The organism is Parafilimonas sp. (assembly GCF_051953455.1).
In the GTDB taxonomy this organism is placed as follows: Bacteria; Bacteroidota; Bacteroidia; order Chitinophagales; family Chitinophagaceae; genus Parafilimonas.
In genome coordinates, this window is the sequence record NZ_JBQCIT010000055.1 from 1 (window position 1) to 57,671 (window position 57,671).

The window sequence follows — 57,671 nt, forward strand, 5'->3', positions numbered from 1 at the left end:
ATGTCGAGGTAACGAGACATCTCCCAAATTTCAGCCTGGTTGAAAAAATCCAGACCCGTTGAATGCTAAGAGATTTATTTTGATTAAAAAATTATTTTTCATTTGACTCAATGATTGATTTGCAGTTCTCCTGCCGTCGAAATGACGGTTGGAGAACTTGCATTTTTTCTAGCAGGCTGTTGGGCATTATAGGCAAAGGGTTGTGGTTGTTCTGAGAATTTTTAATGTAAATGCAGTTGAATAATTAAGCAAGCACTTGCATCGTCATGTTGAGGTAACGAGACATCTCCCAAATTTCAGCCTGGTTGAAAAAATCCAGACCCGTTGAATGTCGAGAGATTTATTTCGATTAAAAATTATTTTCATTTGCCTCAATGATTGCTTCGCAATTCTCCTATCGTCGAAATGACGTTCGAAAAGCTTTATATTTTGCAGTCATCTTTAATTTGATAATCCAGGTTTAAATATTTCTTATTTCTGTCATAGCAGGTTCTTCATTATAAAGCCAGATGCGCAGGGGGAGATCCTGTGTTTACTTAATGCAGCGTCTCCTGGCTTGCACTAACGAAGACCCAACGCGACATAAAGATATTGCCTGTAAACGTACATGCTCATTCAACCCTCTGCATTTCCAGGAGATTTATTTCGATTAAAAATTATTTTCATTTGCCTCAATGATTGCTTCGCAATTCTCCTATCGTCGAAATGACGTTCGAAGAGCTTTATATCTTGCAGCCATCTTTAATTTGATAATCCAGGTTTAAATATTTCTTATTTCTGCCATAGCAGGGCCTTCATTGTATAGCCCGATGTGCGGACGAGGCCCCGCAGCGACGTAAACATGGGCCGGGATAAGCTTCACCTATTCATCGCTGGCAATAGGATGGGAGCGGTTTTATGGGAAGTAAAATTCCGGTTGGTGGGGACACCAACCGGTAAAGAGAATGCCGTTTAAGACTGCAAACCCGTAAACACGCATTAAACAGTATGTTTAAATCTTATATGTTTGGCGGGGTGTTATGGGCAGCGCGGGCAGTATCTTCTATATACCCGCTATATACCTTGCATATGTTTGAAGTTGATTCCACCAAACCATGCACTTTCATGCACCAACCATGAAGGAAGTATGGAGGAGGGTACAAGGAGATACGGCGGAAGTACCCTACATTTGGACTGTCAGAAGTACATACATGAAGAAAACCGCTTTTGCATTTATCGCTATCCTGCTTTTTAGTTTTAACCTGCATGCACAGCAGCCTGATAAAATTTATATGTCCAATATTCATGGCATAAAACTCTTTCTTACCGGCAACCAGGATGCTTACCCAATTATCAAGGTCAATTCAATCAGTGGCCTTGAACTGCATTTTGATGACCTGGGCGGCGGTATAAAAAACTATAATTATACCTATGTTTTATGCGACGCCAACTGGCAGCCGGCCAATCTCAGCCCGTTTGATTACCTGCAGGGTTTTACACAGGGCAAGCTCATGCAATACCGTAATTCATCTGTTGCCAAAACGAAATATGTGCACTACCAGGCTTTATTGCCTGAGAAAAACTGTGTGCCTAAATTAAGCGGTAATTACCTGCTGAAAGTTTACCTGAACGGCGATACCTCGAAGCTGGCATTTACAAGGCGTATTTTGGTGCTGAATGATATGATTGCGGTAGGGGCGAAGATCACGCAGCCTTTCAATACACAGCGATTCCGCACCCACCAGAAGCTGCAGTTTACCGTAGATAAAACAAAGCTCAATATCAGTAACCCGCAGCAGCAATTAAAAGTGGTGGTACTGCAAAATTTCCGGTGGGATAATGCGGTAATGAATATTCAGCCCACTTTTATGCGTGGCAATTCGTACGAGTACAATAACGAAACCACGCTGGTTTTTCCCGGTGGCAGGCCATACCGCTGGGTTGATTTAAGAAGCTTCCGGTTTCAAAGCGAACGGGTGGACAGTGTTGATCAAAACACCGTTCCTTTTTCTGTGTGGCTGCGGCCCGATATGCAGCGCACCGGCCTCCGTTATGTAAGTTATGTTGACCGGAACGGCTTTTTCCAGGTAAGCACCACCGATGTGAATAATCCCTGGACACAGGGCGACTATGCCAATGTGCATTTCACCTTTGTGCCAAAAAGTATTGCTGCATTAGGAGGACAGAAAGTGTATTTAACAGGCGAACTGGCCACCGGCGTTTGCGATGATAATAGCTGTGAACTGGATTTTAATGCAGATAAAGGCGTATTTGAAAAAACGCTGCTGCTGAAGAATGGTTATTATTACTATACCTATGTAACCAAAGCCTCCGGCAGTAAAAATAATGCTACCGGAACTGCAGATACGGAAGGCGATTTTTCCGAAACGGAAAACACCTATACCATACTTGTATATTACCGTTCCCTCAGCGACCGTGCCGACCATTTAGTGAGCGCTGTTACGGTAGACAGCCGTAACTTAACGCAACAATAAATGTTTTTTTGACGATTATCATTTACATTTGCGGCCGGCAGGTCTTACACGACCAGCTCCTGCTGAACCCTCCCAGGGCAGGAATGCAGCAAGAGTAGGCGGTTGTAGCGGTGCGATGTAATAAGCCTGCCTTTTTATTTTACCCCCTAATCCCCTGAAGGGGGGATATAAATAATCAGGATTTTTTCTTCATCTTAAATACTACCGGAAAACGGCATTGCGCTATGAAATTTTTTATTGATACAGCTAATCTCGCACAAATTAAAGAAGCCCACGATCTTGGCATTTTAGACGGTGTAACCACCAATCCTTCCTTAATGGCAAAAGAAGGCATTAAAGGTAATGAAGCGGTTATGAACCATTACAAAACCATTTGCGAAATGGTTGATGGTGATATAAGCGCCGAAGTTATCTCTACCAAATTTGAAGATATTATTGAAGAAGGTAAAAAGCTGGCGGCCATTCACAAGAATATTGTGGTTAAAGTACCCATGATCAAGGATGGCGTGAAAGCTATTAAATGGTTTACCGATAACGGCATTGCCACCAATTGCACTTTATGTTTTTCTGCCGGGCAGGCTATTTTGGCGGCAAAGGCAGGCGCAAGATATATTTCTCCCTTTATCGGCCGCGTTGACGACAGTGGCTGGGATGGTATGCAACTGATTGCCCAAATAGTTCAGATTTACGACATACAGGGTTATGAAACCCAGGTGCTGGCAGCCTCTATCCGTAGCCCCAACCATATTATACAGGCAGCGGAATTAGGTGCACACGTAATTACTTCTCCGCTGGAATCTATCCTGGGTTTACTAAAGCACCCGCTTACCGATATTGGCCTGGCTAAATTTCTGGAAGACGCAAAAAAATCCCAATAATTGTTTTAAAAACGAATAATAAAAAGAGGCCGTCTCATAACCCATGAGGCGGTTTTTTTATTTTGAGGATTATGTATGCAGTTTTTTGCAGATTGATTTTATGTTTTGAAGTAAGTATAAATTTAATAACCCAGAAAGAGGTTTTTTCAAGCCGCTTTCTTTCTTAAATTATGAGCAAGTGCAAGCAATCCGGCTTCTACTTCTGTTTTAGATTTGGTACGCAGCATAAAGCGCTTAAAGTGATGATTGTTTTTGATGTTGGCAAAGACAGGCTCTACGTCGCAGGGGCGTTTTTTGCGGTGATAAATACCTTGCTCGCTGTTTAAGTTTTCTTTTACCTGTTCTTTGTATTTATTAAGAGTATGATTTACTTCTATTATGCGGTTGCCTTTTGATTTATGACAAATACCTCTTAGCGGGCAACCATTGCAACTGGCAGCCTGGTAACGGCTGATGGTTTGTATAAAACCTGTTTTTGTTTTTGTTTGATGGGTGCCTATACATTGCATGCGCTGACCCATCGGGCAAACGTAATAATCTCCTTTGCTGTTGTAATAAAGTGCATCTGGTTTAAAGAGATGCTTTTTACCGGTTTTACTGCGCTGGTCTTTATCAAAATAATTATACTTTACATAGTTTTCAATGTGGTTCTCATTTAAGTACTGATAGTTTTGTTCAGAGCCATATCCTGCATCAGCAGTAATTGCTTTGGGTGTTTGTTTATATTGTTGTTTATAAATTTCTGTATGTTCTTCAAGTGTAGTGGTATCGGCAGTGGTCTGGTGCAGTGAGTAGTTTACGATGTATTGATTGTTAGTGGAGATTTGAAAATTATAAGCAGGCTTTAATTGTCCGTTCAGCATATGGTCTTCCTTCATGCGCATGAAGGTGGCATCCGTATCTGTTTTGGAGTAACTGTTTCTTTCACCCAGTATCTTTTCCTGCTCTTCATACTTTTTTAAATTGGATGACCAGTTCTTTTTTGCATAGTTCAGCTTTTGGTTTACCTGTTTGCTTACAGGCTTATCTTTTAAAGCTTCATTAATTTGTTCGATGGTTTTTTCTACTTTATCCGCATCAATTTTATCAAAGCCTGATGGGTCTGTATCAGGCAGTTCGGCTGCTGCAATATTTTGTGCATATTGCCAGAGTTCATCCAACTGTTTTTTTATTCTTTCCTTACTTGTTTTATAGCTTTATCCCATACAAACGTATACCGGTTGGCATTGGCTTCTATCTTCGTTCCATCTGTATATAATTCTTTTATGTTTAGCAATCCTTCTTCTGCAAGCAACAATACAACTTGTGTAAACACCTGTCGTAATACTTCTTTCAAACGCTCACTTCTAAAACGGTTAATGGTATTATGATCGGGTGTGCTCATACCGCTGAGCCACATATAGTGAATATTTTCTTTTAACGCTGCTTCTATTTTGCGGCTGCTGTAGTTGTTGTTGATATAGGCAAATACCAACACCTTTAATAACATGCGGGGATGAAAGCTGCTTGAACCGCCGCCTGAATATGTTTTGAGCAATGGCTCTATATCTATTTTTTCCAGCACCTGGTTTACGATGCGTACCGGGTGGTCTGCTGTAATAAGCTCATCCAGTGATGGCGGAAGCAGCATTGCTTGTGCCTGCGTATATGCTTTAAAAACTACACTGCGCTTAGGTTTACTCATACTGCTTAAGACAAAACAATGCACTGCTGCATTGCTTGTTGCTTACCTTAAATTTATCTACATCATTTGTGCATAAACTGCATCTGAAACTGAAAATTAAAAAGAGGCTGTGCTCAACTTTTGAGACAGCCTCTTTTTTATTTTCTGAATTATTGACGTCGAAGTATTACACAATTTTCACCTTTTCCATTTTAGGCACCAGGCCAATGAACATGATGAGCCATGCAATTAAATATCCAAACCCGCAAAACAGGAACATGATAAAATAGCCGGTTTCGATATGCCCGAGGTTTTTATAGTGATCGAATAACAAACCCGCCAATTTTGATACCAGCATACCACCAATGCCACCCGCCATGCCGCCAATACCAATTACAGAAGCTACTGAGTTCTTTGGAAACATATCGCTCACGGTTGTAAACAAATTGGCACTCCATGCCTGGTGGGCAGAAGCGGCAATGCCAATAATAATAATAGCATACCACATATGGTAACCGCCTGCATATTGCGCTGCTATTATCAGCAAAGGACAAAAGGCATAAATAAGCATGGAAGTTTTGCGGGCCTTTATAACTGTAAACCCTTTCTTTACAAGATACATGGGCAGCCACCCGCCAATAACGCTTGCAACACCCGCTAATGTGTAAACAAATGCAATGGGCAAACTTACCTGCATGCCGGTGAGATTATATTGCGCATCTAAAAATGCAGGCAGCCAGAATAATAAAAACCACCAGATGCCGTCGGTTAAAAACTTGCCTGCGATAAAGGCCCAGGTTTGCCTGAAAACCAATAACCTTCCCCAGGAAATTTTAGGCTGCTCCTCCACCGCATCATCCCCGTCTCTATCACTGTGTATATAATCAAACTCCGCTTTGGACAGGCGTTTTTGCTTTTCGGGCACTTCATAAAAAATAAACCAGAATATCAGCCATAAAAAACCAAAGGCGCCGATGGCGATAAAGGCTATGCGCCAGCTATAGTTGATGGCCAGCCAGGGCACTACTATCGGCGCCAGTATGGCACCCACATTGGTGCCTGAGTTAAAAATGCCGGCAGCATAGGCCCGTTCCCTGCGTGGAAACCATTCTGCCACGGCCTTAAATGCTGCGGGAAAGTTACCGGCCTCAGTTACACCCAAAAAAGCGCGGTAGCCTGCAAAGCTCCACACACCTGCTGCAAAGGCATGCAGTATGGAGGCAATGCTCCACAGCGTTAAAGTGATGGCATATCCCAGTTTACTACCTATTTTGTCAATCAATCTCCCGGCGCCAATCATGCCCAGGGCATAAGCAAACTGGAAGGCGATAACAATATTGGAATAGTCTGATTCACTCCAGTTAAATTCTTTTTCCAGTGTGGGTTTCAACAGGCTGATCACCTGCCTGTCAAGATAATTAATAGTGGTGGCAAAGAATATAAGCGAGCAAATTGTCCAGCGATATTTACCAATTTTGTTATTAATGTTGCCTGAAGTTGTTTGGTTTAATGGCATGCCTGTGAGTGTGTTTTAATGATGATATAAATGCAGGTTTAATTTTTAAAATTTACAATAATCCCAGCCGATGTTTACGATAACACTAGCGGTATAACGGTTTCGGCCCCTTTGTTTTCGGCAGATACATAGCCTGCATAAATAGTGGCAATAACATCTGCGGCCAGGCTGCTGTTGCTTTCAATGGCATCGCCGTAAGCCGCCGACCGGTAAAAGGCATCCATTTCATGCTGGTAGCCGGCAAACCATCCTTCGTCCGGTGATATGCACGACCATCCCTGTTTTGTTTCTATCTTTTCCAGCACATATACATCTTCAAAATATTTTTTATCCGGTGTGTAGGATTGCATGGCATCATTCGGATTAATATTGCATACCGTTCTGTGATTGGTAGTGTTTACCTCAATTATATTATGTACGCCGCCCAGCACCAGTTCACTGGCCACCAGGTTAGCAAAAGTGCCATCTTCAAACACCACATGCAGCATGGCAAAATCTTCCACATCCGTATAGGATGTTCTTAAATAACCTTCATTATTAAAACCGGGCATACGTGTTACAGCATGCGTGCGTGCCGTTATGGTTTTTGGATGAATGGGTTTGCCATTACGCGCCCTGCCTTCCACATGTTTAAAATAAATGGCTGCGCTTAAAGGATGACAGCCTTTGCCCATCATAGAACCGCCGCCTGAAAATTTCCATATCCCATACGTTAATGAATGCGAACCGGAGTGCGATTGCTCGCCGCGCATGTATAAAATTTGTGCGCCGGTTTTTTGTATCAGTTCCCTTTCTTTTTGAACAGCCGGTGCATACACCCAGTTCTCAGCGTACATTATTTTACCCGTACTTTTCTTTTCTGCATCCAGCATGTTTTGCAGGCTTTGCAAAGCATGGTCAAGGCCCTGCTGTTTTGGAAAAGTATCGCCGTTAAAGTTATCGGTGCCATCGCCAAAATATCCTGTAAGCGGTTTCTCAACAATAACATGTTTGTTTTGCTGTAAGGCTGCAACAACAATGGGCTCATGCGTTACTGGCGGTGTGCAAATGTGCAATACGTCGCTTGCTGCAATGAGTTCATCCAGGCTGTTGAATGCCGGTATTTTTCTTGGCCAGGTAAAAGTCTTTAACCGTTCGGCATTGGGTGAGTAAGCGCCTGTTATTTCTATACCTGTGCTGAATACCCTTTGCAATGCATCGCAATGAAATTTGGCTGCAAAACCGGAGCCGATGATACCTGCTTTTATTGTTGTTTTATCCATAATTTTAAGCTGTGAGCTGTAAGCTGCAAGCCTCAAGCTGCTAGCTGCTAGCTGCAAGCTGCAAGCATTTCTATCCGTTTAAAAGTTCATGTGTTCACTTGTTCACAAGGTTCTTCCCATTCAACACTTTCCTGCTTCCCAATTCCTTATTCCAAATTCCCAATCCCTCACCAATCAACCTATCAACCCGCTCAACTTATCAAACACTCAACCTCTACTTAATACCATCCAGCTCTTCCATGGTAAACGTTTTTTCCCTTCCGGCATATTTCTTTCTTGTGTCCGAAATATCCTTTGCCGTTATTGCACCGCCCTTATTGTTCCATGAGTTACGAATGTAGTTTAATACCTGCGCAATATCTTCATCATTATATTCATCATTCGATCCAATGCCCGGCATATCACCGTTTATTTCCGGTGATTTATATAAATGATCCGCCACTTTCACAGGCCCTGTTAATCCATATAACACAATTGGTATTAATTGATTTTTATTGCCTTGTACCCAGTTTGATTTATTCAGCGGCGGTGCCAGTGCTGTAACGCCGTTGCCATCGGGGCCATGACAGGTTTGGCAAAGCGTTGTAAATATATGCGCCCCCCGCGGATATAACATTGCCAGCTTTTTCTGGTTGCTCTGGTTCCTGGCTTTTGCGATGTCATCAATCACTTTTCTTAGTCTTCTTGCAAACACCGTTGTTGTATCAGGATTTGTTTTTACTACTTCTTTCAAAAAGCTTTCTTCCTTATGCTCCAAGTTGCTGATCACGGCATCAGCCACATATTTATTTGCTGCATACTTTGCTGCCAACTGCACCAGTATTTGTTTGGCAGTGGCAGCATTATATTGTTGCACATCATGCATAATATAACCAATATAAGGCGCGGCCAGTGTATCGCTCACCATCTGCTGCAGCAGCGGCAAGAACTGGTTGTAATTATTTTTATTCATTATGGAATGAAGCACGGCCAATGCCTGCATTCTTATGGGCCAGTTATTGCTTTGCAGCAAAGGCAATACGTCCGCTGCCTGCAATACATGCAAGCCTTCCAGCGTCCACAATGCATGTGCAACCGGGATAAAATTATCTGTTGACTTCAGTAATTCATGCAGTGCAGGCGATGCAGCCGTATAATTGCTGTCGATAATCATTTGCTGCGCTTCATTACGCACCCAGCCGTTTTTATTTTTCAGTAATTCAACAAGCTGCTGCGGATCATTGTTAAACACGATATTTTTTGCATCACTGCCTTTCGGAATTATTTTGTAGATGCGCCCACAGTTTAAAGGATTGGTGAGTTTTCTTTCTTTTATTTCATTTTTAAGATAAGGCGTGAGATAGGTTTTATGCTGAATGATGCCGCGGTACATATCAATAATATACAGGGCGCCATCAGGGCCCACATATAAATTCACCGGCCTGAAGCGTTCATCTTCACTCGCTAAAAATTCTTTGTTTTGATAGGCCTGTTTTCCGTCAATGATGTAGCCTTTATCTGTTAAGATATTTCTTTTGATAAGATTGGCAGAAGGCTCTGCTACAAACGCATTATTATGATAGGCTTCACTGAATAAACCGCCGTTATAAATTACGGGGCCGCAGGCGGCTGTAAAATTGGTGAGGCGCAAACTATCATCCAGAACACCTTCCATATAACCGCGGTTTACACCGGGTGTTGGGCGCACGGGATATGTTCTGTTATCTTTAATAATTGGTTCAACATAACCCGCTACCTTTCTTTGGTTGGTATTGCCGGAGCCAAGGCCGGGCATAAAATAATCGCCCAATAAATTTTCTGAGTTGGTGTTATAAAACAACCTTCCTTCATCATCCTGTGCAATGCCCCACTGGCCGCGGAAATGTGTTTTTTCTTTCAGCCATTTATTGCCCTGTTTCCGGTAGCGCACATCGCTTTTTGCGTTGTATATCCAGTTGTCCATGGCCCGCAGTAAACCATTCGGCTGGTGCTCTACGTTGCCGCCGTCAGCATAGTTGCTGTCGACCAATGTTTTGTTTACGGGCTTATCATCTTTAATATCATAATACCAAAGCTTTGGCGGTTCGGCTACGAGAATGCCGCCGTCGATCAAACATAAGGCACGCGGCAATACCAGCGAGTCTAAAAACACTTTACTGCTATCCATAACACCATCGCCGTTTATATCACTTAATATCATCACCTTGCCTGTTGGCATATCTTCACCCGTGCCCGATGTATCCGGCATATAATCCATCATGGTTACAACCCATAAACGGCCTTTGTTATCAAAATTCATGGCCACCGGTGCCGCAATCAGCGGTTCTGCTGCCACCAGTTTCACTTCAAAGCCACCTTCCAGGTGCATCTTTTTAATAGCTTCAGCAGGCTCCAGCACCGGCGCATCTTCTATGCTTTTGCGTATGGCCAGCGAATCAGGCCTGCCGCCATTTCCATTATGGCTGTTACAACTTAATAAACTCAAAAATGCAGTGCAGGTGATCAGGATTTTTACAGTGGTTACAAATAATTTCATGAAATGGTTATTAATAGAATTTTACCCCGCCCTCGTTCCCTCTCTACAAGTGGAGAGAGATGCCCCTTTTCAAACATCGTTATATAATATATACTTTGACAGCCTGGGTGTTTATGATGTCTGTATTCATTCAATTTCTTTGAACATCATTTCGGCAAGGAGAATTCTCCTGCAATACAGGCAGCCTGCAATTTATCAGCCTTCTTTTTACATTAAACTGGTTTGGTCTTGAAGACTGAACGCGGTCAGACGCCTCAAAGGCGTCAGACCGATAGCAACACTCCGCTTTATAACTTAAAATAATCTCTCGCATTGTTGTAGCAAATATCTTCCACCATTTTACCCAGCCATTTTATGTCAGCAGGTAATTCGCCGTTCTCCACATCGTTGCCAATCAGGTTGCAGAGAATGCGCCTGAAATACTCATGCCTTGAAAAGGAAAGGAAGCTGCGGGAATCTGTTATCATACCAATAAAGCGGCTTAGCAAACCCATATTGCTTAATGTGTTCATTTGCTTTTCCATACCGTCTTTCTGGTCTAAAAACCACCAGCCGCTGCCATATTGTATTTTGCCGGGTATGCTGCCATCCTGGAAGTTTCCAATCATGGTAGCAAACACTTCATTATACATTGGGTTATTGTTATAGATGATGGTTTTTGCAAGCTTATCATCTTTATCCAGCTTATCAAAAAATGCAGACATGCCTTCGGCCACAGGCCAGTCGCCCATTGAGTCCACGCCGACATCTGCGCCGATGCGTTTTAATAAGCGCGTATTGTTGTTACGCAATGCCCCAACATGGAATTGTTGCACCCAGCCTTTTTCATGGTTCCAGGTGCAGATGAAATACAGGGTTGCCATTTTAAAGAACATGGATTCTTCTTTCGATAGGGGCTTGCCTGCAATGGCTTTTGAAAATATATTTTCAAGCTCTTGCATGGTACCATCAACTTTTTGAAAGGTATCCAGGCCATGATCTGAAACGCGGCAACCTGCTTCATGAAAAACATCATGGCGTTTATGCAATGCTTCCAGTAAACTATCGTAGGAATTTATTTCAATACCCGATATGGCGGATAATTTTTGCAGGTAATTTTTATACGCTTCTGCATCATCAACCGCCATTGCCTTATCCGGCCTGAAGGCCGGCAATACTTTTATACCAAAAGGCGCTTCCCTTATTTTTTTATGATGAATAAGCTCGTCAGCGGGATCATCTGTTGTGCAGAGCGCTTCCACTTTAAAATATTTGAGCAACGCCTGTGTTGTGTATTTCGGTAATTGCTCATTGCAGGCTGCATAAATGGAGGCAGCGCTGTCTTCATTCAGCAATTGCGTTATACCAAAAGGTTTTTTCAATTCCAGGTGCGACCAATGATACAGCGGGTTGCGCATGGTATAAGGCGTTGTTTCCGCCCAGGCTTTGAATTTTTCAAAATCATCTGCATTGCCTGTAATGCGTTCTTCATTGATGCCATTGCTGCGCATGGCGCGCCATTTATAATGATCGCCTTTAAGCCAGAGCTCTGTAATATTGTTAAACTGTTTATTGGCGGCAATTTCATCGGGCGGCAAATGATTGTGATAATCTATGATGGGCATGTTGGCCGCATGATCAAAATATAACTGCCTGGCTGTATCTGTTTGTAATAAAAAATCTTCTGATAAAAATGGTTTCATCTTTTTAATAACTTTTCGGTCGCCATGCCGAAGTACGAGAGATCCATGAATTTAACGCAACCTGATATTCGAAAGATTTATCTCGTGCATGTATAATTTTCAATGTGTCTCAATCCCACTTTGTGGAATTCTCTTAACGTCGAAATGACGAACATTTAATAGTATAACACGATATTAAATCGTATTCATCACACCTTTAAAATAGCCCAACGATTCGGCAATGCCGGGCAGGGGATCTTTCATGTTCAGTTCATATTCAAAACTGCACATGCCCTGGTAATTTATTTTATACAAGGCCCTTTCAAATGCCGGGAAATCAATTACGCCGCGGCCTACATCAATGGCTTTGCCATCGTTTACAGCAGCTGTAACATCTTTTATATGCAGATCGAATAACCGGTCTTTAAACTGCACTACCGCATCGGCAGGGGATAAGCCGGTACGCTGCGTGTGGCCGATATCAATGCACAAGCCCATCCGCTTATCTTTTTTGCTGATGCGGTCATACGCTTCTTTGGGGCTTGGATATAATTTATCCATCGGCCCGTGATTGTGTATGGCTATTTTAATGTTATGCTCTTTTACTTTCTGTTCGGTATAATCTATCAGATCGTAATTGGGAACGCCAACGATCATATTTACACCCACGGCTTTAGCATAATTAAAAGTGCGGTCAACATCTTCTTTACTCTTCATATAAATAACACCCACTGCATACGGCGTTATGCCTGCATCGCTTAACTGTTGCAGCACTTCTTTTATTTTTTCAGGCGGGCTATCTAACGGCAAATGAAAATCTTTAATGGAAAGACTGGTAACATTTACGCGCTGCATCATTTTTATGGATGTTGCCAGGTCGAAGTTTAAAAATGTATAACCTGCCATGCCCAGTTTTAAGGGTTCATGTTTAGCTGTTTCCCCTGATGTGTTTACGGCAGCTTTTCCAAGAAAAGGCATGGCAGCCGAAGCCGCCATGCCTAATGTTCCTGCCTGTATGAATTTTCTTCTTGATTGCATTTATATTTTTTTAGCGTTTCAATTTATGTTATTACGGTATATAATCCAACGCCGGCACATTTGACTCATAACCCTGGTAACCTTTGTTCTGATTGATGCGGCCATACGTATTGGCCTGTATAGATTTGGTAGGCACCGGCCATAAAACATGGTAAGGGCTTATGGTGTATTTATCACCATGAAGTGTAACATTGCCTTCCCTGTAAAAGTTATTCCTGGCTATAATCCTGTCGTAAAAATAATTGGCATCAGAAAAATTCTCCAGCGAATACGACTTGCCATTTTCAGCAACTTTATGTGTTAAAGCGAAAATATAGGCTATACGTGTGAGCTCTGTTTTGCGTGGTTCTTCATAAAATAATTCCCTGGCGCGTTCATCTAATATGGTACCCATGTTTACTTTGTCCGGCGTTATGGGTGCACAATGGGCACGTGTTCTTACCATATTGATATCTGCAGCGGCGCTGGCAAGGTCACCTTTCCAGAAATAAGCTTCTGCGCGTAACAAATAAGTTTCTGCAAGCCGGTAAACATACCAGTCTGAATGGCCGCCAGTCATAGGTGAATGTTCATTGTCAGGAATAAATATTTTATACTGCGGCCATCCAAACCAGCTCCTGATGGTATCAACACAAAGCAAACCGCCTGAAGAGTTATATTTCTGCAGAGGTTTCATATAATAAGGATCTTCCACACCATTTACTACCAAAGCGCCATCATTGTTGTATAAGAGGTCTTCCATGTTCATCCAGTTGTCATGGGAATGACGAAGATCATTGCTGTCGGTCCATATATCATACTGGCTGTAGTTGGTGGGCCGGCAGCGGCCAATGCCTCTTCCGTATAATGCGGATTGCACAAACTTAACAGACACCCCGTCGTTAGTACCTTTTTTGCCGCTTGGTGTAGTAATATTCGTGCCCCAATATGGAACGGCCTGCCTCATGATAGATGTGCCGCCATCATAACTGCCATCGCCATAATGGTCTGTTACGAGATAGATGCCTTCTGTGTTTTCGCCTATATATTTATTTTCAGGGCGATGCAAATCCCATATCACATTCTTTTTAGTGGCGCCAAAAGGCTGCATCATTAAATGATATTTGCCACCATCAATAATGGCTGAGGCTGAAGCAATGGCGTCATCAAATTCGCCGAGTGCAAGGTTTACTTTGGTGAGTAACTGCAATACAGCACCCTTGGTTACTTCGCCGCGGTTGACATCATCCGATACCCAGTCTTTTGCCGAATCCAGATCAACTTTCATCTTTCTCAAAATAACATCTCTCTTGGTTGAATAGAAAGGCTTAACAGCAGAATCTTTTTCGCTCACCTCATGCATAATGGCCGGCACATCGCCAAACTGGTTGGTGAGCCGATAATAACGCATGGCACGATGAAAATAAGCCTGCCCCAGGAACGAGTTGCGTTGTTCAGGTGAATCCCAGGTCACGTTGTCTATCCTTGATATAATGGTGTTGGCATATTTAATGCCTTTATATCCTTCACTCCAGTAGTAATAAATCCTTGCATGGTCAGCATCATTATAGCCTGCCAGGTCAGGTGTGATCACAAGGTTTAAATCCTGAGCCGGGCCCGATTTATCTGTTGTGCCTTCCACCGTAACTTCAGAAAAAACCATTTCGGTAAGTATGGGCGGATTATCGCCGTAATATTCGTTCCTTAAATTCCTGTTGCAGGATGTAAGCGCCGCCTTCATGGCATCAGGTGTTGTATATGTAAGATCGGGCTCGTAAAAAGACAAAGGCTCCGGTATTAAGCGGTCTTTGCTGCAGCCTGTGCCTGCTGAAATACCTGCGAAGATTATCAGCAGAAAGCCTATATATTTTGAATGGATTTTCATATAAAATTATTTTTTAAAAAACTACATTAATACCTATTGAATAAATGCGTGGCGGAATGGCAGTGGATATATTGCCGTCACTATCCCTGTTCCTGAATTCCGGATCCCAGAAATCCCAATCGGGTGCAAACACGCCCACATTTGTTACGTTGGCATACAATTTCATGCTTTCCAAACCGGCTTTGCTTACAATGGATTGCGGCAAGCTATAAGCAAGCGCAATGTTGTTCAGGCGGATGAATGATGCGGACCGGTACACATTAAAGCCGGCGCTGCCATTGCTGGAATACAACCTTGCATATTTGTTGGTTGGATTATCCGGCGTCCAGTAAGGAACGATATAAGAATTCTGGCGATCGATAAAACCTGAGTTATTCTTGGCGCTGTTATACGATAACTTCTGCCCCCAGCTTGAATAAATCATGAAAGACAAATCAAAACCTTTATAGGTAAACTGGTTTCTCAATGTCCATTGAAAACGCGGGTTACTATAACCGAGGAATTGCCTGTCGTCATCAGAATATTTACCATCGCCATTTACATCCTGCACTTTAAAATCGCCTGGTTTCACACCATATTTGGCGGCTTCATCTGCTTCATCCTGCTGCCATACGCCCAGCACTTTTAAATCCCATATTGCATCCAGCGCATGACCAATAAACCACCTGTTGGCAACATCATCTCTTTCCTCACGGCCTATTACTTTGCCGGTAGAATCAGTAACATCAACAGCGCCATACAAATGCTTTATCTCATTCCTGTTTAATGAAAAGTTTAGTGTAGTATTCCAGGCAAAATTCTTATGGGCAATATTGGCGCTGGTAATACTAATTTCAAGGCCCTTATTATTTACCTGGCCGAGATTATCCCAGACATTGGAAAAGCCTGAAATATCCGGTAATGAGCGTAGTATCAAAAGGTCTTTTGTTTGCTTTTCATATACATCAACAGAACCGTTTATCCTGTTATTGAATAAGCCGAAATCAAGACCCAGGTTATAGGAAGTCGTTTTTTCCCATTTCAGGTCGGGGTTCTGCAGCCTGTCAACATACAACTGGGATATTAATACAATTGTTCCGTCTGCTTTTATGTATTGATATTTACCGGTGTTAAGATTAGATAAGGCATTATAGCGCCCAATATCCCGGTTACCATTCTTTCCCCACGAGGCACGCAGTTTACCATAACTCAACCAGTTGGACTGCATGAATTTTTCCTGGGAGAAAACCCATCCCAATGCAACAGCGGGAAAATCTGCCCTCGGATTTTTCTGGCCAAATGCTGAATAACCATCGCGGCGGAAAGACGCTGTTAACAGGTAACGTTGTTTATAGGAATAATTTAAACGGCCCATCATGGCATCACCTGTGCTTACCTGGTCGTCGCTGCTGATAACCGGTTTAATACCGGCGCCTATATTGTGATAGCTTAAAGCATCATTGGGTGAAAAGCCTTCATTATCCATCCTGTCCCACCATGACTGGAATTTTTCAGCATTCAACAGAAATGTAAAATCGAAAGCATGATCACCATAGGTTTTGTTCCATTTAATAAGATTATCTACCTGCCAGTTAAATGTTGTTTGATCAATGCGTGTGGCTACGCCGCCTCTTGCTTTGTATTGAAAATCTTTAGCAGATATACCATTGAAATAGCGGTAAAATTCATAGTTGGGTGTAAAGTTCACCTGGTAAGAAAAGCCATAAGGCAATTCGCCCTTTACGAACATTGTTCCAAACAATGTATTTGTTTTTTGAAGGCGGTTGGTATAAGTATAATCCAGGAAAGGATTGATATTATTGCCCACATCATCATTCGGGCTATCCCTTAAATCTGTGCTGCCATCTTTATATTTTTCACCATATGGTGATGCGTTTACCATTTGCCCCCAATTCACAGGCACCTGGCTTTCATCCCTGTCGGCAAACTGGAAGTTGATACCGGCAGTTAAGAACTTTGCAATTTTGGCCTCAAGGTTTGTCCTTACCCTGAATATCTGGTAATCATCGCCCACAATTACCCCGTCATTGTCGGTATAGTTGGCAGATAAATAGTAAGATACTTCATCTTTTCTTCCGGACACACTTACCGTATGGTCCTGCCGGAAACCTTTATGAAACATCATGTTGTACCAGTCGGTTGTTTTGCCGGCTTTGTAATTGGCTATTTCAACAGGATACATTTTTAACCTATTCAGCCACACATCCACGGGGTCGCCCTGCGAGTTATCATACGCCATCCATTCTTCTACCGAAATAGAATCCGGCAGGGTGCTGGGATCATTAAACTGGTAGGGTTTATGGTTAACGTTAATGCTGTTCAATACGTCTGTTCTCCAGGCAACAAAACCGGGCCCGTCATATATCGGCTGGTTCATGGCCAGTTCGCCATACCCAAAATTTGAGTTAAGCGTTATTTGTGGTTTTCCGCGTGAACCTTTTTTTGTAGTAATGATGATAACGCCGCTGGCAGATTTTGCACCAAACACAGCAGCGGATGTGGCATCTTTTAAAACATCGATGGTATTGATGTCATTGGGATTGATATCGCTTAAAGAACCGGGATAAATAACCCCATCCACCACTATCAATGGCGTGGTGCCGGCATTGATGGAAGAACGGCCGCGTATCTGCAAATCGCCACCGCCTTTAGCCGAAGCTGAATTGGTTTGCGAGATGTTTAAGCCTGCTACATTACCGCGCAGCATATCGGTTACCTGCGTGGGATTTTCGTTTTCAAGCTGTGAGGCTTTTAACTGCGCTACGGCACCCGTTAAGTCTTTCTTCTGCTGTGTTCCATAACCGATAACCACCACCTGGTCGAGTGTGCTGCTTTCCAGTTCAAGCGCTACATTAATATTGGTTTGCCCGTTAATGGGTATTGTCTGTGATTTATAACCGACAAAAGAAAAAACAAGTTTGCCCGATGACGGAACATTTGAAAGCGTAAAACTTCCGTCAGCATTTGTTGTAACACCGTGCTTTGTGCCTTCAACCATCACGGTTACACCTTCCAGGGGCTTTGTATTTTCTTTGGCTGTTACAGTGCCTTTTACTGATACATGCGACTGCGCGTATAAACTGCCCGTCGCATAAAAGAGCAGGCATGCTGACCATAGCATGCATTTGTAAAAGATTTTTTTCATAATGCAGTATTTAGTTGTGAATAGATAAAAGAAATTGCAGTGCGATTCATACGTATAGTTTTATAGTTAGAAATTAAAAACCGATAGAATTGCCGCCATCAACGGCCAGTACAGCGCCGGTAATAAAACGGGCGCCTTCTGAAGCAAGAAATGCGGCGGCATAACCCACATCATCCGGGTGCCCCAGTTTGCGCATAGGCGTGCGGGCTATCACCCGCTGCATCCTGTCTTTATCACTGTTCAATGCTTTGGCCGACATGTCTGTTGCTATAAAACCCGGTGCAATACAATTTACCCGGATACCCTTTTCTGCCAGCTCAACAGCCAGGGCTCTTGTCATACCTTCCACCGCTGTTTTTGATGCGGTATAAGCCACCACTTTTGGCAAGCCATAGTGTGCGGCCATCGAACTGATCATAATTATATTACCCTGCTGTGTTGCAGCCATGTGCCTGGATATTTCCCGCGTGAGCGCAAACACGGCCTGCTGGTTGGTTAAGATGATGTTTTGAAACTCTTCATCCGTAACATCCAACGCATCTTTTTTCATATTGATGCCGGCATTGTTTACCAGTATATCGATAGTTTTTGCCTGTAGTATTAATTGCTCAACAAATGCTGGGATAGCTTTTAATTGAGATAAATCGGCCGGTATATAAGTGCAGGCATTGCCAATTTCTTTACAGGCATTTTGCAGCTTGTTTTCATCACGGCCGGTAATAATCACTTTGGCGCCGTTGCCGGCCAGCGCTTTGGCAATGGCCAGCCCGAGGCCGCTACCGCCGCCGGTTACTACTGCCGTTTTTCCGTTGAGTGAAAACATGGCAGGCAGGGTGTCTTTAGATGCGTGGGTAATATTTTCCTGCGGGTGCATAGTTTAGTTTTATTGATATAAAAAATTTTAAACAGTATCAAAACCGGCAATAAAGCGCATCATGCTATACTGCACAAGTGAGCGACACCTGTCCAGCAGCCTGTAGCCGGAAAATCAATTCAAACAACCTGTGTTTAAATCCTACTTCTTACCTGTTGCTATATCCAGTGCTTTTGTTGCCGTATAATATTTGGCTAACATGCCGGGTACTTCCCAGCCGGGAAGTTTTTTATCTTTTAAGTATTGCAGGTATCTTTCCATTACCTGCGCAAAATGTGCTTCGTGGCCTACATCGTATTTTTCGGGTATTACAACCTTGAAACCTTTGTTTATTTTTTCAACTGTAACGCCGGGATATTTTTCATTCAATTGCTGAATGGCTGTATTTAATGTATCAGCAAAATTTTTTGAGTTATTGTTTGGCCAGATATATAATACCGGCTTATAATTTTCTGCTGCACCCTGTTTTATTTCCAGGGAAGCTTTTGTGCCTTTTAATAAGGAATAATGCGAATCGCCGCCGGCTGCTGCTTTATATTCCCAGCGCGGTGTTACCCTTGCATGAATACCTTTAATGGTATAGTTGATTTCGCCGTTTGCATGTGATTGCAACACCGTATCATTGGTTATATATGGCTTAAGAAAACCAGGGAATGTATCTTCTTTTGTAATGGCCGAAAATTGTGATAAGGTAAGTGGCGTTGGCCAAATGCGTGCATTGGTAATATCAATATCTTTTGTGTAATCAATGATGGAGTCGGGGAAACATTCCCATTGAATCAGATCAAGCAAATGCGTGCCTACATCAGTAATGGCATCGCCCTGTTGTTGCGGATCGAAGAACCAGTCAGGCCTTGTTAATACATTGCCGGAAACATATTTATAGAAGTAGTGAATGCTTTCCATTCTTACGGCCGGATCGTTTGCCGTGCCCTGTTGCAATTCACCAAATACAGATGGTATATGCGCAAATTCTTTCTGCAATGTGTTGGTTATTTCAGAACGCTCGGTCATAATATCATACAGCAGCACATTGTTTTTTGCGGCTGTGCTGAAGGCATCCTGCAATACATTAAAATCGCCTGTGTTTATGGCCATTGGTTTATCGCCCAATACGTTCAAACCCGCTTCCACACTGCGTTTTATAAAATCTGTTTTTTGTTCGTTATTGCCTGCCAGCACCACCACGTTGCCTGCTTTTTCGCTCAGCATTTTATCAAGGTAATCGCTGCCGGTATATAATTTCTCCATCCAGTGTGTTGGGTTATCTGTGCGATGATTGTATTGATCAATGAGTTTAAGATGTGCCTGCAGTTCATTGCCTTCAGGTGCATACACGTGTACAACAGAATCTATTGCGGGATACATGTTTTTCTGTACCAACGCTGCATGAAAATGGCCGGGCGCCAGGGTTATCAAACGCACTTTGCTGCTTTCTTCAGCAGATATATTTTCAGTTGAAGAAGTGTTGCAGCCCAAGTTCATCATCAACAAAAAAATTATAATTAAGTAACTTGTTATTTTCATTCAATCATTTATTTTGAAACAAGCGTTCTTGCATCGTATTTCACTACCGGTTGGTGAAGACACTAACCGGAACATTGATAAGTTTTTTATTTTGAAACAAGCGTTCTTACATCATATTCTTTATTAATCTGGTAAGGCCAGCGCTGGCTGCGCATGAGCATGAAGTTGGCTTCATCATCATTCTTAAACATTTCTTTTTCGGCATCCCAATACAGTTTTCTCTTCAACTGGAAAACAATATCATTCAATAAACAAACAGTACATGCACGATGGCCCACCTCAATAGGTGCTATATTTATTTCCCTTGTCCTGATGCTGTTCAGCCAGTTGCCATGATGGTCGGTGCTGTTGATTAAATGAATTTCATTCGGGCCTATTTCTGAAGTAAGAATTTTTGGATCACTTGCATCGAGTGCTTTAGAGTTTTTGGCATTCGAAGCCGGATCGCTTGCCGTTACCGAATAATTGCCGCGGGTAACAAATATCCATCCCTTATCGCCCACGAATTTTACACCGTTGGGATATTCATTGCTTGCCAGCACTTTTACCGTATCGCCGTTTACATTAAAAATGGTTTCTGTTTTAAAGTTGCCATGCACATCCCACAAAGCATTGGCCGGCGGCCAGTCGGCAGTGCCTGATATTTCAACCGGGCCTGTGTGTTCTGTTCCCAATCCCCAGTTTACAATATCAAAATGATGCGCGCCCCAGCCAGTTATCATGCCCGCGCCAAACTGCCTGCAGCGCAGCCAGCCCGGCCTGGAGAAAGTGCCATCCTGCGGATGCACGAGCTTTTCGGTATATGGAACATACGGTGTAGAGCCCAGCCATTTTTCATAGTTAAGATTAGGCGGCACCGGCATTTCTTTTTCCACTGTACTTTCTTTCGGGTCATCAACCGGTAATCCCACATACACTGTATGTACTTTTCCTATGCGGCCATTGCGCACCAGCTCGCATGCTTTTTTAAACTGCGGCATGGAACGTTGCTGGCTGCCTATCTGGAATATGGCCCCGGCTTTTGTAGCGGCATCACTTAATATCCTGCCTTCTGCAATGGAAAGCGATGCCGGTTTTTCCATATACACATCCTTGCCTGCACGCACGGCTGTTATTGCAGGAATCACATGCCAGTGATCGGGTGTGCAAACAAGTACGGCATCAATATCTTTATTTGCAATTAAGTCTTCAAAATTTTCATAGCCTTTTGTACCGGTGTAAGATGAGCCGTTCTTTTTCGTATAAAAACCATCCACAAACTGCTGGGCTTTTTTCAGGCGGTTGCTGTCAAGATCGCACACCGCAATCATCTTTGCATCGTCGTGTTTCATCACGCCCGGCATATCCCATTCCCTTCCAATACGGCCGGTGCCTATAACACCAACATTAATAAGATTAGACGGCGCATTCTTACCTAAAACCCTTGCAGGAACAATGGTGGGAAAGCCGCTTAATAAAGCGGCGCCACCGGCCCCTTTTATAGTGGTTTTAATAAAACTTCTTCTGGAAGCAGATGATTGATCTTTTTGCATGATAATAATATTTATGAGTTAATATGGCAGTGGATCGTTTGGTGTTTTTGCATGTGCTTTTGAATAATCCAATGGCTGTTGTTTGCTTAAAACCCATTGCAAACCGCCCATAATGTGTTTGCGGAATTCAGGTTCTTTATACGTTGCGCTGTCGTGCCCCAAAGAGGTGTACCATTCCCTTCCGCCATCAAATTCATGGCACCATACAGAAGGAAAAGTGTTGCCGTATATTACCGGCTTGCCTTTATCATCAACTGTTGAAAGATCATGCACCATTAAAACATGTATGTCGGGGTTTATTTCTTTTGTATAATAACATTCATCATCGCGCTTCCAGGTATTTGGGAGAAATGATGTGGAAGGATTGTTATGATCGATAATAATTTCTGTAAAAGGCTGGTGTTTAGCGTGGCGCTCAAAGGTGCCACCCACAAGGCGTTTGAACCAGGGCCAGTTTCTTTCAGTGCCCGTTACGGAATGAATGCCAACAAAGCCACCGCCCGCTTGTATGTAATGCATCAGTGCCAGCTTCTGCGCATCATTATCAAATACATCATTATTGGTGCTTGTAAAAACGAGCGCATTGTATTGCTTTAAATTATCATCATTAAATTTTGCCGGATCGTCTGATACATCTACGGCAAAACCATTTTGTGCACCTAATTCCTGTATGCATCTTGCGGCAGCAGCAATATTATCGTGCACATAACCTTTGCCATTTTTTGTGTACACAAAAACTTTTGTTTTCTTCCAGCTAATATTATTTGCTGCTGTTTCTTTTTGTGTTTTGCAGGCGCATAATACCGTTATAATAAACAGGGAGCATAGTGCAATAAATTTTCTCATGTGCCAACTATTATTAAGTTAAGTGTGAGTTGTCAATAGTAAATGTTCACATTGATAGCAGCGATGCTATTAAAACAGGCTGCTGATAACTCACTTATTTTTTTGTATGCTGATGACCAGCGGTTGTGCAAAAGCCTTCCATATAGCTTCTGCTTCTTTGGCCGTTATAGTGCCATCGTACACCAGCATCCTGTATTTTAAAACATTGTTTTTACCCGGCAATAACACCCAGCTTTTATTTCTCGTGGGGCTGAAGCTGAAGAATACATCTCCCCGGCCATTCATATCTTCAGGCCATACACGCATGGGTTCCGGGAAATTGTAATTGGAAGGGTAGCTCATAAATTCAATGCCTGAATGCCCGCTTTGCATATCGCCGTCCACCGTGCACCAGCGGGCTGTGGATGCATCTGCATCTTTTCTCGTTTTACCTTCTGACGTAAGCACTTTGCTATTCTTGTTGTTCCAATCCGGCGCAGCGCGGAAACCAAAACCTCCATAGCGGTATTCTTCCAGTGTTATCGTATCACCTGCTGCATTATTCAGCGTTGAAGTAAAATCAACCAGCCAAACATGCTCGCCGGTATTATACACACGCACATCCCACACTTCATTCATAGCGATTGATTCATCGCCCTGTTGCGGAATATTAAACGCCACATGATTTTGTAAAGCTTTAAAACCTGCATACACAGCGCCTGCATCTTTATTAATAAAGCCGGCAAAACGCACCGTGCCTTTTTTATCGCCGAGGTTCCAGAAATCAACTTCTTTTCCTTTATATAAAACATGCGTCCACGGGTTCCAGATGCCTACATGATGATAATGATCTTTTGGATTGATCTGCGTAAGCACATTACCTGCGGGAGACCATAAAGGATGTATGAAGGCGCTGCGTTTGAATGCGCTATCAACACCGGCAGGCGGGTAATGTGTGCGGTAATTATATTGTAAAACGTTTTTGTTGTATGCTTTTATAACGAGTGCAGAATCGTCTTCCACCTGTAAGGGGTTTTGCTCCGGCTTCCTGTTTTTTTCAATAGATAGCGTGAATGTTCTTTTAGAAGAAACAGGCTGCGGTGTAAGCATCCACCATAAAAAGCGGTGATAATTTTGTTCCACCTGGCAGGCAACTTCGACCGCGCCGTTTTTACTTACTTCTTTTAATACAAACGCCGAATCGTTTTGCTGCGTTATATCATCAAGATCAATATACACAGGTATGGCAACAGTTGCAGCTTCTGCATTCACCGTAAATGTTGCAAGTACCTGGCAGCCTGCATTAAAGCTGCTGAATAATGTTATAATAACAAGAAATAAAGTACAGGCGGGAACCTTTTTCATTATGACTTTTAGCGAATCGTTTATAGAATGTGTTGAAACAAAAGTATAGTGTTAAGAACGTGGAAACAATAGCATGATTTTTGAAAAAATTATTGTTAATGTTGCAAACGTTTCCGGAAACGTTTGCAATAAATTTCATTCAATATTCTAATAGAAAATTTTGAAAACAATTATTGATAAATACATTTTGTTGTATATTGTTTAATATACCTGGTCATTTTATTATATGAATTTGCTTGAATTGATTGCAGGGGAAATTGAGGCTGAAATGCAGGCAGGGGATCAGTTGCAGAACATGCGCTCTCCCGGGTATAATCAAAATATGCTGCGTTATTTTTTCAGCAAACAATTTTATATGCCTTAATTAAATTTTGCAGTACAGTTATGAACCCACTTCATGATATAACTATAAAGGATATTGCACAGCGCTTAAATGTGTCGGTGTCAACCGTATCGCGGGCATTAAGGGGCAGTACCGATATAAAAAAGGAAACGCGTGAATTGATATTGCAGGTGGCAGACGAACTGAATTACAGGCCAAACCCGATTGCACTGTCATTAAAAGATAAGAAGACAAAAGTGATTGGTGTGATGGTGCAGGAGATAGCTAACAATTATTGCTCGGCTACTATTGCAGGCATTGAAGACTATGCCAACAAGATGGGTTACCAGGTGCTCATTTCCCAAAGCCATGAAAAGTATGATGTGGAAGTAACCAACCTTCACCTGCTGGCATCCAGAAGGGTTGACGGTATCATCATCACCTTATCCAATGAAACAAAAAATGCTGCGCATTTGCAGGACCTGATTGATAAAGGCATGCCGGTGGTAATGTTTGACCGGGTTTGTGAATACCTGCCGTCGCATAAAGTAATTGTGGATGATTATGAAGGCTCTTACAATGCCACGGAACATCTTATACAACAGGGATACAAGCACATCGCCCATCTTACTATTTCACCCAGCCTTGCTATAACGCAGCGCCGCCTGAAAGGTTATAAAGATGCGCTGAAAGCATGCGGCCTGAAAACAAAAAAAGAATGGATAATACATTGTGATTTTGACCCAGGGCATATGGAAAAGGATGTGCGCAATTTATTATCAGGCCCGCACAGGCCGGATGCGATCTTCAGCTCGGTGGAGCGTTTGTCGATGGTATGTTTAAAAGTTATGAAGCAGATGAATTTAAAGGTGCCCGACGATGTTGCCATTGCGGGTTTTTCCGACAATCCCGTAAGCGGTTTTTTAAGCCCTGCACTTACTTCGGTTGCACAGCCAACTTTTGAAATAGGCCAGCATGCTGCTGCTTTATTGATAAGCCAGATTGAAACCAAAGAGCGGCCAAAGGAATATTCAACCATTCAGCTAAAAACCAGGCTGGATATACGCGAGTCTTCCCTGGCAAAAAAGCAACCTGCCCATACTTTACCGTAATGATAACAAGTATAGTATTATCACGGCAGCAGGTCTTCTAACTCATTCAACTTAATTTCTTCCAGCAATTCTCTTTTAGGAGGATTGCTTTTTGATTGCCATTTTATTAGGCGGATACAGCCTCCGGCAATTTCAATTCCCGTTATATCGCCATCATCAAAACAACAACAGCCGCTGTTGAAATAAGAAGGAATAATTTTGGAAAGATCAGGCGCTGTAGGATTTACAGGCTTGGCCCTGGCTATTTCATCTTCAACCGCTTTTATAGCATCTTCCTCTTTATTCTTTTGCGCCTCGGCAAGTTTTACATACAATCTTTCCAGGTGTGTGAGTGACATAAATACGGGCTGATGTGTGTGCCCTGTTATCAGCAGCACATTTTTTTCAATGCTGCTCCATTCGTACATAATAGTGTTGTGCAAAGACTTTAACTGATTATTGAAAGCAGGCGTGTTGGGATTAATATCAAGCAATCCCTGTACCGGCCCCCAGATATTTGCTACAAAAAATTTACTGAAGGCATTGCCATCGCTTTGTAAATCGCCCTGGTGGCCATGTGTGAGATAAATTTGAAATGGCCGTTCATTTAAAGTGGTTGTAAGAATACAGCCTTCATATATCGGCACCTTTTCACCATAAATATTTTCCAGTTGCACCCATGCAAGCGGATCGTTTGCCCAATACAAATCATGGTTGCCGAATATTTTTATAAACCGCTTTTGCTGCACAAATAATTTCTCTTTTTCAAATGAATGTTTGTTGTGTTTCTTTACCTGGAAAATATTATTCTCCCATAACTCTTCCCCATCGCCGAGGTTGATGAAAGCAAAACCTTCTTTGAAATAATAATCCAGTGCCGCAACATAAGCCTGCTCGCAAACTGCAAAATCATCCGCCTTGTTTTTGGCGCCTTTGTGCTGATCGGAGAATATGATTATTTTCTGTGAAGTTGTATTAAATGGGATTGTTAGGCCTTTCTTTTTATCGCCGGTTAAGATTTTTGAATGTAATTCTGTAAGCGATTTAAACACTCTTTCTTTATCGGGCCAGGAAGAAAATTTTTCTGCCAGTCGTATAACCGGTTTTTGAAAAATCTTAATGAGTAATTTTTTCATGCCGCATAAAAATAAAGTGTTAGCATTAATTTTATTAAGTGATTATGTGCGGCTCATGAAGTTTGATCAATATAGCCAGGCAGCTATAGTAAAACCTTATATCAGTACATTGCTGTAACTTCAAAAAATAATAAAATTATGTTTACCATAGAACAGATAAATACAGTCCATAGCAAAGTAAAATCTGGTGCAGATTTTCCTGCCTACATACAGGATTTAAAAAAGATGCGTGTACTGGCTTATGAAACTTTTGTAAGCGACGGGCATACGGTTTATTATGGTGATAACAATTTTCAAATGGCATCTCCAGCTAAATATGCGATGCTGCTGGTAGCCGGCACGGCAAATACAGAAGAATTTAAAACGCAGCTTGCGGCACATCAGCAAGGCAAAACTGATTATCCAACATTTTGTAAAGATTGTGCAACCAGTGGTGTAGCAAAATGGAAAGTTGTGATAAGTGAAATGAGCTGTATTTATTACGATAAAGCCGGCAATAAAATATTAGCTGAACAAATACCCGGATAATAGTTATTTAAAAAAAGTGTGCTGCTCCAAATTATTTGCCCGGCAATTTAAAAGCAACGTACGCATCGCCGGAAGTTGTATTAAGTTTTCCGCCACCGCAGGCAATTACAATATATTGCTCGCCATTAATTTCATACGTAGCAGGTGTGGCAAAGGCTGTAGCCGGCAATTTATATTCCCATAATAATTTTCCGTTGCGTTTATTAAAAGCGCGTAAATGCCCATCCCTTGTTGCGGCAATAAACAATAAACCACCTTTTGTAATTACAGCGCCGCCATAATTTTCAGAACCGGTATGAATGCCCTTTGCTGCATAATAGGGATGATCGCCCAGCGTATCGTGCCAAACATATTCACCGGTATTCAGATCTATTGCATTTAACGTGCCCCAGGGCGGTGCAATGGCAGGCAGGCCTTCTTTTGATACAAACCAGTTGTAACCCGTAATGGCGTAAGGCATCTTTAAATACGGATCTTCTTTTTTTGTTGAATCAACAAATTTATTTTGTGCGACGGAATGTATATCCAGCACATAAGCGGTAACGGCCTGCTTTTCCGCCTCTGATAATTGTGTAAAGGCAGGCATCATTCTCCTGCCGGTTGATATAAGGTCGTGCAGTTGTGTTGCCGTATATTTTTTATTGATATTAATGAGTGAAGGATAGTTGCCGCCACCCTGTCTTTCAGCACCATGACAGGTCATGCAATTTGTTTTATATAAACGCTCTCCCGCATTAAGCACTGTTTCATTTTTTGATGCATCATCTTTCAGATCAACCATCGTTAATATGCTTATCTGTTCATTGGCATTCACATATAGAATGCCTGTTTCAGGATCATAGGCAGGGCCGCCCCATTCGCCGCCGCCGTCGAGACCGGGCACTACTATTGTTCCGCGTTTTGAAAGCGGCTGAAACATATTGCCTTTGTCATAACTGTCGAATTGTTTCTTTACTGCTGCGTATGAACTATCCGGCAACAAAGTATTCAAATCATTCTCTGTTATGTTTTGCCTTGAAAAGGGTGCAGGCTTAAGCACATAAGGTTGTGTTGGTGAAAGATATTCGCCTTCCAGTTCTGTGTTTTGCGGCACAGGCCTTTCTTCTACAGGATAAATGGGCTTGCCTGTTTCACGGTCGAGCACAAACACAAAAGCTGTTTTGGTGGTGAAAGCAATGGCATCAATTTTCTTTCCGTCTTTATTGATGGTTACCAATGCAGGCGGAGAAGAAAGATCATGATCCCATGTATCGTGATGTATGGTTTGAAAATGCCAGATGCGTTTGCCTGTTGAAGCATCCAATGCGAGCATGCTGTTGGCAAACAAATTATCACCGCGTCTTTTACCGCCATAAAAATCAAACGAAGCAGAACCGGTTGGCGCAAACACGATTCCCCGCTTTTCATCCAGTGTAAAACCGCTCCATACATTAGCGCCGCCAATATGTTTGTATGCGGCAGCGTCTTCCCAGGTATCATAACCAAATTCGCCGGGTTGTGGTATGGTATGAAAAACCCAGCGCAGTTTGCCTGTTCTTACATCAAAAGCGCGGATGTGGCCGGGCGCTGCATTAGCGCCTTCATCCACCCGGCTGCCCATTATAATTACATCTTTATAAATAACGCCTGGCGAAGTAGCCGTAATAAACTTATCGCTTACATCGCGGCCAAGGCCTGTATGCAGATCAAGTTTTCCATTATCACCAAATGATACTACAGGTTTTCCATCTGCAGCATTAATGCAATACAAATCGATACCAGCCGTATAAAAAATACGTTTATCACTGCCTTCATTCCAATAAGTAACACCGCGGCAGTTATTTAAAATAAAGAAAGATCTTTTATTGGCACTGAATGAATCGAAAGGATTGAATGTCCACTTTTGTTTGCCGGTAGCCGCATCGAGGGCAAACAATTTCATCATGGGTGAAGTACCGTACAAAATCCCATCAACCATGATGGGATTGCATTGTATCTGCGAATGATTGGCTGTATCTGCATCGCCGGTATTGTACGTCCATGCAAGCTGCAGCTGATGCACATTATTTGTATCAACCTGCGTTAAAGAAGCGTAATGGTTATTGTCGCCATTACCGCCATACATTTTCCATCCATTATAATTATTGGTTGAAGAAGTGCAGGCATAAAAAAAATACAGGTAAAATAGAAAAGAGATCAATCGTTTAAACATGAGCTTACATCAGTTTTGTACCGGGCAACAAAATAAAGTTTTTAATGGCGGTTTAAAAACTTTATTGTTTCGTTGCATGATTGATGATAGTATAAAAAAGCCCGGCCCGATTTCGAAAAACAAGGCCGGGCCAAATCAATAATAACATAAGAACTACTTCACCCTTTTACCAATTTTATTTCCTGAAATGGCATAGTATAGAATGAAGAGATAGCAAGGCACCATTATCCAGAATGCTTTTTGCAGGCCAACATGTTCGCCAATAATAGCCCATAATTTTGGAAGGATGGCGCCGCCTGCAATGCCTACAATTAATAATGCTGAACCTGTTTTAATATGTTTGCCCAGGCCATCAATTGCCAGTGGCCATAATGCAGGCCAAACGGGCGCATTGGCAAAGCCAAGCAACACAATAAATGTAATGGATGTATAGCCTGAAGTGAAGATTGCACCCAGCGAAAAAATAATACCTAATACGGCTGCAATGCGCAGCGATTTTTCCTGGCTGATATATTTCGGAATTAATGCAATGCCCAGCAGGTAAGACACAAGCATCGCTATCATAGTGTAAGTGGTAAAGTGTTTGGCTATATCAAGCGGTATGTTTATTTCTTTGCCATACACCTGAATAATATCGCCTGCCATTACTTCAACACCTACGTATAAAAACAAGGTAATAAAACCCAGGAAAAGATAAGTGTATGAAAAGATGGAACGCGTGCCTTTTTCGTTAGTTGTTTCGTCTTCTTCTGCCTGAATATTAGGCAAAGAAGACAAGCGTATCATGATTGCCAGTAACACCAAAACAATCGCCAGCACGATATACGGCATTATCACCTGCGAGGCCAGTTGATCTAATTTCGCTGCTTTATCTGCGGGGTTAAGCGTAGCAAGATTGGCTTCAAAGCCATTCATGTCTTTTAATAAAATGGCGCCCATAATCAATGGCGCTAATGCGCCTGCGCCTTTATTGCAAATGCCCATAATGCTCATGCGTTTGGCGGCGCTTTCTATGGGGCCAAGAATAGTGATGTACGGGTTGGATGCTGTTTGCAATAATGCCAGCCCGATACCAATAATAAATAAACCCGTAAGAAATAAACCAAAGGTTCGCTGCTGCGCTGCGGGGATAAATATCAATGCGCCGGTTGCCATTACCAGCAAGCCGTACATCATACCGTTTTTAAACCCTACTTTATTAATTACCCATGATGACGGAAAGGCCATTACCGCATAAGAAATATAAAACGCAAATGTTACCCATACCGCCTGCGATGTATTTAGCTCACATGCAATTTGCAGGTAAGGAATCAGGGTGCTGTTTACCCAGGTTACAAAACCAAAAATGAAAAACAGGATACCGATAATGAAGATGGATTTTGATGTGCCCGATTGCGGTTTTGCTGTTATTTCAATTGGCCGTGCATACTCTTCTGCTTGCTGCATATTATTGTATTGGTTTTTGTAAAGTAAATAGTCAAAATATGTTATAAAAGCGAAATGGTTTATAACCTTTCAAATTTAACCTGCCGGCGTTAATAGCCGGTAAACAAACGTTTGCGTTATTGTGCCGGCAGAAAACAGCTAATGGTCTGACGCGTGATGCGTCTGACCGCGTTAAATCTTCAGTTTGTTTATATGTATGTTTTCCGGTGTTCCATCCAACATATTGGCAGCCAAGATACTTTACAAATTCCTCTTTAAGCATAAAGCTTTGCTTCTTGTGGTATAAATAAGAGGAATTCGTTTTTACTGTTAATATTGATATATATATTCACTCATTCAAATTCCTGCCGCATGAAACCAGAAACTTTATACCTGCTGTTTATTATTATATTATTTACAATTCATTCTCCTTCGCACACCAATAATGCTCCTTTAAAAAAGGAATTGCAGGCAAATGAATTAAAGCCTTACGGGCGGTCGTTTTTAAATGCAGAAAATAATCTCGAACTTATAAGCTCTGCAGTTCATTTTAGTTTCAGTTTTGCGGGCACATCCTGTACCATTAATGCTTTTGTAAATGATGCAAACGGCCATAATTATTTACAATATGAATTGGATGGTGTGTATCAAAAGCGATTAAAAGTTGAGGGCAATAAAGTTCAATCTATAACGATTAACGCGGGCAGGGATGGCAGGCATACAGTAAGTGTATATAAAGCCACCGAGGCTACTACGGGCCCTGTTGTTATACAAAAAATTATAGCTGATAATATTAAGCCGATCAGGCCATCTAATGAACCGCTGATAGAGTTTATTGGCAACAGTATTACCTGCGGTGCTGCCGCCGATACAGCTGAAGTTAAATGCGGGCAGGGTGCTTACCACGATCAGCATAATGCCTATATGGCTTACGGGCCAAGGGTTGCAAGGGCCTTGCATGCAAATTATATTCTGAGCAGCGTAAGCGGCATTGGCGTTTACCGAACGTGGAATATGGATGCACCTTCCATGCCGCTTGTGTATGAAAAACAAAGCCTGCAAACGAATGATACTACGCTTTGGGATTTCAAAAAATATTCACCCAAAATTGTAAGCATTGCATTGGGCACAAATGATCTTAGCCAAGGTGATGGCGTGCATGAACGGAAACCTTTTGACAGCGCTGTTTTTGTAAAAGATTATACTGCTTTTGTGCAACTGGTAAAGTCAAAATATCCAAAAGCCATCATTGCTTTGTTAAGCAGCCCAATGGTTAACGGCGATAACAGGATATTGCTGCAAAATTGTTTAACGGCTATAAAAAATAACGTGGATGTATTATATCCAAAAGATAAAGCTGTGCAGTTATTTTTCTTTCAACCTATGCAGGCGCATGGCTGTGCGGGCCATCCAAACGTGGAAGAACATGCAGTGCTTGCAAACGAATTATTTCCTTTCTTTAAAAAATTATTATAGCATTTTATAAAGCGGCTATTACGAAGGCCCGCCCGGGGGCGGTCCGCTTCGTGCGGCGCCCCCTGCGGGCGGCGGTGGCATATTTCCATCGTGCCTGAAATCAGGCAACCTTCTTTGCTGCTGCTGCTGTTGCCCTTTTGAAAAATTGCGAAGATTGTAAGTGAATGTTAGCATGAAATAACGGGTAAGCACTTTTGTTTGAACATCGCGTATATAAGTAGGCGCTACCGTTCTTGTTATGCTTTGATTCTGGTTTAATAGATCATATACGCTGAAACGGAGCTCGCCTGCTTTGCCTTTTAAAAACTGTTTTGCAAACGAAGCATTCCATAAAGGCACTGCGGTATTATAACCGTCAGACCTGCCGCTGTAAGCTGTATAGTTAAAATCGCTTTCCAATATCCAGCCTGAAGTGGTATAATAGGTAGCATCTACACTTAAATTCTGTGAAAAATAATTATCGTTTTGATCAGCCTGAAATGAGTAACGCACAATGTTGTACGTTGGCGTTGCAGAAAAATTCATATCGAAGTTTTTCTTCAGGTTGGTAGTGAATTTTACCGTTTCGCCAATTGTATAATTGTTTGTATAATTTATAGTGTCATTTATTATGCTGGCATCTTTTGAACTGGTAAAATTGGTGGTAAAGTTGAGATTTGATTTTGGCTTCTTTAATTGGAACCCGTAATTAAAAAAAGCTGAAATGTTATAAGCGCCGCTAAGGTTGGTGTAAGTAACCGTATCAATACCCTTATTTCTTTTAACCGATTCAACTATATCGTTGGTGGTAAAGCTTGCATTTACAGTAGCAAAAATGTTATGAAAATTACTTTCACCACTGGTGAAATTATTACCACGATTGAAGCTGAAATTATTATACAATGCCCTGAATGAATGTGTAAATGATTGTTTCAGGTTTGGATTACCAACTTCTACATTTAAAGGATCGCTGTTATCAATTACAGGCTGCAATTGTGTAACATTCGGCTGGCTTGTTCTGCCGGAATAATTGAACCGGAAATTAGATGTGCGGTTAAACCTGTAAGTAAGATTGGCCGTAGGATACAGGTTAGTATAATGCTGCGTAAGATTAATATCTTTTGTGTTATTAATGCTGGTAAGATTGCCAAACTGTATGCCATTGCCCACACTGAAATTCATTTTCTCCGTTTGAAAACGGTAATTTAAAGTAACCCTGTTTGACGAATAAGTGTTTTCATAATTATTGGTGAGCAGTGAATCAATAGTGGTAAATTTTTCCGTGGCGCTGTCATAATTATAAGTTACCTTATCAGAAGTGTTTTTATTATAATTGTAATTATAATTTAATTCAATGAGCGACCTTTTGCCGATGGGTTCTGTATAAGATGCCGTTGCACTTATTCCCTGCGCTTTTGTAGATGCAACATAATGCTGGTTAATGGTGTAAGATGAATCAATGCCGCCGGTATAATAATCTGTAAGCGAATAATTATTACCATTGGCATCGTTTGTATTTCCGGAGCCGGTTAAACCCAGCGAAAAAGTTCTTCCTTTGGCTTTAAAACGGTGCCTGAACAAGGCATCAATACTGCCGTTATAACCTTTATTATTGCTGAGAGAGGTTGCTTCTGCATTATTTAATAAACCTGTTTTGCCCTGCGTGGTGGTTGTTTTAGTAATGCTGTTATTGTTTGTTTCCTGGTAAGAAATGTTAGGCCTTATGATAATTGAGTTCAATGAATCAAATTGTGTTTCCATATTAAAGTTCAGGCGCTGGTTTACATTTCTTCTTGATGAAGATTGTGCCTGGTTATTGAACATGGAAGAATCATTTGTAACAAAATTTTCTGTCTGGCTGTTTTGTTCTTTTTCCGTAAGCAGGTTATTGTAGAAATAGCTGCCATACACTTCGGTATTCTTTCCCCAAACATCGCGGTAATTTATACCTGCAGCGCTTGTAGTGATCAGGCCATTGTTATTGCTGTTGGCGTTAAGGCTTTGCAGTTGCTGCATTTGCCCGCCACCTCCTCTGAAACCGCCACCGCCACCGCGAAATCCTCCACCACCGCCCCTTGAACCACCTCTGCCTGAAGACCCAAAAATATCCTGTGGTGTAAAGTTTTGTTTGTTTGTATTATTCAACTGCCCGATAAAACTTATTTGCTGATTGCCCTTAAACATGCTGTAATTTGCTGCCACGTTGTACAAGCCTTTATCACCAGCACCGGCTACAAACTTTCCAAAGCTGCCCGAATTTTTTTTGGTAACAATGTTAATCGTTTTTACACGGTTACCATCATCAAATCCTGTAAACTGGCTTTGATCGTTCTGATCATCAAATACCTGTATTTTATCAATTACATCGCTGGGCAAATTTTGCGTTGCCGTACGCGGATCATCACCAAAAAAGCGCTTGCCATTTACCAGCACACGCTGCACCGATTCTCCCTGCGCTCTTATATTACCATCTTTGTCCACATCCACACCAGGCAGTTTTTTCAAAAGGTCTTCTGCGGTGGCATTGGGCTTTGTGGCAAATGCATTGGCGGTAAATTCAAACGTGTCTTTTTTTATAATGATGGGCGGCGTTTCTACCACCACTTCAGCCAGTTCATGTGCATGCGGCTGCATATAAATTATACCTGCATTAAGCGCTGTATTTATACTGTCAATGGTGAAATTGGTTAAACGTAGTTCATAGCTGCTGAACGTAACTTTTAATATATAATTACCGATGGGAATATTGGTTATTAAAAAACTCCCGTCTTCTTTGGAGAGGGATTCTTTAAATGAAGAAGAGTCACTGTGCAAAATACTTACCGTTGCGTTTTTCAGTGCCTCGTGTTCAGAACTGTCCCTTACAACACCTTTTATTGAACCGGAAACGGTTTGACTGAATGAAGCGGCCGCAGCAAATACGGAAATGATTATAAATAAAATTTTATACTTCATGCTAAAGTTTAACTCCTTCAATTAAGGATACACAAACTTTGCATTAATGTTTAACAGCCTGAAAATAAATTCGATTAAAACGGGAAATGTTGCGGCGAAAGCAATTATTTTAAAACTGTATTTCTTAAAAACTGCCTACGCTAATATCAACCTGCCCTTCGCTGGAATTCTGAAATATTGTTTTTGAGCCATCGGTTGTCCAGAAAAAATCATTGCCTTTATAATAGTCAATACGATAGCTTGCACTTAAGATAGTTGCTGCATCTGTAGTAATGGAATGTTTAATATTTACAGGTACAAAGTCATTTACTTTTTGTTTGGCCAATACGGTATCCCATACTATTCTGTCACCTGTTCCACCCGTATGATTATAGCTGATGATTTGCAGCGTTACACTTGCTTCAAGGTTTGGGTCGCCCCCGTCAGCCTTTAAATCATAGGTTATTGTTTTATTAATATTATCTAATGATTGGTGTACGGCACTTTCTTTCTTGCAGCCAAAAAAGAAGCCAACAACTAAAAGGAGTGTTAGGGTTTTTTTCATAATGTAATGGTATTACTGTTAAGAAAATTATATCGGCCTGGCTAATCGCACCCATAAAAATACTGCATGTACAAATAAAATTCAGTAAAAAATTTACTGCCTATATTTGCACCCCGAAAACCGATTGTACTTATATATTATTAATGCAAAAAATTGTTATGGCAAATTCCAAAGTTAGCGAACTGCTTGGCGACAAAGCCGAATACCTGTTAGATTATTCGAGCCCTGCAATAGATAAATCTACACTGCATCTCCCGGGCCCGGATCATTTAGACAGGATATGGAAAGAAAGCAACCGCAGCAACCGTGTTTTAGGCAGTATGCAGCAATTGCTTGGCCATGGCCGCCTTGCCAATACGGGTTATTGCAACATCTTCCCGGTTGACCAGGGTATTGAGCACAGCGCCGGCGCCTCTTTCGCTATCAATCCAATATATTTCGATCCTGAAAATATCATTAAACTGGCCGTTGAGGCAGGCTGTAATGCCGTTGCTTCCACTTATGGCGTACTGGGAATTATGAGCCGCAAGTATGCGCATAAAATTCCTTTCATCGTAAAAATCAATCACAACGAGTTTTTAAGCATGCCTAATACTTACGACCAAACTTTATTTGGCTCTGTAAAAGATGCATGGAATATGGGCGCTGTGGGCATTGGCGCTACGATTTACTGGGGCAGCGCTGAAAGCCGCAAACAGTTAAAAGAAATTTCTGAAGCATTTGAGTATGCACACGAATTGGGTATGATCACCATTCTCTGGTGCTACACAAGGAATAATGGGTTTAAGGTTGATGGTGTGGACTATCATACTTCAGCTGATTTAACCGGCCAGGCAAACCATTTGGGTGTAACCATACAGGCAGATATCATTAAACAAAAATTACCTACCAACAATGGCGGCTACCTTGCAACAAAACATGGTAAAACAAGCCCGCTGGTTTATTCAAAATTAACAACAGACCATCCGATTGACCTTTGCCGCTACCAGGTTTTAAACTGTTATGCCGGCAGGGTAGGGCTCATCAACTCCGGTGGTGAAAGTAAGGGCGCATCAGATATGGCAGATGCAGTGGCAACGGCTGTTATTAACAAACGTGCCGGCGGCATGGGCTTAATCCTTGGCCGTAAAGCATTCCAGCGCCCAATGAATGAAGGCGTTGAAATGCTGGAGAAAATTATGGATGTTTATAAGGATGAAAGCATTACAATTGCTTAATTGATTAAAAAACATAACTTGCATGGCGGGTGAAATCTTAACAAAGATTTTCCCGCCATTTTACGCTTATTAAAGTTTATGGCAGAACTTAACGATGAACTTAGTGAATCGCTTTCCGGTGAAGAAGGTTCTAAAGAGGAAACAGGGGGCAGCGAAACAAAAGAGAAATGGTACAAGCGTTTGCGCAAAGGCATCACTACGTCTACTTCCGAAAAGAGAGAAATGCCCGAAGGTTTGTGGAGCAAATGCCCAGAATGCCACTACATCTGTACCACCAGCGAACTTAAAGAGAACTTATACGTTTGTCCAAAATGCAATTATCATCACCGCATAGGCAGCGAAGATTATTTTGAGATATTATTCGATGGTGAAAAATATACCGAGCTTTTCGATAACATTCAAAGCATAGATTTCCTGGGGTTTACCGATTTAAAACCTTACCAGAAAAGGCTCGATGAAATTCATTCCAAAACAAATCTTAAAGACAGCATGCGTGTTGCCGTAGGCGACATAAACAGTATTGAATTAGTGGTAGCCTGTATGGATTTTGAATTCATCGGCGGCTCGCTTGGCAGTGTAATGGGTGAAAAATTCAGCCGTGCCGTTGATTATTGCATACAGAATAAGTTGCCCTTTCTTGTAATAAGTAAAAGTGGCGGCGCCCGCATGATGGAAAGCGCTTTCAGCCTGATGCAACTGGCAAAAACAAGCGGAAAGTTATCGCAGTTAAGCGATGCCGGTTTGCTTTTTATTTCCTTGCTAACCGACCCCACATTCGGCGGTATCTCTGCCAGCTTTGGCATGCTTGGCGATTTTAATATTGCCGAGCCCGGCGCTCTTATTGGTTTTGCCGGCCCGCGTGTAATTAAAGAAACCATTAAAAAAGATTTGCCCGAAGGTTTCCAGCGCAGCGAGTTTTTGCTGGAACATGGCTTTCTTGATTTTATTGTTGACCGTAAGGCGCTTAAAAGTAAGCTCACCACGCTTATAAATCTTATAGAGCATTAACCATCGTGTAAGTTTTTTTAATGCTTCGCATTTTTTATTTTTATGGTACCGGCTTTTGTATTGCATGGCATCTTTCCTGCCTGAATGCATTCACGCAGGCAGGGTGGTGTCACTCACTTTCGCTGTAGTGCTTATTTCAGCAATAATAAATCACTGCAAAGTTTTATTTAATCAGTAAAATAATTACCCGCAGGGAATAAGGTATGAATAACAGGCAGGCATATTTTAATTATTACATTGAGGATAAATATGTGGCGGGCATAATACTGCTTGGCACTGAAGTGAAAAGCATACGCGAAGGCAAAGTAAGTTTTAACGATGCCTATTGCCTGTTTGATAAGAATGAATTATGGCTGCGCGGCCTGTATATTGCCGAGTATAAATTAGGTACCACTAATAATCATATTGCGGTGCATGACAGGAAACTCCTTTTAACCCAGCGCGAACTAAAACGCATACAGGCAAAAATGAAAGAACGGGGTTTCACACTTGTTCCGCTGCGCATTTTCTTCAACGAAAAAAGCCTGGTAAAAGTTGAAATAGGTTTGGCAAGGGGCAAAAAAGTGCACGATAAAAGAGACTCGCTGCGGGAAAAGGATATTAAACGGGAAATAAGCCGGGCGCTTAAATAAAACACTTACTCACGTATTTCAGGCATATTACATCCAAGCCTGTTCTTTATAACGGCACAAATAATCACATTACATCTTTCTCTGCCATTACCACAGCCGTTGCCATTGTTTTTGTATGCGAAAGTGAAACATGAATAGCAGCAATATTCATGGAAGAAATAAGGCCTGCCGTTGCACCGGTAAAATTGAAAAATGGCTTGCCTTTTTCATCGTTCAATACCTCTGCTTCATTAATGTGCGTGCCTTCAGGCCAGCCCGTGCCCAATGCTTTTGATAAAGCTTCTTTAGCTGCAAGCCTTGCTGCATAATGCTCATATTTATGCGCTTTGGTTTCGCAATAAGCAATTTCATTTGCCGAGAAAACATACTCTTTAAAGCCGCTTTGTTTTTCTATGGAAGCAGCGATGCGTTCAACTTCTATAATATCGGTGCCTATGCCAAATATCATGATGCTAAGTTTATGATGGTGAATTGTGAGTAGCCAGTTGTAATTGAGTTTTTATATTTGAAGCGACCTGGTTACCATGTACTTACTGTTTCTTCTTACAGCTTTCAATTTGTTTTTTAATATGATCTTCTTCAGGCTTTGTGGTAACAACTTTTGTTAATGCAGTTTGATAATAACCCAGTGCTTTTTGCCATTGTTCTTTTTTATAATAATAATCACCGGCTAAAACATAAGCATGATAATATTCTGGGTTATCTGCAATCATGCTGTCAACGTTTACATCTTTTCCATCTGATAAAAGCTGTGTATAATGCCTGTACTGCACAAAGTTTTTAAACTGCTGTGTTTGTATAAAGCTATCCGCAGGAATATTTTCCGAGCTGTCATAAATTTCTTTATCTGCTGTTAATCCTTTTAAGGCAAATACTTTATTCAGGTCATAACAAACAAATTCGCCCAGCATCCACGGCGAAGTGGAAACCCAAACCTTTAATTTTTCCGGTTCAAAGACAATACTGTGATGTGCGATAAACTGGTTCATGGCCCTTTCATTTCCAAGGCCAATACTGGCATTGTTTAAACCTTTATGGTCTCTTAAAACAGCAATTGTTTTTGCCACAGTATTTTCACCATTTTGCTGCATCAATTGTGTCAAACGTTCATAGCGGTATGGCGAGGCATTTTCTTTGAGCTGTACTTTGTTGGCTTCCGAATTTTTTAAAGCATCGCTTTGAAAATGATTAGCGCACATAATATAATTCTGCTGCGGATCATATACGGCCAATGTGTCGGGCGTCTTTTCAATAATTACAGCTTTTTTATCTGCTGCAGAACCGATTAAAAAAGATTCAGACACAAACATCTTTCTCTTTTTTGCAATAGCAATTGCCTGGTTAATATTTTCAGCATACTGCAAAATTTCCCGCGCCACCAAAGAAACAGGCGTTGCAGATGATGTAGGAATTTCAGATTTATCTGCATTAATAGTAACCGTCAATCCTTTATCGTTCATGCCTGAAACAACGCCCATAAATCCGCCCCATGTTACCGACATGAATTTATGCCCTTGCGAGGGATTACAAAAGAGCACGATCTTATTCTTTGCAAAATCATCATTCACATAAAAATCAAAATTGCGCCCGATGATCATGGTGCTGTCCTGGCTCATAGCGCCCCAGGTGCCAAAAGATGTGCAGCCCACCAAAGCCATATTTTGTAAGGCATGGCCAATATCATGCGCTGCATGATAGTTCAGCAAACGGCTATAATTGCTGCCTATATAATCGTATTTATCAGAAGCGGATAATGATACACCGTAAATCTCTTCTTTATATTCTTCCGTTATATTATCGGGCAACTTGCGGTTAAACCAGCCGATAAAATATTTAAGAAAGTGTTGATAGAATGATGACGGAACCATTTTATCCAATTGTTCTGCAAAATAATCTTCCTGGCTTTGTATCAATTCCTTGCTGAGTTTGCCATTAATAACGCCGCGGTTAAAAGGTTTTCCTTCTACATACATTTCATATAAACCTGAATTGCTTTTGCGAAACCAGTTATTGTTTAAGGTGTAGAAGCTGCTGTCGTGTTGTGTTCTTTCCAGTTGGATAGCGGTTGTGTTTGCAATTTTTGGCGGCTTAATATTCGATATCCAAACAAGGTAAACTGCGAGTAAAACAAACAACAAAAAAATAACGCCAAACACGCGTAAAAGCCTTCGTGTAAACCTGTTTGTTTTAAGCATGTTTTATCTTTTTAATTATTTCGTTATTGCCCGTTAAAGCGGTTGCGGTAACAATGCCGCTGATGCCTGCGCCTAAAATGCCATGCAGGTTTAAGTTCTGGCCTGTAAGATACAGGTTGGGCAATTTAGTGCGCGGCGATATAAATGTTTTTAATGGTTCTTTATAATCTTTTGCAATGCCATACAAAGAGCCGTTATCTGTGCCAATATAATCCCTGAAAGAAAGTGGCGTTGAGGTGTAATACGACTGAATGCAATTTCTGATCGATGGAAATTTTTCGCAGGCAAGATCAATTAATTTTTCTGCTTTTTTCTGCTTGAATATTTCGTAAGATCCGCCGCGGCTTTGTTCATGTGTATCTGTGTTGAAAGTGTCTTTCCATTCAAGCACGTCTTCATAACGCATGTAGGTAAAAAGCGTAAGGCCGTTTGCATATTCTTTATGTTTTGAAGATGGCGTTATAAATAAAGCATAACCCAGCGGCCAGTTATCTTCGGTATAATCTGCCTGGTTCCATAAATATTCTTCTTTGTGATAATAATAATTATGGGAATGATATTTGAATGTGCCCGGCTTAAGCACAATGTTTACAATAAAGCAGGAGATAGTATCTTTTAAATTTTGTATGCGGGTTTTATAAGCTTGTTTAAACAGGGTTGTTTGTGTAAGCTCAATTGTTTTTGCCGGGTGCAGGTTGGAAACAAAATATTTTGCAGACAGTTTTTTGCCATCACTTAACCGGGCATACTTTATCGCGCCATCTTCCTCTGTAAGCCTTACCACTTCTGCATTACGCATGATGGTTCCTCCATTATTACGAATATTTCTTGCTATCAATTTTGCGATCTGCGAACCGCCGTCAATACATTTCCAGGAACTTTGTATATAACTGTTCAATATCAATGCGTGCACGTAAAAAGGCGTTTCGTTGCCACAGCCTGCATATAAAAGATTATTGCCTGCCAATACAGCCTGCAGTTTTTTATTAGCGGTAAGCGATGCAATAAAAGGTTGCGCACCTATGTTCAGCACGCTTTGCTTTTCTTCCAGACCGCCTTTTTCATCAAGATTATATAAGGGAAACTTTATACAAACTTCTTTTATACTATCACAGTACCTCTTGATGGCATCTCTTTCTTCAGGGAAATAGGATGAAAGTTTTTCTGTAAAATTATCATAGCCCTGTGCCAGCGCATATTCATTATCATCATTGCTTATAATGATCTTGTCAAAAGCATCTTCATTCATGCGTTCCAGCTTTAGCTTTTCCATTATGCCGAGGTATTGAAAAAGCTGGTAAAGGTTCTGGCCTTTTTCAAGCCCGCCGATATAGTGCACGCCAGAATCGAATATTACTTTATCCCGCGCATATGTTTGGAGACATCCGCCTATCTGCCTGTTCTTTTCAAGAACACAAACTTTATAACCCTCTCTGGAAAGCAGGTCTCCGCAAACAAGCCCGCCCATGCCGCTGCCGGTTATTATAACATCATAATCATTCATCACTATTGTTTACGGTAACTGTAGTATTTATATTTTTTGAAGCAGGCACGTTTCTTTTTAAGACATACATAACATTCGAAGTGTATTTAGAATTTTCTATATTAACGCAACTCATGTTATTCAATGCGGCCGTTTCTTTAACCAGTTGCTCGGAAAAAAAATTAAGACTATTGCCCGATGTTTTATTAAAGCCAATGAATTTTGTTGAAAAAAATTCTGAAAGCTTTGTATAAAAATGGCGGCTTTTTAAATCTGTATTTGCATCGCGGATAAGCAACATGCCATCATCATTTAAACTGTCACAACAATTTTTTATCAGTTTTCTTTGCGCAGTTTCATCAAGATAATGTAACACATCACTCATAATAATGGCATCATATTTTTCAAACGAAAACTTTGATGCATCGGCAGCAATGAAATTGATATTATCATCTTTACTGAAACAAGTATTAGCCACCGCTATCTTTTCTTCATCATAATCAATGCCGGTTATAACCCGGTGTTCTGAAGCAAAGTATAAAGCATAATCCATAAAACCGTAACCGCAACCAAGATCCAATATCTTTCCTTTTTTTGGTACAAGCGAATTTACCAGTTCATAATATTTTTCAAGCCTGAGTTTTATGCGCATGTACCATTCCAGCACCGGGCCTTTGTAAATATAATTATAGATAAGCTGCTGTTTAAAATGGGCCGGTGTGTGGTTTTGAATTTTCAGTTCATTATAAGTGTTTTTAAAATAACGGCTGATGGTTTTTGTCCTTTCACTGTAAGTTGTGCCATACGAAGTATCACCAGCTTTTATTCTTGGCAGGAAAGTGAGCGTAATAAGGCCATCTTTCAAAAAGAAATCATTCTTGGTTAATGTATAACCGGTGCCGTCAATAACAATAGGTAAAATATCAATGTTTAATTGTTCGGCAAGATAAAATGCGCCTTTATGAAAACGGTTGATTTTCCAGTCGACAGACCTTGTTCCTTCAGGAAAGATAACGATGGAATAACCATTATTTACCCTGTCTCTTAATAAGTCAATACTGTTTTCAATACCTTTTGCAACAGGATAATAATCTGCCATACGTATGGCAATACCAAACACAGGCGAACGCCAAACCCAGCGGTTGGTAAGCAATATAAGCTTAGGATTCAGCATGGCCGTCCATAAAATATCGAGGAAAGATTGGTGATTACAGATGATAACAGCAGGCTTTGAAAAATCTTCATTATGAGGATTGACAATAACCTTTTTAATGTTCATCATTATATAGGCTACGCTCCATACAAATTTTGAAAAGATAACATGATAAATATGTTTCCCTTTCTCTTTATTGAAAAGGTTTAGCTTAATTAAAACAATGCCGAACGGAATAATAACAATACTGCCTAAGGCAAAATAAGTGAAGGCAAATATGGATGATGAAAAGCTCCATAAAGTCCAGGGTAAATACTTTTTTCTTGTTCTGTTAGTAATGAAGATATTGAATAAAAAAGGTATCAGTACCTGCGATATTAATACCACGCAAATAATGCCGGTAACAGAAATAAAAGCAATTGATCTTAGCGCTGGATGTTTTGCAAAAATTAAAATGCCGAGGCCGGCAACCGTTGTAATAGCTGACAGGAAAATAGATGATTTGAAGGATGATAAATTTTTCTTCCCGGTTTTATATTGCTGCAATAAACCATCCATGATGAAGATGCTGTAATCATCGCCAAGGCCGAAGATAAGTGCAGATACAATGATGTTGATGATGTTAAATTCTGTATTGGTGATAGCCATAATTCCCAATATCCACACCCATGAAATAAGCATCGGGATAAATGAGATCAATGCCAGTTCAATGCGGCCATACGTTACCAGCAACACAACACATACCAGCAACGATGACATAAGGGCTATGCGGTTGAAATCTGCATTGATGATTGTTGCCATTGTATCGGCGAGGTATTGTTTATCAAGAACAGTTATGCCAGCATTGTTTTCAAATGTTTTATAAACAACAGGCTTATTTTGCGGCGATACTTTTAAAAGTGTTACAACATTCGTTGCACCGGGTTTCTCGGTAATATAATCATCTAAAAAAGTCTTTCTTATTTCAGATAATTCAGCAGGCTGAATCGGGGTGTAATTCTTATTTAAAAGTGTTTTGAAATTATCAAATGCTGTAGCAGAAAACCCAAGCGCCCTGCCTTCTTTCTCCAACGTTTCCAATAAGCGCTGTTTTTTTTCCGGCGTCCAGTAAACATTCCAAAAAGCAATTCTTTTTTGCTGCAAAGAATCAGATATAATCAGGGATGAAACGCCCGATGATTTTTTGATGAGCCCTTTCTGTTGTAACGAATCAACAACGGCAGCCAGCTTTTCATTGTTCTGTAACGCCTCATTTAAATTCTTTCCGTCTGCAACTACATATACAGAAGTTAAAGAAAACTGGTTAATGGCATCGAGTTTGGCTTGTGCCGTTTTTAAATCATCAGACATATAATTCACCTGTGTCATGTCCGATTCAAATTGCACATCGCCTGCCTTAAACAAAAATACAATAGTAAGCAGGCCAATAACAATTAGAAATATTTTATTTCTTTCAGGGTGATAAGCTGCAAGCCTGTCTATGAATGAAGACGTATGCTCTTTTGCATGCACTGTTTTCTTTGACCGGATAAAATGCGGCAGGAAAATAAGCGAGCATAATGCAGCGCCAATCAAACTAAAAGCAGCAAACAGGCCGAGGTCTTTTAATATTTCAGATTGTACAAATTCAAGGCATAAGAAACCGCCGATTGTGGTGAAACTGCCGAGCGTTAACGGAAAGGCAAGGTCTTTAATTACTTCTTCAATATTTTTTGTGTGGCGGTAATGATTAAAAACATGCAATGAATAATTTACGGCAATGCCAAGAATAACGGAACCCGTGCCTAGTGCAATAACGGAAATAGAACCCTTTAAAAAATAAATTACAGCCAGCGAAAACAAAGCGCCATAAACAACAGGAATTAAAACAAGTAACGGCGCAGATTTTTTCCTGAAATAAAAACCGATGAAAAAAATAAGAAACAACACCGTAATGCCCTGCGTGTATAAAGTGTCTTTCCTTAATTGCTGTGCGTTGCCTGCAGCAACGGCTGCCGCGCCAAAATAAGAAACATCAATATGGCTGTTTGAGGTAAGCTTATGAATAATGGTATCTAAACCGGTTAAAAAATTTTCATTCTCACCGGTATTGGCTGAGGGATATTTTGGCGTAATAAAAATTAAAAGATGCTTTTCATCTTTTGTAATTATATAATTATTGTACAGCTGATAATTTTCATCATATTGTAAATGCTGCACTTTTTTTAAACCTATAAAAGAAATGCCAACCGGGTCATTGCTGATCATATTTTTTAATGCAAGCCCGGCCGGTGAAACCAATGTTTTAAAATCCTGCTGAAGCGTTTGCTGTAAATTGTTTGGCTCAATAAGGCTGTCAATAGCCCTGTAATCTTTTTCACCCAGGTAAACCGGTAAATTATTATTGATGGTATTAAACAGCAAAAGCGCTACATCATCATCTGCTTTATAATTTATTTTGCTGATATATGGCTGCAATGTTTCATTAATATGCGCAACCAATGTGTCTGTAAAATCAATTAAGCTATCCGGTTGTGCAGCGGCTGAATCTTTTAAAGAAACCGTTATAACAAGCTTATCTGCAAACTTTGAATTCTGAAAAACCTGGTTCAGTTTTTCTATTTTCTTATCATGCGGTAAAACTTTGGAAATGTCTTCTTCAAAATGAATACGGGCTGCAAAGAATGCAATGATTGCGAGGCTTGCCAGGAATGAAATGAACAATACCGGCCTGTGTTCTTTCAAATAATAATATATCCTGGTAAACAATTTTTCCATTCCGTAAGCTTACAGGGCGGTCTCGGGTTTGCGTTTAAATATTTTCAGCGCAATAAAAGTTGCAAAGCCAAAAATTACAGCAGCCATTACAGCAAGGGTAATGCTCCCAAAAATATATTGCTGCAGGTTTTGCGAAATAGCCGCAAGGTTTATGTTTTTGCTAAGCTCCAGGTGCACCGCATTTTCATTCATCCATATATTGCCTGCTTTGTAACTTAAAAAAATAACAAGCGGGATCATTGGTGGTATGCTGATGTGTGCCGACATTATTACGATCACTTTATTCAACCTGAACAACATGGCTAAAAATATAGCAGTTACTAATTGAAATCCCCATATTGGCACTATACCCATGAATACACCGAATGCAACAGAAAGTGCTTTAGTGCTGTCGGGTTCGGCCGGGTTTAAAAAATGATCATTATAAACATCAGCCCAGAATTTTTTTTTGAATATGTTCCTGAAAAAATCCCGGGGTTTTATATATAAAAAAGCGATAAAAACAAGTATAGTATTCAGTATGCTTATTCTTGTAAAATCTTTAAACGGCCTGAAGTGCGAAACCCTTGTTTCCTTTGGCGCATAATAAACAGCAACCGGAACGGATTCAATTTTTATGCCTTTCCATGCACTTCGTACCAGTACTTCAATTTCAAATTCATATTTACGTGTTATGAATTTCATTTTGCTTAAAGGTAACAGGGGATATAACCGGTAACCGGATTGTGTATCCGGCGCATTGATGCCCGTTTCCACTTTAAACCAAAAGTTGGAGAATTTATGGCCGAAACTGCTTTTGCCGGGCACAGAATGCTGCTCCATATTTCTTGCGCCGATAATAATGGTATCCTCATTTAATACTTCGAGTTTATCAATAAATGCCGGAATGTCTTTTGCGAAATGCTGCCCGTCTGAATCTATGGTGATGGCATGTTCATAGCCCAGCGCAGCAGCCTGTTTCAGGCCCTTTCTTAATGCCCAACCCTTGCCCGTATTTTTTTTATAACTGATAGTATGAATGGAAGGAAAAGCGGCAAGTATATTCTCTGTTTCGTCGGTTGAGCCATCATTTACAACAATGATATTATTTGTAAACGCTGAAATATCTGCAATAACGTTTCCCAGCGTTTTTGCATTGTTGTAAGTAGGAATGATTACACAAACAAGATACATGTCAATTTTTTCACTATAAGCCTGCTCCACATTCATAATTGTGCGTTGAAATTGCAAGGATACAAATTTAATCTTTACGGCTCTACAGGCAGGGATGTATTGATGATAGATTGGAATAGGTTGTGTGAAAATTGCTTCTCTTCCAAATGCCATCGTGGCCCGCCCGTAATTATGTATGCAGTATTAACCGGTATTTTTTTACCATTAATCCATCAGCATCCATTACATTTTCCAGGTATTGCATACCGCATTTTTCCATGATCTTCCACGATGCAATATTTGCCGGCAAAGCTTTCGCAAAAATCGCCGGCAATTTTAAAATATTATGGCCATAATCAATCATAGCCTTCGCCGCTTCATAACCATAACCCTTGCCCCAATATGTTTCTTTTAACTGGTAGCCCATATCAGTCTCATCTAACTCGGGCATATATTTTAATCCGCCTGTTCCAATAAAATCATGATCCTGTTTTAAATGAATGGCCCATCTGCCGTAGCCATAAATTTTATAGTGTGGAAGAATCTTTTTGTACAGTTCCAGCATTATATTTTCTCTTGTTGGCACCGGCCTGTGCATGTATTTTGTAACATTAGGGTTGCTGTCGAGGTCAAGCAGCAATGCAACATCTTCTTCAGTTAATTTCCTGAAGTATAAACGCGATGATTGAAAGATGATGTTCATCTTTTATTTTTTTTGATTGCCGGCAAATGAAGCAATGGCATCACGGTTGTGTCACTCCCTTGTACTGCATATTTTTATGGCAGCTATGGCCTTGTTCAAAGGTTATTACTAAAATCACCTGCTTACAATTCCTGGTGCAAAAGCGGCTATTGGATTAAAACCAATCCCTTCACCACTTCAATAACCTTATCTAAATTACTGGCATCCTGTCCGCCGGCAGTTGCCAAAGTTTTTTGCCCGCCGCCGCCGCCTTTAATTAACGGAGCAATACTTTGTTTGATGATTTTGCCAGCGTCCAAATTCTTATCAGCGGCAATTTTATCATCTATAATAATGGCAACAGATGCTTTGCCACCAATGTTGGAAACAAGTGTAACCACGTAATCCGTAAGTTCTGATTTAAGCTCGAAGCATAATTTCTTCAACGCATCGGCATTGCTTACTTCAACCTGTTCGCCAATAAAATTTATACCGTTTATAGATTGAACCTTTTGCAGCAAGGCTTCTTTAACAGATTGCAATTGTTTTGCTTCAAAGCTTTCTATTTGTTTTTTCTGCTCTGCATTTTCCGTGTTTAAAGTTTCGATTGCTTTTAAAACGTCCTTAGGATTTTTTAAGGCTTCGCGAACAGCAGCCAGTTGCTGAAACTGTTGCTGAATAAGGGTTTCAGCCGCTTTGCCTGCAACAGCTTCAATGCGGCGGACACCCGCTGCAACAGAAGTTTCCAGTTTTATTTTGAAGAAGCCCAATTCGCCGGTGGCGCCAACATGCGTGCCGCCACATAGCTCAACAGAATAGTTGGGATCAATGATAACCACACGGACTATATCGCCATACTTCTCGCCAAATAAGGCCATAGCGCCAGATTTCAGCGCCTCATCCTTTGGCATTTCCCTGATGATAACCGGAATGTTTTCGCGTATTTTTTCATTCACTAATGCTTCCACTTTTGCCATTTCTTCATCGGTCATTTTTGCAAAATGTGAAAAGTCGAAACGCAGGTGTTCTGCATTTACCAGGCTGCCTTTTTGATGCACATGCGCGCCTAACACCTGGCGCAAAGCCGCATGCAATAAATGCGTGGCGCTGTGGTGCACCGCGGTTTGTTTTCTTTTCGTAACATCTACTTTGGCGATAACATCTTCATTAATATCTGCAGGCAACGAATCTGTGAAATGAATGATAAGGTTGTTTTCTTTTTTGGTATCAACAATTTTTAATGGCTGATTATCGATGATTAATTCACCAACATCGCCAACCTGGCCGCCACTTTCTGCATAAAAAGGTGTGGCTTCCAAAACAACCTGGTATTGTTCTTTGCCTTTGGCCTTTACTTTCCTGTACTTAACAATTTTGGTTTTTGTTTCAAGCGAATCGTAGCCAATAAATTCATTTTGCGAAAACTCATCACCCACAATAACCCAGTCTTCTGTATCGATGGCTGTGGCTGCGCGGGAACGGGACTTTTGTTGTTGAAGAAGTTCAATAAATTTTGGTGTATCAATTCCTTTTAAACCATTCTCTCTAGCCATTAATTCTGTGAGGTCAATTGGAAATCCGTAAGTGTCATATAACTCAAATGCAAACTCACCAGAGATAAGACCATCTTTTAGACCTTCTACAAAAGAATCAGGATTTATTTGAAAAATTCCGTCTTTACCAAGAACTGCATCTAAAGAACCTTCTCTATCTGCAACTAATAATTTTTCCGCGTCAGGATAATTCTTAGCAGAAAATAAATAGGCATTAAACCGAGCGATTCCTTTTTCCAACGTTCTCAAGAACGCATCTTCCTCTTCCTTTATAACCTTTGTTACAAAATCTTCCTGCTTCTTCAATTCGGGAAAAACATGTTCAAATTGGTTTGCAATTATTGGCAATAGTTGGAATAACAAGGGTTGCTTATAATCCAGGTAGGAATAATAATACCGAACCGCCCGGCGCAGAATTCTTCTTATAACATAACCCGCGCCGGTATTGGATGGCAACTGCCCGTCGGCAATGGTGAAGCTGATGGCACGGATATGATCGCTTAACACCCGAAAGGCAACGGCTTCTTTGCTATCGCTGTAATCATATTTTTTATTGACGATGTTTTCTATGGCATTAATTGTTCCGGTAAAAACATCCGTGTCATAATTGCTTGGCTTGCCTTGCAGCACCCGCACCAGGCGTTCAAAGCCCATGCCTGTGTCCACATGTTTTTGCGGCAAAGGTTCAAGGCTGCCATCTTTTAAGCGGTTGAATTGTATGAACACATTGTTCCAAATCTCAATCACCTGTGGGTCATCGGCATTTACCAAAGTTTTACCGTCAACCGCTTTTCTTTCTGCATCGCTGCGCCCATCGTAATGAATTTCGGTACAAGGGCCGCAGGGGCCGGTATCGCCCATTTCCCAGAAATTATCTTTTTTATTGCCCATTAAAATGCGCTCTCCGGTAATATGTTTTTTCCATTCATTAAAAGCCTCATCGTCTTTTGGCAGGCCTTCTGTTGAATCGCCTTCAAAAACGGTAACGTATAAACGGTCTTTATCAATTTTATACACTTCTGTAAGCAATTCCCAGCTCCAGGCAATGGCTTCGGGTTTAAAATAATCGCCAAAACTCCAGTTGCCCAGCATTTCAAACATGGTGTGATGATAGGTGTCCACACCCACTTCTTCCAGGTCGTTGTGCTTACCACTTACCCGAAGGCATTTTTGCGTGTCGGCAACGCGTTTATAAGGCGCCTGTTTATTACCGAGAAAATAATCTTTAAACTGGTTCATGCCCGCATTGGTGAACATGAGCGTGGGATCATTTTTTATAACGATGGGGGCAGAAGGAACTATTTCATGCCCTTTGCTTTTAAAAAAATCGAGGAATGCCTGGCGTATCTCTGCAGAAGTCATATAATTATATAAAATGTAAATGCTGTTATTTTTATAATTTCTTTGGGCTGATAAAATCTACCTTTGCCCATCAAAAATTTTAGGGCAACAAAGGTAATGCTTGCCGGTTGAAGTGTTTCCGCTGAATAAAAATTCAATGGCTGTAGAGCAGCAGATAGCTGCCTGCTGCAGCCGGAGTTGCAGCAAAGCCGGTTGCCCATAAATGAATAACTTAGCAGCGCTAATGATTGCGCTCTGCGACTTTATTTAAATGAAAAAAATAAAATATTACTTCGATACGCATACCCTACGCTATGAAAAGCTTACTACGCCACTTAGGGTAAAATTATTACGGGTGTTTGCTTTTATCGCAACGGCAATTGTAACGGCGGCATTGATTGTAATAATTGCTTTTCAATATATAGATTCGCCCAAAGCCATTATGCTGCAACAGCAGAATGAAGACCTCCGCAATAATTATGCAATGATACAGCAGCAGGTAAATACGCTGCAACAGCAAATGAACGAACTGCTGAACCGGGATAATAACGTTTACCGCTCCATTTTTGAATCTTCGCCCATACCCGACAGCGCCAGGATGAAGGCTATGGAAAAAGTAAAGGAAGCGCAATTGGTATCAGGGCTGGGGGAAGGCGAACTTTTAAACAGTATAGGATCGCAATTGAACCGCTTGACACTGCTGATAGGGTATCAGCAAAAAAGCTTCAATGATATTGAGGTGATGGTGAAAAACAAGCAGAAACTCCTGGCTGCCATTCCGGCTATTCAGCCCGTGAGCAATAAAAATCTATCACACGTGGCTTCTGGGTTTGGTACCCGTATTGACCCGGTATATAAAGTGCCCAAGTTTCATGCGGGGCTCGATTTTGCCGCCCCGTCAGGCACGCCCATTTATGCCACCGCTGATGGCACGGTAACCGAGGCTGGCTATAATTCAGGCGGTTATGGTAACTGTGTTGTTATTAACCACGGTTATGGTTACGAAACTTTATACGGCCATATGTACCGCGTAAAGGCAAAAAAAGGGCAGCGTGTAAAAAGGGGAGAAGTAATTGGTTACGTAGGCAGTACTGGTAAAAGCACCGGCCCGCATTGTCATTATGAAGTGCACAGGGGTAAAAACCCCGTTGACCCGGTATATTATTTTTATAATGATCTCACACCCGAACAATATGACCGTGTGCTGAAGCTGGCACAAACCGCCAATCAAAGTTTTGATTAATTTTAAAAACTAAAACCAGCCATATGTTTGAACAATTACTATCGCTTGTAAAAGAAAATGCAGGTAATGACATTATAAACAATAATGCCATACCCGATGAAAGAAATGACGAAGCTGTGAAAGTTGCCACGCAATCTATTTCTGAAACTTTTCAGAGCGCCATACAGGGCGGCAATGTGAATGAGGTGATGCAGCTTTTTAATAACGGAGGCGGCAATACTTCTTCACTGGCGCTTACACAAAATATGCAGGGCAATTTAATGGAGAAACTGATGCAGCAATTTGGCCTGTCGAATGCGCAGGCAGGCGGCATTGCCTCATCACTCATTCCTATGGTATTAAATAAGCTTATCCATAAAACAAATGATCCTAATGACGGCAGTTTTGATCTTTCTTCCATATTGAGCCATTTTGGCGGCGGCAATTTTGATGCTGGCTCTGTACTAAGCCAGTTTGGTTTGGGGAATGACAATAAGAATTCCGGCAATAATAAAGGCGGCGGTTTGGGTGATGTATTGGGCGGCCTGTTTGGCAAATAATGCTATTGCAGGATGAATAAAGTGGATTGCCCGGCGCGCAGCGCCGGGCAATCTTTTTTGTTGTATGCTGATCGTTACCTGCATTTCCAAAATAAAAAAACTGAATGGATATACACTAATGGTTTTTGAATTGCAGAAACGGGAAATCAATACAAAATCATTTTGCACATGTCACTTTACTTACGGAAGCGGAATAATATTTATACTCAAAACCGGGCTTTTCAAATCTTTCAATAATCGATTCCCCGCAACTAAAATGACACCGGGCAATCGAAATGTCAAGGGAATGAAAAAAATCTTTTTAAAAAAATATACCAATCGGTATATTTTATTCTTATCTTTGCGATCGAAATGAAAGAAGCAATATCAAAATCTGAACGCACACGCCAATTAATTATAGAAAAAACAGCGCCGGTTTTCAATATGAAAGGTTATGCCGGCACATCCATGTCAGATTTAACGGAAGCTACAGGATTGACTAAAGGCAGTATTTACGGAAACTTTAAAGATAAGGAAGAAGTGGCACTGGAGGCTTTTCGCCATAATGCCAAAATCCGTAAAAATGCAATAGCAACGGAAATAAATGGAGCACAGACTTACACGGAAAAGCTAATGGTTCTTACCAGGATATTTCACAGCAGTAATATTCGCATTTTTCCAAAGGGAGGATGCCCGTTAATAAATACGGGCGCCGAAGCAGACGACACGCATGAGGAGCTTCGAAAGGCTGTTTCTGCAGAGTTGCTGCAATGGAAAAAAGATATTTCAACCATTATTAAAAAAGGTATTTCGGCAGGAGAATTCCGCCACGATGTGGTAATAGAAAAATTTGCTTTGTCTGTAATTGCGTTGGTGGAGGGCGGAATTTTTATAGCGGGAAGCACCAAAAATCCTGCGTTTTTAGATACCGTTTTGCAAACAATAAAAGATATGATTCAAAGTATTTCAGTTTAACATTCAAATAAAATTTTTTGCACTAAAATATACCAATTGGTATATTTTATAAATAAGCCGCTTAAGAGTAATGCACGCTACTCAAAACGGTAAATAAATTAAAGCGTGTGCTGATAGATTTAAAATTCATAAAATGAAAACAACAGGAAAAACAATTCTCATCACCGGGGGAAACTCAGGGATTGGCTTTGAGATAGCCAGGTTATTAAGTGTTGACAACAAAGTGATTATTGTGGGCAGAAGTAAGCAAAAGTTAAACGCAGCACAGGAACAATTACCTGATGCCATCATTATCCAGGCAGACATTACAAACGGGGATGACGTTAATAGACTGGTTGACGAAATTAACAGTACATACAATAACTTGAGCGTGCTGATTAATAATGCAGGCTTTGCTTATGAATATTCAATTGGCGAGCAGGCAGATGCACGCACGAAAGCTATTGCTGAATTTGAAACCAATTATTTTTCACCTATACGCCTGATAGAAAAGTTATTGCCTCTATTGAAAAAACAGCCGGAGTCAGCTATCGTGAACGTTACATCAGCAGTGGCGTTAACACCGTGGATAGCTGTTCCCACCTATTCAAACAGCAAGGCAGCGCTCCGCTCTTACACGCAGGTTTTACGGCATGAATTAAAAAATACAAGTGTAAAAGTGTTTGAATTGTTGCCACCGCTGGTGGATACACCTTTTACTAAAAACCTTGCCGGAGCTGAATACGGAATGCCTGCACCTGAGGTTGCCGAAGTGTTTTTAAAAGCCTTCAACGAAAATCAATTAGAAATACCTGTTGGTACAGCAGTTAACTTACGTAATGGTTTCTTTGCAGAAGAAGGAATTATAAACGCATTCAACATAATGAACCGATTGGCATAGTTTGCCAGTTGTTGTGGGCCGCCAGAACGCATTATAAAAAGGCCGGAGAGGTGACCTTATATTACCTGGATATTTTAAAGGTTGATATTCACCAACCGGGTTTCCTGGGCCAGGCAGCATGAATTATTTTTGTTAGATAGTAAAATGAATTTGTTGAATAAAAGTGCGCTTACCTTCTTACCAGGCAAAAAATAAGCAAGGCACTTGAAAATAATTTCCAGGTGCCTTGCTTTTGTGTGACCCCGTCAGGATTCAAACCTGAAACCTTTTGATCCGTAGTCAAATGCTCTATTCAATTGAGCTACGGGGCCTGCTTCCCTTTTGGGGCTGCAAATATAGGTATCTGTAATGAAATTAGAAAAGCCTGCAGCCAACGTTTTCTAAAACTCTTGTAAAATGTGATGGAAATATCAGGATATTACTGCTATTTGCAAATTTTTATTTTTTATCATTTTTATTTTATGAGCATGGATATACGCTTTCCCGTGGGCGGGTTTTTACCACAGCCTTTTTCACAAAAGCAAAAAGAAGAGTGGCTTCTTGATATAAAATTTTTACCATCTGAATTAGAACTGGCCATTCAAAACCTGGACGAAGCACAGTTGCAAACGCCCTACCGGGAAGGCGGGTGGACGGTTCATCAGCTCGTGCATCATATTGCCGACAGCCACATGAACGCCTATATGCGTTTCAGGCTTGGGCTTACGGAAGATAATCCAACGATAAAACCCTACGACCAGGATGCTTGGGCGCAATTGAATGATACAAAAACACTTCCTATAAATGTGTCTTTAACCTTGTTGCATGCATTACACCAGCGGCTATATGCTACTATCAGTGAGTTAAACGATAATACATGGGAACGGACTGTTTTTCACCCGGAACATAAAAAGAAAATAAGCCTTTGGGAATTACTCGGCATGTATGCCTGGCATGGCAAACATCATGTGGCGCATATTAAAAACCTGCGGGAAAGAATGGGCTGGTGAAGATTGGAATTAATAGTTCATTTATTTACAGGTTCACGGGTTTTATTTTAAAGTTAATTATTGAATTTGTTACGGAACTGGAGTTATGCTGCCATGATAACTTCAGATGAAGTGTTGCGACGCAGGGAACGATGCCACAACGATATTTGCTGGTATCATAAACAAATAGCGATAGCTATTTTTACAAAAATTAAATTGATATGGGCAATATTTTGGGGAACGATGAGCATTTGAAATGGAAAACTTTATCTTCTGAATATTTATCGCATGCACCCTGGTTTACCGTAAGAAAAGATGTTTGCGAACGGAATGATGGCAAAATTATCAATGATTATTACGTGTTTGAGTTTCCCGAATGGGTAACGGCTTTTGCCTTAACAGCGGAAGGCAAAATATTGATGACAAAACAATATCGCCAGGCTTTGGGCGAAGTATGTATTGAACTGCCCGGCGGCTGCGTAGATGCCACCGATGCATCGTACGAAGATGGTATAAGAAGAGAGCTGCTTGAAGAAACCGGCTATGAATTTGATGAAATAAAACCGCTCGGAAAAATTTCTGCTAACCCATCTACCAATACAAACCTGATGCACATGTTCCTGGCAACCGGTGGCAGGAAAACAAAGGGCCAGTCGCTTGATGCAAATGAAGAAATTGATGTATATGAAATAAGTTTTGATGAATTGATGCAGTTGATTAATGAAAACAAGATCATGCAAAGCATGCATTTAAGCACGATCTATTATGCATTAAGAAACCTTGGAAAATTAGCGTACAAGCAATAAACTTATGGTGTTTACCGTAAGTGGAACTGGGATTGATAATTGGAATTTGGCTGTTATTTGATAAGCCAATGTGCATAAGTTGGCGTTTACGTTCACGTTTCACCATCCACGATTGACATTATATTTGCCGCCATGGCTAAAGGCTCTGACGATACCCCATTAATGCAACAGCATAAGGCAATCAAGCAAAAATACCCTGATGCCATTTTGCTGTTTCGTGTAGGCGATTTTTATGAAACTTTTGGAACGGATGCCATTACCACCGCGCAGGTTTTAGGCATTACATTAACCAAAAGAAATAATGGCGCGGCAAGCGGCGCCAGTGAGCTTGCAGGTTTCCCGCATCATGCGCTGGATACATACCTGCATAAACTGGTAAAGGCAGGTTATCGCGTTGCCGTTTGCGACCAGTTGGAAGACCCCAAAGTAGCCAAAGGCATCGTAAAACGTGGCGTAACAGAAATGGTAACACCCGGTATTGCCACCAACGAAAAACTGCTTGAACATAACAGTAATAATTTTTTGGCAGGTATTCATTTCAGCAGCGAAGATGTGTATGGGCTTGCATTCCTTGATATATCAACCGGTGAATTTTTTGTGGCCGAAGGTAACCAGGAATATGCCGATAAACTGCTGCAAACTTTAAAGCCTGCAGAAGTAATTTACCAGCGCAGTAATCAAAAAACATTCAAAGAAAAATTCGGAACGAAGTTTTATACCTACACTTTAGATGCGTGGATTTTTGATGAAGCTTTTGCCACAGACAATCTTTTAAAACATTTTCAAACCCATTCCTTAAAAGGTTTTGGAATTGAAAACCTGCATTGCGGCGTTATTGCGGCAGGTGCGGTGCTGCATTACCTAAAAGAAACGGAGCATCCCAATCTTCAGCATATTACAAACATTCAAAGGCTGGAAAAGGAAGATTATTTATGGATGGACCGTTTCACAATCCGTAACCTTGAATTATTAAATACAGGCAGCGATTACCAGTTAAGTTTATTAAAAGTATTGGATAATACGGTAAGCCCCATGGGTGCCCGCCTGCTGAAACGCTGGCTGCTGCTGCCTTTGAAAGACTTCCATAAAATAAATGAAAGATTAAATGCTGTTGAATATTTAATTCTTCAAACAGATGTGCGCAAACAGCTACAGCAATTGATAAAACAATGCGGCGATATTGAAAGGCTGGTAAGCCGCATCCCCGGAAGAAAGATCAACCCAAGGGATGTTATGCACCTTGCAAAAGGCTTACAAAACGCTGAACAAATAAAAACAATATGCAGCAGTACGAATAATGAATATTTGAAGAGATTAGGCGC

At 41.1% G+C, this 57,671-nt stretch carries 39 protein-coding genes, 1 tRNA gene, 1 other RNA gene and 1 pseudogene (1 of these 42 running past the window's edge); 16 read left to right on the plus strand and 26 right to left on the minus strand.

Translation table 11 applies throughout. From position 1 onward, the window contains the following. Positions 1 to 1,190 precede the first annotated feature (1,190 nt). The 3 genes from ACTHN6_RS19355 (at position 1,191) to fsa (ending at position 3,352) form a co-directional block, all read left to right on the plus strand. Entirely contained in the window at positions 1,191 to 2,474 is a 1,284-nt protein-coding gene (locus ACTHN6_RS19355; protein WP_440437428.1) for a DUF5103 domain-containing protein, read from the plus strand. 35 nt (positions 2,475 to 2,509) lie between these two features. Further along, positions 2,510 to 2,609: signal recognition particle sRNA small type (gene ffs / locus ACTHN6_RS19360), an RNA gene on the plus strand. A gap of 89 nt (positions 2,610 to 2,698) precedes the next feature. Then, on the plus strand, positions 2,699 to 3,352 hold the full coding sequence (gene fsa, locus ACTHN6_RS19365) for a fructose-6-phosphate aldolase (RefSeq protein ID WP_440437429.1): 654 nt from the start codon (positions 2,699 to 2,701) through the stop codon (positions 3,350 to 3,352). Positions 3,353 to 3,498: 146 nt separating this feature from the next. Here the strand turns inward: fsa and ACTHN6_RS19370 are convergent. From ACTHN6_RS19370 to ACTHN6_RS19430, 13 genes and pseudogenes are all read right to left on the minus strand, one after another. Continuing rightward, positions 3,499 to 5,036: pseudogene (locus ACTHN6_RS19370) on the minus strand (IS1182 family transposase). A 166-nt stretch (positions 5,037 to 5,202) separates the two neighbouring features. Beyond that, positions 5,203 to 6,531, minus strand: a complete 1,329-nt coding sequence (locus ACTHN6_RS19375; RefSeq protein WP_440437430.1) for an MFS transporter — start codon at positions 6,529 to 6,531, stop codon at positions 5,203 to 5,205. 74 nt (positions 6,532 to 6,605) lie between these two features. Beyond that, entirely contained in the window at positions 6,606 to 7,793 is a 1,188-nt protein-coding gene (locus ACTHN6_RS19380; protein ID WP_440437431.1) for a Gfo/Idh/MocA family protein, read from the minus strand. A gap of 214 nt (positions 7,794 to 8,007) precedes the next feature. Then, positions 8,008 to 10,308, minus strand: a complete 2,301-nt coding sequence (locus tag ACTHN6_RS19385; protein WP_440437432.1) for a DUF7133 domain-containing protein — start codon at positions 10,306 to 10,308, stop codon at positions 8,008 to 8,010. A 287-nt stretch (positions 10,309 to 10,595) separates the two neighbouring features. Beyond that, positions 10,596 to 11,990, minus strand: a complete 1,395-nt coding sequence (uxaC, locus tag ACTHN6_RS19390; protein WP_440437433.1) for a glucuronate isomerase — start codon at positions 11,988 to 11,990, stop codon at positions 10,596 to 10,598. Positions 11,991 to 12,164: 174 nt separating this feature from the next. Then, positions 12,165 to 13,007, minus strand: coding sequence for a sugar phosphate isomerase/epimerase family protein (locus ACTHN6_RS19395; RefSeq protein WP_440437434.1), 843 nt, complete (start codon positions 13,005 to 13,007; stop codon positions 12,165 to 12,167). A 31-nt stretch (positions 13,008 to 13,038) separates the two neighbouring features. After that, positions 13,039 to 14,871 carry a RagB/SusD family nutrient uptake outer membrane protein gene (locus ACTHN6_RS19400; RefSeq protein WP_440437435.1) on the minus strand — a complete coding sequence of 611 codons (1,833 nt, stop codon included), beginning with the start codon at positions 14,869 to 14,871 and terminating at the stop codon, positions 13,039 to 13,041. Between the two features lie 13 nt (positions 14,872 to 14,884). After that, positions 14,885 to 18,016 (minus strand): SusC/RagA family TonB-linked outer membrane protein, encoded by a 3,132-nt coding sequence (locus ACTHN6_RS19405; protein ID WP_440437436.1) that lies wholly within the window; start codon positions 18,014 to 18,016, stop codon positions 14,885 to 14,887. A gap of 73 nt (positions 18,017 to 18,089) precedes the next feature. Beyond that, the gene (locus ACTHN6_RS19410) at positions 18,090 to 18,890 is read right to left on the minus strand and encodes an SDR family NAD(P)-dependent oxidoreductase (protein WP_440437437.1); all 801 of its coding nucleotides are present in this window, start codon (positions 18,888 to 18,890) and stop codon (positions 18,090 to 18,092) included. Between the two features lie 141 nt (positions 18,891 to 19,031). Then, the gene (locus tag ACTHN6_RS19415) at positions 19,032 to 20,378 is read right to left on the minus strand and encodes a putative oxidoreductase C-terminal domain-containing protein (protein ID WP_440437438.1); all 1,347 of its coding nucleotides are present in this window, start codon (positions 20,376 to 20,378) and stop codon (positions 19,032 to 19,034) included. Positions 20,379 to 20,503: 125 nt separating this feature from the next. Further along, on the minus strand, positions 20,504 to 21,949 hold the full coding sequence (locus ACTHN6_RS19420; protein WP_440437439.1) for a Gfo/Idh/MocA family protein: 1,446 nt from the start codon (positions 21,947 to 21,949) through the stop codon (positions 20,504 to 20,506). Between the two features lie 18 nt (positions 21,950 to 21,967). Further along, on the minus strand, positions 21,968 to 22,795 hold the full coding sequence (locus ACTHN6_RS19425; protein ID WP_440437440.1) for a ThuA domain-containing protein: 828 nt from the start codon (positions 22,793 to 22,795) through the stop codon (positions 21,968 to 21,970). A gap of 90 nt (positions 22,796 to 22,885) precedes the next feature. Further along, positions 22,886 to 24,139 carry a PmoA family protein gene (locus ACTHN6_RS19430; protein WP_440437441.1) on the minus strand — a complete coding sequence of 418 codons (1,254 nt, stop codon included), beginning with the start codon at positions 24,137 to 24,139 and terminating at the stop codon, positions 22,886 to 22,888. 384 nt (positions 24,140 to 24,523) lie between these two features. Between ACTHN6_RS19430 and ACTHN6_RS19435 the strand changes: the two genes are divergently transcribed. Further along, on the plus strand, positions 24,524 to 25,573 hold the full coding sequence (locus ACTHN6_RS19435; protein ID WP_440437442.1) for a LacI family DNA-binding transcriptional regulator: 1,050 nt from the start codon (positions 24,524 to 24,526) through the stop codon (positions 25,571 to 25,573). Positions 25,574 to 25,593: 20 nt separating this feature from the next. Here ACTHN6_RS19435 and ACTHN6_RS19440 read toward each other — a convergent pair whose 3' ends face one another. After that, positions 25,594 to 26,688 (minus strand): metallophosphoesterase, encoded by a 1,095-nt coding sequence (locus ACTHN6_RS19440; protein WP_440437443.1) that lies wholly within the window; start codon positions 26,686 to 26,688, stop codon positions 25,594 to 25,596. Between the two features lie 138 nt (positions 26,689 to 26,826). Between ACTHN6_RS19440 and ACTHN6_RS19445 the strand changes: the two genes are divergently transcribed. Next, complete coding sequence (locus ACTHN6_RS19445) at positions 26,827 to 27,216, plus strand: DUF1398 domain-containing protein (protein WP_440437444.1); 390 nt, start codon at positions 26,827 to 26,829, stop codon at positions 27,214 to 27,216. 31 nt (positions 27,217 to 27,247) lie between these two features. On the opposite strand, the gene ACTHN6_RS19450 is transcribed toward ACTHN6_RS19445, so the two are convergent. After that, a complete protein-coding gene (locus ACTHN6_RS19450) occupies positions 27,248 to 29,407 on the minus strand; it encodes an outer membrane protein assembly factor BamB family protein (protein WP_440437445.1) in 2,160 nt (719 codons plus the stop codon). 153 nt (positions 29,408 to 29,560) lie between these two features. Continuing rightward, positions 29,561 to 30,853, minus strand: coding sequence for a sugar MFS transporter (locus tag ACTHN6_RS19455; protein ID WP_440437446.1), 1,293 nt, complete (start codon positions 30,851 to 30,853; stop codon positions 29,561 to 29,563). A gap of 351 nt (positions 30,854 to 31,204) precedes the next feature. On the opposite strand from ACTHN6_RS19455, the gene ACTHN6_RS19460 reads away from it, so the two are divergent. Further along, positions 31,205 to 32,308, plus strand: coding sequence for a GDSL-type esterase/lipase family protein (locus tag ACTHN6_RS19460; protein ID WP_440437447.1), 1,104 nt, complete (start codon positions 31,205 to 31,207; stop codon positions 32,306 to 32,308). 18 nt (positions 32,309 to 32,326) lie between these two features. On the opposite strand, the gene ACTHN6_RS19465 is transcribed toward ACTHN6_RS19460, so the two are convergent. Together ACTHN6_RS19465 and ACTHN6_RS19470 are read right to left on the minus strand one after the other, a co-directional pair. Beyond that, the gene (locus ACTHN6_RS19465) at positions 32,327 to 35,242 is read right to left on the minus strand and encodes an outer membrane beta-barrel protein (protein WP_440437448.1); all 2,916 of its coding nucleotides are present in this window, start codon (positions 35,240 to 35,242) and stop codon (positions 32,327 to 32,329) included. Between the two features lie 124 nt (positions 35,243 to 35,366). Continuing rightward, the gene (locus ACTHN6_RS19470; RefSeq protein ID WP_440437449.1) at positions 35,367 to 35,786 is read right to left on the minus strand and encodes a hypothetical protein; all 420 of its coding nucleotides are present in this window, start codon (positions 35,784 to 35,786) and stop codon (positions 35,367 to 35,369) included. A gap of 158 nt (positions 35,787 to 35,944) precedes the next feature. On the opposite strand from ACTHN6_RS19470, the gene ACTHN6_RS19475 reads away from it, so the two are divergent. The 3 genes from ACTHN6_RS19475 to smpB all read left to right on the plus strand — a co-directional run bounded on the left by ACTHN6_RS19475 (position 35,945) and on the right by smpB (position 38,643). Then, positions 35,945 to 37,003 carry a class I fructose-bisphosphate aldolase gene (locus tag ACTHN6_RS19475; RefSeq protein WP_440437450.1) on the plus strand — a complete coding sequence of 353 codons (1,059 nt, stop codon included), beginning with the start codon at positions 35,945 to 35,947 and terminating at the stop codon, positions 37,001 to 37,003. A 78-nt stretch (positions 37,004 to 37,081) separates the two neighbouring features. Next, the gene (accD, locus tag ACTHN6_RS19480) at positions 37,082 to 38,011 is read left to right on the plus strand and encodes an acetyl-CoA carboxylase, carboxyltransferase subunit beta (RefSeq protein WP_440437451.1); all 930 of its coding nucleotides are present in this window, start codon (positions 37,082 to 37,084) and stop codon (positions 38,009 to 38,011) included. Between the two features lie 203 nt (positions 38,012 to 38,214). Next, on the plus strand, positions 38,215 to 38,643 hold the full coding sequence (gene smpB / locus ACTHN6_RS19485) for an SsrA-binding protein (RefSeq protein WP_440437452.1): 429 nt from the start codon (positions 38,215 to 38,217) through the stop codon (positions 38,641 to 38,643). 64 nt (positions 38,644 to 38,707) lie between these two features. Here smpB and acpS read toward each other — a convergent pair whose 3' ends face one another. From acpS to alaS, 7 genes are all read right to left on the minus strand, one after another. Further along, positions 38,708 to 39,091 carry a holo-ACP synthase gene (gene acpS, locus ACTHN6_RS19490; protein WP_440437453.1) on the minus strand — a complete coding sequence of 128 codons (384 nt, stop codon included), beginning with the start codon at positions 39,089 to 39,091 and terminating at the stop codon, positions 38,708 to 38,710. An 82-nt stretch (positions 39,092 to 39,173) separates the two neighbouring features. Next, positions 39,174 to 40,838 carry a C45 family autoproteolytic acyltransferase/hydolase gene (locus tag ACTHN6_RS19495; protein ID WP_440437454.1) on the minus strand — a complete coding sequence of 555 codons (1,665 nt, stop codon included), beginning with the start codon at positions 40,836 to 40,838 and terminating at the stop codon, positions 39,174 to 39,176. After that, on the minus strand, positions 40,831 to 42,342 hold the full coding sequence (locus tag ACTHN6_RS19500; protein ID WP_440437455.1) for a phytoene desaturase family protein: 1,512 nt from the start codon (positions 42,340 to 42,342) through the stop codon (positions 40,831 to 40,833). Before ACTHN6_RS19500 ends, ACTHN6_RS19495 begins: the two co-directional genes overlap by 8 nt. Continuing rightward, positions 42,335 to 46,231, minus strand: coding sequence for a 1-acyl-sn-glycerol-3-phosphate acyltransferase (locus ACTHN6_RS19505; RefSeq protein ID WP_440437456.1), 3,897 nt, complete (start codon positions 46,229 to 46,231; stop codon positions 42,335 to 42,337). The genes ACTHN6_RS19500 and ACTHN6_RS19505 overlap by 8 nt, the downstream gene beginning before the upstream one ends. A 9-nt stretch (positions 46,232 to 46,240) precedes the next feature. Next, complete coding sequence (locus ACTHN6_RS19510; protein WP_440437457.1) at positions 46,241 to 47,461, minus strand: DUF2062 domain-containing protein; 1,221 nt, start codon at positions 47,459 to 47,461, stop codon at positions 46,241 to 46,243. Between the two features lie 112 nt (positions 47,462 to 47,573). Then, positions 47,574 to 48,086, minus strand: a complete 513-nt coding sequence (locus ACTHN6_RS19515) for a GNAT family N-acetyltransferase (protein ID WP_440437458.1) — start codon at positions 48,084 to 48,086, stop codon at positions 47,574 to 47,576. A gap of 146 nt (positions 48,087 to 48,232) precedes the next feature. Beyond that, positions 48,233 to 50,980, minus strand: a complete 2,748-nt coding sequence (gene alaS, locus ACTHN6_RS19520) for an alanine--tRNA ligase (RefSeq protein WP_440437459.1) — start codon at positions 50,978 to 50,980, stop codon at positions 48,233 to 48,235. Positions 50,981 to 51,230: 250 nt separating this feature from the next. Here alaS and ACTHN6_RS19525 point away from each other — a divergent pair, with 250 nt between their 5' ends. From ACTHN6_RS19525 to ACTHN6_RS19540, 4 genes are all read left to right on the plus strand, one after another. Beyond that, positions 51,231 to 52,202 (plus strand): M23 family metallopeptidase, encoded by a 972-nt coding sequence (locus tag ACTHN6_RS19525; protein WP_440437460.1) that lies wholly within the window; start codon positions 51,231 to 51,233, stop codon positions 52,200 to 52,202. A 23-nt stretch (positions 52,203 to 52,225) separates the two neighbouring features. Then, the gene (locus ACTHN6_RS19530; RefSeq protein WP_440437461.1) at positions 52,226 to 52,741 is read left to right on the plus strand and encodes a DUF937 domain-containing protein; all 516 of its coding nucleotides are present in this window, start codon (positions 52,226 to 52,228) and stop codon (positions 52,739 to 52,741) included. A 351-nt stretch (positions 52,742 to 53,092) separates the two neighbouring features. Next, on the plus strand, positions 53,093 to 53,695 hold the full coding sequence (locus ACTHN6_RS19535) for a TetR/AcrR family transcriptional regulator (protein WP_440437462.1): 603 nt from the start codon (positions 53,093 to 53,095) through the stop codon (positions 53,693 to 53,695). 133 nt (positions 53,696 to 53,828) lie between these two features. Further along, positions 53,829 to 54,575 (plus strand): SDR family oxidoreductase, encoded by a 747-nt coding sequence (locus tag ACTHN6_RS19540; RefSeq protein WP_440437463.1) that lies wholly within the window; start codon positions 53,829 to 53,831, stop codon positions 54,573 to 54,575. Positions 54,576 to 54,812: 237 nt separating this feature from the next. Here ACTHN6_RS19540 and ACTHN6_RS19545 read toward each other — a convergent pair. Then, positions 54,813 to 54,886, minus strand: a tRNA-Arg gene (locus ACTHN6_RS19545). A 156-nt stretch (positions 54,887 to 55,042) separates the two neighbouring features. Between ACTHN6_RS19545 and ACTHN6_RS19550 the strand changes: the two genes are divergently transcribed. The 3 genes from ACTHN6_RS19550 to mutS form a co-directional block, all read left to right on the plus strand. Continuing rightward, positions 55,043 to 55,564 (plus strand): YfiT family bacillithiol transferase, encoded by a 522-nt coding sequence (locus tag ACTHN6_RS19550; RefSeq protein WP_440437464.1) that lies wholly within the window; start codon positions 55,043 to 55,045, stop codon positions 55,562 to 55,564. 200 nt (positions 55,565 to 55,764) lie between these two features. Further along, entirely contained in the window at positions 55,765 to 56,349 is a 585-nt protein-coding gene (locus ACTHN6_RS19555) for an NUDIX hydrolase (protein WP_440437465.1), read from the plus strand. A 132-nt stretch (positions 56,350 to 56,481) separates the two neighbouring features. Continuing rightward, positions 56,482 to 57,671: the 5' end (the start) of a DNA mismatch repair protein MutS gene (gene mutS, locus ACTHN6_RS19560; protein ID WP_440437466.1), read on the plus strand. The gene runs 1,411 nt beyond the window's last position; 1,190 of the gene's 2,601 nt are visible here — the first part of the coding sequence; the start codon lies at positions 56,482 to 56,484; its stop codon lies off the right edge, out of view.

Bases quoted from the DNA above. Each gene is read 5' to 3' on its own strand.
- ACTHN6_RS19375 (WP_440437430.1), bottom strand. From the start codon at position 6,531: ATGCCATTAAACCAAACAACTTCAGGCAACATTAATAACAAAATTGGT.
- ACTHN6_RS19385 (WP_440437432.1), bottom strand. From the start codon at position 10,308: ATGAAATTATTTGTAACCACTGTAAAAATCCTGATCACCTGCACTGCA.
- ACTHN6_RS19500 (WP_440437455.1), bottom strand. From the start codon at position 42,342: ATGAATGATTATGATGTTATAATAACCGGCAGCGGCATGGGCGGGCTT.
- ACTHN6_RS19465 (WP_440437448.1), bottom strand. From the start codon at position 35,242: ATGAAGTATAAAATTTTATTTATAATCATTTCCGTATTTGCTGCGGCC.
- ACTHN6_RS19540 (WP_440437463.1), top strand. From the start codon at position 53,829: ATGAAAACAACAGGAAAAACAATTCTCATCACCGGGGGAAACTCAGGG.
- acpS (WP_440437453.1), bottom strand. From the start codon at position 39,091: ATGATATTTGGCATAGGCACCGATATTATAGAAGTTGAACGCATCGCT.
- ACTHN6_RS19505 (WP_440437456.1), bottom strand. From the start codon at position 46,231: ATGGAAAAATTGTTTACCAGGATATATTATTATTTGAAAGAACACAGG.
- ACTHN6_RS19380 (WP_440437431.1), bottom strand. From the start codon at position 7,793: ATGGATAAAACAACAATAAAAGCAGGTATCATCGGCTCCGGTTTTGCA.
- ACTHN6_RS19450 (WP_440437445.1), bottom strand. From the start codon at position 29,407: ATGTTTAAACGATTGATCTCTTTTCTATTTTACCTGTATTTTTTTTAT.
- ACTHN6_RS19550 (WP_440437464.1), top strand. From the start codon at position 55,043: ATGGATATACGCTTTCCCGTGGGCGGGTTTTTACCACAGCCTTTTTCA.
- ACTHN6_RS19535 (WP_440437462.1), top strand. From the start codon at position 53,093: ATGAAAGAAGCAATATCAAAATCTGAACGCACACGCCAATTAATTATA.
- ACTHN6_RS19515 (WP_440437458.1), bottom strand. From the start codon at position 48,086: ATGAACATCATCTTTCAATCATCGCGTTTATACTTCAGGAAATTAACT.
- ACTHN6_RS19525 (WP_440437460.1), top strand. From the start codon at position 51,231: ATGAAAAAAATAAAATATTACTTCGATACGCATACCCTACGCTATGAA.
- ACTHN6_RS19445 (WP_440437444.1), top strand. From the start codon at position 26,827: ATGTTTACCATAGAACAGATAAATACAGTCCATAGCAAAGTAAAATCT.
- accD (WP_440437451.1), top strand. From the start codon at position 37,082: ATGGCAGAACTTAACGATGAACTTAGTGAATCGCTTTCCGGTGAAGAA.
- fsa (WP_440437429.1), top strand. From the start codon at position 2,699: ATGAAATTTTTTATTGATACAGCTAATCTCGCACAAATTAAAGAAGCC.
- ACTHN6_RS19460 (WP_440437447.1), top strand. From the start codon at position 31,205: ATGAAACCAGAAACTTTATACCTGCTGTTTATTATTATATTATTTACA.
- ACTHN6_RS19440 (WP_440437443.1), bottom strand. From the start codon at position 26,688: ATGAAAAAATTACTCATTAAGATTTTTCAAAAACCGGTTATACGACTG.
- ACTHN6_RS19395 (WP_440437434.1), bottom strand. From the start codon at position 13,007: ATGCAATCAAGAAGAAAATTCATACAGGCAGGAACATTAGGCATGGCG.
- ACTHN6_RS19410 (WP_440437437.1), bottom strand. From the start codon at position 18,890: ATGCACCCGCAGGAAAATATTACCCACGCATCTAAAGACACCCTGCCT.
- ACTHN6_RS19425 (WP_440437440.1), bottom strand. From the start codon at position 22,795: ATGAGAAAATTTATTGCACTATGCTCCCTGTTTATTATAACGGTATTA.
- ACTHN6_RS19405 (WP_440437436.1), bottom strand. From the start codon at position 18,016: ATGAAAAAAATCTTTTACAAATGCATGCTATGGTCAGCATGCCTGCTC.
- ACTHN6_RS19355 (WP_440437428.1), top strand. From the start codon at position 1,191: ATGAAGAAAACCGCTTTTGCATTTATCGCTATCCTGCTTTTTAGTTTT.
- ACTHN6_RS19475 (WP_440437450.1), top strand. From the start codon at position 35,945: ATGGCAAATTCCAAAGTTAGCGAACTGCTTGGCGACAAAGCCGAATAC.
- ACTHN6_RS19435 (WP_440437442.1), top strand. From the start codon at position 24,524: ATGAACCCACTTCATGATATAACTATAAAGGATATTGCACAGCGCTTA.
- alaS (WP_440437459.1), bottom strand. From the start codon at position 50,980: ATGACTTCTGCAGAGATACGCCAGGCATTCCTCGATTTTTTTAAAAGC.
- ACTHN6_RS19530 (WP_440437461.1), top strand. From the start codon at position 52,226: ATGTTTGAACAATTACTATCGCTTGTAAAAGAAAATGCAGGTAATGAC.
- ACTHN6_RS19420 (WP_440437439.1), bottom strand. From the start codon at position 21,949: ATGCAAAAAGATCAATCATCTGCTTCCAGAAGAAGTTTTATTAAAACC.
- smpB (WP_440437452.1), top strand. From the start codon at position 38,215: ATGAATAACAGGCAGGCATATTTTAATTATTACATTGAGGATAAATAT.
- ACTHN6_RS19470 (WP_440437449.1), bottom strand. From the start codon at position 35,786: ATGAAAAAAACCCTAACACTCCTTTTAGTTGTTGGCTTCTTTTTTGGC.
- ACTHN6_RS19415 (WP_440437438.1), bottom strand. From the start codon at position 20,378: ATGATGAACTTGGGCTGCAACACTTCTTCAACTGAAAATATATCTGCT.
- ACTHN6_RS19400 (WP_440437435.1), bottom strand. From the start codon at position 14,871: ATGAAAATCCATTCAAAATATATAGGCTTTCTGCTGATAATCTTCGCA.
- ACTHN6_RS19555 (WP_440437465.1), top strand. From the start codon at position 55,765: ATGGGCAATATTTTGGGGAACGATGAGCATTTGAAATGGAAAACTTTA.
- ACTHN6_RS19495 (WP_440437454.1), bottom strand. From the start codon at position 40,838: ATGCTTAAAACAAACAGGTTTACACGAAGGCTTTTACGCGTGTTTGGC.
- ACTHN6_RS19430 (WP_440437441.1), bottom strand. From the start codon at position 24,139: ATGAAAAAGGTTCCCGCCTGTACTTTATTTCTTGTTATTATAACATTA.
- uxaC (WP_440437433.1), bottom strand. From the start codon at position 11,990: ATGAAACCATTTTTATCAGAAGATTTTTTATTACAAACAGATACAGCC.
- ACTHN6_RS19455 (WP_440437446.1), bottom strand. From the start codon at position 30,853: ATGCAGCAAGCAGAAGAGTATGCACGGCCAATTGAAATAACAGCAAAA.